The organism is Rhizobium leguminosarum (assembly GCF_004123835.1).
GTDB lineage: Bacteria > Pseudomonadota > Alphaproteobacteria > Rhizobiales > Rhizobiaceae > Rhizobium > Rhizobium leguminosarum_M.
This window is the reverse complement of record NZ_MZMU01000012.1, coordinates 727,433-783,660: the sequence shown is the minus strand read 5'-3', so window position 1 is coordinate 783,660 and position 56,228 is coordinate 727,433. Positions and strand designations below refer to the sequence as shown.

53 protein-coding genes, 2 pseudogenes and 1 riboswitch (1 of these 56 cut by a window edge) are annotated in these 56,228 nt (G+C 62.2%); of the genes and pseudogenes, 16 read left to right on the top strand and 39 right to left on the bottom strand.

Going from position 1 to position 56,228, the window contains the following annotated elements; genetic code table 11:
- Positions 1-58 precede the first annotated feature (58 nt).
- From B5P46_RS20665 to B5P46_RS20635, 7 genes are all read right to left on the bottom strand, one after another.
- Positions 59-766: a PAS domain-containing protein gene (locus B5P46_RS20665; protein ID WP_129420342.1), complete on the bottom strand. Its 708-nt coding sequence runs from the start codon at positions 764-766 to the stop codon at positions 59-61.
- A gap of 250 nt (positions 767-1,016) precedes the next feature.
- Positions 1,017-1,952, bottom strand: coding sequence for a lipid A biosynthesis lauroyl acyltransferase (locus tag B5P46_RS20660; RefSeq protein WP_129420341.1), 936 nt, complete (start codon positions 1,950-1,952; stop codon positions 1,017-1,019).
- 4 nt (positions 1,953-1,956) lie between these two features.
- On the bottom strand, positions 1,957-2,985 hold the full coding sequence (locus tag B5P46_RS20655; RefSeq protein WP_129420340.1) for a zinc-binding dehydrogenase: 1,029 nt from the start codon (positions 2,983-2,985) through the stop codon (positions 1,957-1,959).
- 56 nt (positions 2,986-3,041) lie between these two features.
- Positions 3,042-4,328: a beta-ketoacyl-ACP synthase gene (locus B5P46_RS20650; protein ID WP_129420339.1), complete on the bottom strand. Its 1,287-nt coding sequence runs from the start codon at positions 4,326-4,328 to the stop codon at positions 3,042-3,044.
- Positions 4,329-4,340: 12 nt separating this feature from the next.
- Positions 4,341-5,546, bottom strand: a complete 1,206-nt coding sequence (locus tag B5P46_RS20645; protein WP_129420338.1) for a beta-ketoacyl-ACP synthase — start codon at positions 5,544-5,546, stop codon at positions 4,341-4,343.
- Positions 5,543-6,025 carry a 3-hydroxyacyl-ACP dehydratase FabZ family protein gene (locus B5P46_RS20640; RefSeq protein ID WP_003540474.1) on the bottom strand — a complete coding sequence of 161 codons (483 nt, stop codon included), beginning with the start codon at positions 6,023-6,025 and terminating at the stop codon, positions 5,543-5,545. Before B5P46_RS20640 ends, B5P46_RS20645 begins: the two co-directional genes overlap by 4 nt.
- Positions 6,026-6,229: 204 nt before the next feature.
- Positions 6,230-6,508 carry an acyl carrier protein gene (locus tag B5P46_RS20635; RefSeq protein ID WP_003540486.1) on the bottom strand — a complete coding sequence of 93 codons (279 nt, stop codon included), beginning with the start codon at positions 6,506-6,508 and terminating at the stop codon, positions 6,230-6,232.
- Positions 6,509-6,935: 427 nt separating this feature from the next.
- Here B5P46_RS20635 and B5P46_RS20630 point away from each other — a divergent pair.
- Positions 6,936-7,650 (top strand): annotated as a pseudogene (locus B5P46_RS20630) (Crp/Fnr family transcriptional regulator).
- A gap of 86 nt (positions 7,651-7,736) precedes the next feature.
- Here B5P46_RS20630 and B5P46_RS20625 read toward each other — a convergent pair.
- The 8 genes from B5P46_RS20625 to B5P46_RS20590 form a co-directional block, all read right to left on the bottom strand.
- Entirely contained in the window at positions 7,737-8,165 is a 429-nt protein-coding gene (locus tag B5P46_RS20625) for a L,D-transpeptidase (RefSeq protein ID WP_129420337.1), read from the bottom strand.
- Positions 8,166-8,304: 139 nt separating this feature from the next.
- Complete coding sequence (locus B5P46_RS20620; protein WP_113545838.1) at positions 8,305-8,505, bottom strand: ECs_2282 family putative zinc-binding protein; 201 nt, start codon at positions 8,503-8,505, stop codon at positions 8,305-8,307.
- Between the two features lie 303 nt (positions 8,506-8,808).
- Entirely contained in the window at positions 8,809-9,789 is a 981-nt protein-coding gene (gene cbiB / locus B5P46_RS20615; protein WP_129420336.1) for an adenosylcobinamide-phosphate synthase CbiB, read from the bottom strand.
- Positions 9,786-10,829 (bottom strand): threonine-phosphate decarboxylase CobD, encoded by a 1,044-nt coding sequence (gene cobD, locus B5P46_RS20610; RefSeq protein ID WP_129420335.1) that lies wholly within the window; start codon positions 10,827-10,829, stop codon positions 9,786-9,788. Before cobD ends, cbiB begins: the two co-directional genes overlap by 4 nt.
- Positions 10,826-12,133: a cobyrinate a,c-diamide synthase gene (locus B5P46_RS20605; protein WP_129420334.1), complete on the bottom strand. Its 1,308-nt coding sequence runs from the start codon at positions 12,131-12,133 to the stop codon at positions 10,826-10,828. Before B5P46_RS20605 ends, cobD begins: the two co-directional genes overlap by 4 nt.
- Positions 12,130-12,969 carry a uroporphyrinogen-III C-methyltransferase gene (cobA, locus tag B5P46_RS20600; protein ID WP_129420333.1) on the bottom strand — a complete coding sequence of 280 codons (840 nt, stop codon included), beginning with the start codon at positions 12,967-12,969 and terminating at the stop codon, positions 12,130-12,132. The genes B5P46_RS20605 and cobA overlap by 4 nt, the downstream gene beginning before the upstream one ends.
- Positions 12,970-13,156: 187 nt before the next feature.
- Positions 13,157-14,107 (bottom strand): nucleoside hydrolase, encoded by a 951-nt coding sequence (locus B5P46_RS20595; protein WP_129420332.1) that lies wholly within the window; start codon positions 14,105-14,107, stop codon positions 13,157-13,159.
- A gap of 70 nt (positions 14,108-14,177) precedes the next feature.
- Positions 14,178-14,597 (bottom strand): cobalamin biosynthesis protein, encoded by a 420-nt coding sequence (locus B5P46_RS20590; RefSeq protein WP_129420331.1) that lies wholly within the window; start codon positions 14,595-14,597, stop codon positions 14,178-14,180.
- Between the two features lie 104 nt (positions 14,598-14,701).
- Between B5P46_RS20590 and B5P46_RS20585 the strand changes: the two genes are divergently transcribed.
- The 3 genes from B5P46_RS20585 to B5P46_RS20575 all read left to right on the top strand — a co-directional run bounded on the left by B5P46_RS20585 (position 14,702) and on the right by B5P46_RS20575 (position 16,757).
- Positions 14,702-15,487 carry a TSUP family transporter gene (locus B5P46_RS20585; RefSeq protein WP_129420330.1) on the top strand — a complete coding sequence of 262 codons (786 nt, stop codon included), beginning with the start codon at positions 14,702-14,704 and terminating at the stop codon, positions 15,485-15,487.
- A gap of 62 nt (positions 15,488-15,549) precedes the next feature.
- Entirely contained in the window at positions 15,550-15,963 is a 414-nt protein-coding gene (locus B5P46_RS20580) for a nuclear transport factor 2 family protein (protein ID WP_206735378.1), read from the top strand.
- Complete coding sequence (locus B5P46_RS20575) at positions 15,963-16,757, top strand: helix-turn-helix domain-containing protein (protein ID WP_129420328.1); 795 nt, start codon at positions 15,963-15,965, stop codon at positions 16,755-16,757. The genes B5P46_RS20580 and B5P46_RS20575 overlap by 1 nt, the downstream gene beginning before the upstream one ends.
- A 5-nt stretch (positions 16,758-16,762) precedes the next feature.
- On the opposite strand, the gene cobO is transcribed toward B5P46_RS20575, so the two are convergent.
- Genes cobO through cobU form a run of 4 tightly spaced genes read right to left on the bottom strand, consistent with a single transcriptional unit; the run spans position 16,763 to position 23,189 of the window.
- Entirely contained in the window at positions 16,763-17,413 is a 651-nt protein-coding gene (gene cobO, locus B5P46_RS20570; protein WP_129420327.1) for a cob(I)yrinic acid a,c-diamide adenosyltransferase, read from the bottom strand.
- A gap of 14 nt (positions 17,414-17,427) precedes the next feature.
- Entirely contained in the window at positions 17,428-21,606 is a 4,179-nt protein-coding gene (cobN, locus tag B5P46_RS20565; RefSeq protein ID WP_129420326.1) for a cobaltochelatase subunit CobN, read from the bottom strand.
- A gap of 4 nt (positions 21,607-21,610) precedes the next feature.
- Positions 21,611-22,660 (bottom strand): cobalamin biosynthesis protein CobW, encoded by a 1,050-nt coding sequence (gene cobW, locus B5P46_RS20560; protein ID WP_129420325.1) that lies wholly within the window; start codon positions 22,658-22,660, stop codon positions 21,611-21,613.
- A gap of 4 nt (positions 22,661-22,664) precedes the next feature.
- On the bottom strand, positions 22,665-23,189 hold the full coding sequence (cobU, locus tag B5P46_RS20555; protein WP_129420324.1) for a bifunctional adenosylcobinamide kinase/adenosylcobinamide-phosphate guanylyltransferase: 525 nt from the start codon (positions 23,187-23,189) through the stop codon (positions 22,665-22,667).
- A 416-nt stretch (positions 23,190-23,605) separates the two neighbouring features.
- Positions 23,606-24,002: riboswitch (cobalamin riboswitch) on the bottom strand.
- Positions 24,003-24,261: 259 nt separating this feature from the next.
- On the opposite strand from cobU, the gene B5P46_RS20550 reads away from it, so the two are divergent.
- Positions 24,262-26,052: a chloride channel protein gene (locus B5P46_RS20550; protein ID WP_129420323.1), complete on the top strand. Its 1,791-nt coding sequence runs from the start codon at positions 24,262-24,264 to the stop codon at positions 26,050-26,052.
- 28 nt (positions 26,053-26,080) lie between these two features.
- On the opposite strand, the gene B5P46_RS20545 is transcribed toward B5P46_RS20550, so the two are convergent.
- The 3 genes from B5P46_RS20545 to B5P46_RS20535 form a co-directional block, all read right to left on the bottom strand.
- Positions 26,081-27,340: an adenylate/guanylate cyclase domain-containing protein gene (locus tag B5P46_RS20545; protein WP_129420322.1), complete on the bottom strand. Its 1,260-nt coding sequence runs from the start codon at positions 27,338-27,340 to the stop codon at positions 26,081-26,083.
- Between the two features lie 170 nt (positions 27,341-27,510).
- Positions 27,511-28,281: an SDR family oxidoreductase gene (locus B5P46_RS20540; RefSeq protein ID WP_129420321.1), complete on the bottom strand. Its 771-nt coding sequence runs from the start codon at positions 28,279-28,281 to the stop codon at positions 27,511-27,513.
- A gap of 99 nt (positions 28,282-28,380) precedes the next feature.
- Positions 28,381-29,835 carry a cobyric acid synthase gene (locus B5P46_RS20535; protein WP_129420543.1) on the bottom strand — a complete coding sequence of 485 codons (1,455 nt, stop codon included), beginning with the start codon at positions 29,833-29,835 and terminating at the stop codon, positions 28,381-28,383.
- Between the two features lie 671 nt (positions 29,836-30,506).
- Between B5P46_RS20535 and B5P46_RS20530 the strand changes: the two genes are divergently transcribed.
- Entirely contained in the window at positions 30,507-31,508 is a 1,002-nt protein-coding gene (locus B5P46_RS20530; protein WP_206735377.1) for a glycine betaine ABC transporter substrate-binding protein, read from the top strand.
- Positions 31,509-31,528: 20 nt separating this feature from the next.
- Entirely contained in the window at positions 31,529-31,891 is a 363-nt protein-coding gene (locus tag B5P46_RS20525; protein ID WP_206735376.1) for a hypothetical protein, read from the top strand.
- Positions 31,892-31,965: 74 nt separating this feature from the next.
- On the opposite strand, the gene B5P46_RS20520 is transcribed toward B5P46_RS20525, so the two are convergent.
- Positions 31,966-32,121 carry an entericidin gene (locus B5P46_RS20520; RefSeq protein ID WP_129420318.1) on the bottom strand — a complete coding sequence of 52 codons (156 nt, stop codon included), beginning with the start codon at positions 32,119-32,121 and terminating at the stop codon, positions 31,966-31,968.
- 167 nt (positions 32,122-32,288) lie between these two features.
- The gene (locus B5P46_RS20515; protein WP_171598639.1) at positions 32,289-33,230 is read right to left on the bottom strand and encodes a LysR family transcriptional regulator; all 942 of its coding nucleotides are present in this window, start codon (positions 33,228-33,230) and stop codon (positions 32,289-32,291) included.
- A 73-nt stretch (positions 33,231-33,303) separates the two neighbouring features.
- On the opposite strand from B5P46_RS20515, the gene B5P46_RS34995 reads away from it, so the two are divergent.
- Complete coding sequence (locus B5P46_RS34995; protein ID WP_129420317.1) at positions 33,304-33,549, top strand: hypothetical protein; 246 nt, start codon at positions 33,304-33,306, stop codon at positions 33,547-33,549.
- Here the strand turns inward: B5P46_RS34995 and B5P46_RS20505 are convergent.
- The 4 genes and pseudogenes from B5P46_RS20505 to B5P46_RS20490 form a co-directional block, all read right to left on the bottom strand.
- Positions 33,464-34,558, bottom strand: a complete 1,095-nt coding sequence (locus tag B5P46_RS20505; RefSeq protein ID WP_129420316.1) for a 4-oxalomesaconate tautomerase — start codon at positions 34,556-34,558, stop codon at positions 33,464-33,466. The genes B5P46_RS34995 and B5P46_RS20505 overlap by 86 nt on opposite strands.
- Positions 34,551-35,222 (bottom strand): 4-carboxy-4-hydroxy-2-oxoadipate aldolase/oxaloacetate decarboxylase, encoded by a 672-nt coding sequence (locus tag B5P46_RS20500; protein ID WP_129420315.1) that lies wholly within the window; start codon positions 35,220-35,222, stop codon positions 34,551-34,553. The genes B5P46_RS20505 and B5P46_RS20500 overlap by 8 nt, the downstream gene beginning before the upstream one ends.
- 2 nt (positions 35,223-35,224) lie before the next feature.
- Positions 35,225-36,187: a VOC family protein gene (locus B5P46_RS20495; protein ID WP_129420314.1), complete on the bottom strand. Its 963-nt coding sequence runs from the start codon at positions 36,185-36,187 to the stop codon at positions 35,225-35,227.
- Between the two features lie 89 nt (positions 36,188-36,276).
- Positions 36,277-36,422: pseudogene (locus tag B5P46_RS20490) on the bottom strand (PIG-L deacetylase family protein); the annotation flags it as partial.
- A 477-nt stretch (positions 36,423-36,899) separates the two neighbouring features.
- On the opposite strand from B5P46_RS20490, the gene B5P46_RS20485 reads away from it, so the two are divergent.
- Both B5P46_RS20485 and B5P46_RS20480 read left to right on the top strand, forming a co-directional pair.
- Positions 36,900-37,784: an NAD(P)-dependent oxidoreductase gene (locus B5P46_RS20485; RefSeq protein ID WP_129420313.1), complete on the top strand. Its 885-nt coding sequence runs from the start codon at positions 36,900-36,902 to the stop codon at positions 37,782-37,784.
- Positions 37,781-38,992 carry a LysR family transcriptional regulator gene (locus B5P46_RS20480; protein WP_129420312.1) on the top strand — a complete coding sequence of 404 codons (1,212 nt, stop codon included), beginning with the start codon at positions 37,781-37,783 and terminating at the stop codon, positions 38,990-38,992. The genes B5P46_RS20485 and B5P46_RS20480 overlap by 4 nt, the downstream gene beginning before the upstream one ends.
- A 13-nt stretch (positions 38,993-39,005) precedes the next feature.
- Here the strand turns inward: B5P46_RS20480 and B5P46_RS20475 are convergent, their stop codons facing one another.
- Positions 39,006-39,614 (bottom strand): LysE/ArgO family amino acid transporter, encoded by a 609-nt coding sequence (locus B5P46_RS20475; RefSeq protein ID WP_129420542.1) that lies wholly within the window; start codon positions 39,612-39,614, stop codon positions 39,006-39,008.
- 100 nt (positions 39,615-39,714) lie between these two features.
- Between B5P46_RS20475 and B5P46_RS20470 the strand changes: the two genes are divergently transcribed.
- Positions 39,715-40,608: a LysR family transcriptional regulator ArgP gene (locus B5P46_RS20470; protein ID WP_129420311.1), complete on the top strand. Its 894-nt coding sequence runs from the start codon at positions 39,715-39,717 to the stop codon at positions 40,606-40,608.
- Between the two features lie 48 nt (positions 40,609-40,656).
- Here the strand turns inward: B5P46_RS20470 and B5P46_RS20465 are convergent, their stop codons facing one another.
- The 7 genes from B5P46_RS20465 to B5P46_RS20435 form a co-directional block, all read right to left on the bottom strand.
- Positions 40,657-41,016, bottom strand: a complete 360-nt coding sequence (locus B5P46_RS20465) for a hypothetical protein (RefSeq protein ID WP_129420310.1) — start codon at positions 41,014-41,016, stop codon at positions 40,657-40,659.
- 107 nt (positions 41,017-41,123) lie between these two features.
- Positions 41,124-41,606, bottom strand: a complete 483-nt coding sequence (greA, locus tag B5P46_RS20460) for a transcription elongation factor GreA (RefSeq protein ID WP_129420309.1) — start codon at positions 41,604-41,606, stop codon at positions 41,124-41,126.
- Positions 41,607-41,815: 209 nt separating this feature from the next.
- Positions 41,816-42,001, bottom strand: a complete 186-nt coding sequence (locus B5P46_RS20455) for a DUF3008 family protein (protein ID WP_129420308.1) — start codon at positions 41,999-42,001, stop codon at positions 41,816-41,818.
- 36 nt (positions 42,002-42,037) lie between these two features.
- Positions 42,038-42,244, bottom strand: coding sequence for a DUF2945 domain-containing protein (locus B5P46_RS20450; RefSeq protein ID WP_129420307.1), 207 nt, complete (start codon positions 42,242-42,244; stop codon positions 42,038-42,040).
- A 109-nt stretch (positions 42,245-42,353) separates the two neighbouring features.
- On the bottom strand, positions 42,354-42,587 hold the full coding sequence (locus tag B5P46_RS20445; protein ID WP_129420306.1) for a DUF2171 domain-containing protein: 234 nt from the start codon (positions 42,585-42,587) through the stop codon (positions 42,354-42,356).
- Between the two features lie 79 nt (positions 42,588-42,666).
- Positions 42,667-43,623: a DUF2950 domain-containing protein gene (locus B5P46_RS20440; RefSeq protein ID WP_129420305.1), complete on the bottom strand. Its 957-nt coding sequence runs from the start codon at positions 43,621-43,623 to the stop codon at positions 42,667-42,669.
- Between the two features lie 20 nt (positions 43,624-43,643).
- Positions 43,644-45,008 (bottom strand): DUF3300 domain-containing protein, encoded by a 1,365-nt coding sequence (locus tag B5P46_RS20435; protein ID WP_129420541.1) that lies wholly within the window; start codon positions 45,006-45,008, stop codon positions 43,644-43,646.
- A 397-nt stretch (positions 45,009-45,405) separates the two neighbouring features.
- On the opposite strand from B5P46_RS20435, the gene B5P46_RS20430 reads away from it, so the two are divergent.
- Positions 45,406-48,111, top strand: coding sequence for an MGH1-like glycoside hydrolase domain-containing protein (locus tag B5P46_RS20430; RefSeq protein WP_129420304.1), 2,706 nt, complete (start codon positions 45,406-45,408; stop codon positions 48,109-48,111).
- A 59-nt stretch (positions 48,112-48,170) separates the two neighbouring features.
- Positions 48,171-49,097, top strand: coding sequence for an SDR family oxidoreductase (locus tag B5P46_RS20425; protein WP_245456203.1), 927 nt, complete (start codon positions 48,171-48,173; stop codon positions 49,095-49,097).
- Between the two features lie 131 nt (positions 49,098-49,228).
- Here the strand turns inward: B5P46_RS20425 and B5P46_RS20420 are convergent, their stop codons facing one another.
- The 3 genes from B5P46_RS20420 to B5P46_RS20410 all read right to left on the bottom strand — a co-directional run bounded on the left by B5P46_RS20420 (position 49,229) and on the right by B5P46_RS20410 (position 51,761).
- Positions 49,229-50,257: a DUF2955 domain-containing protein gene (locus tag B5P46_RS20420; RefSeq protein WP_129420303.1), complete on the bottom strand. Its 1,029-nt coding sequence runs from the start codon at positions 50,255-50,257 to the stop codon at positions 49,229-49,231.
- Positions 50,247-51,353 carry an HlyD family secretion protein gene (locus tag B5P46_RS20415; RefSeq protein WP_129420302.1) on the bottom strand — a complete coding sequence of 369 codons (1,107 nt, stop codon included), beginning with the start codon at positions 51,351-51,353 and terminating at the stop codon, positions 50,247-50,249. Before B5P46_RS20415 ends, B5P46_RS20420 begins: the two co-directional genes overlap by 11 nt.
- Positions 51,354-51,506: 153 nt before the next feature.
- Positions 51,507-51,761: a hypothetical protein gene (locus B5P46_RS20410; protein WP_129420301.1), complete on the bottom strand. Its 255-nt coding sequence runs from the start codon at positions 51,759-51,761 to the stop codon at positions 51,507-51,509.
- A gap of 142 nt (positions 51,762-51,903) precedes the next feature.
- Here B5P46_RS20410 and B5P46_RS20405 point away from each other — a divergent pair, with 142 nt between their 5' ends.
- The 3 genes from B5P46_RS20405 to B5P46_RS20395 form a co-directional block, all read left to right on the top strand.
- Positions 51,904-53,724, top strand: a complete 1,821-nt coding sequence (locus B5P46_RS20405; protein ID WP_129420300.1) for an adenylate cyclase — start codon at positions 51,904-51,906, stop codon at positions 53,722-53,724.
- Between the two features lie 142 nt (positions 53,725-53,866).
- The gene (locus tag B5P46_RS20400) at positions 53,867-55,180 is read left to right on the top strand and encodes an alpha/beta hydrolase (RefSeq protein WP_129420299.1); all 1,314 of its coding nucleotides are present in this window, start codon (positions 53,867-53,869) and stop codon (positions 55,178-55,180) included.
- Positions 55,181-55,229: 49 nt separating this feature from the next.
- On the top strand, positions 55,230-56,228 hold the 5' portion of the coding sequence (locus B5P46_RS20395; protein WP_129420298.1) for a mechanosensitive ion channel family protein. 1,158 nt of this gene lie beyond the right edge of the window; the window shows 999 of its 2,157 coding nt (coding positions 1-999); it begins with the start codon at positions 55,230-55,232; the stop codon falls past the right edge of the window.

Below are 56,228 nucleotides of genomic sequence, written 5' to 3'. Positions count from 1 at the left end.
ATGAAAAGCTGAACCGCTCTAGCCAGACTACCCAAGGCAGCCGGATTGGTCAGGCAGCCTACGACAGCCGATCGAGATCTTCCATGACGAGCAGGGCGCCGATCACCGTACCGCCCGCATCGCGCAGCGGCGACATGCGACAGCGCACCTGCCGCGATTCGCCGCTGTCGGCCGAGCGGTCATAGGTATAGTCGGTCCGGTCGCCGGCAAAACAGGCGTCGAGCTTATGCTTGGCGCATTCGGCAAACCGCTCCTCGCCGATGAATTCGGAAAGGTGGCGCCCGATGAGCTCCATCGGCTTTCTGTTGAGATGGGCGCTGTTGGCTGGATTGGAATAGAGGTAGCGATAGTCCCTTGTCAGCACCGCCACGCGGTCCGGCAGGCTTTCGAGGATCACCGCATTGAGGAACTGACCATTGTCGGTATCCGGCACATAGGCTGGCGGCGGCTCGATGCGCACATCCTGCGGCGAAGGCACGCGCCAGTCCGGCCCATGCGCCCCGAAATAGCGGTCGAGCAGGTAGGAAAGCACCGACGTGTGCTCCGTGACGCTGGCGCTGTCGTCGGCATCCTGGCTGATCAGGTGGCTCACAAACTGCAATTGCATGTAGACTTCGAGCAGATTGGCTGCCCGGCAGGCGAGAATTGCCTCGACCAGCGGCTCGACATGGCGGTCGAGCGCCGTGACGCGCTGGTCGTCGCCCAGGCGTATGGCTTCCTCGATTTGCACGCAACGCAAAGAAAAAGCTCGAAAAAGCTCCAGCAAGACGCCTCCCATTCCCATTGCCCAAGAGACGAGTCCGAAACCTCACATGGCTGCATTTCCCAAAAATGCGCCTTCCGGTAGACATTATTCGCGTCTTGGTGGTGACGGGTAACATGAAGTGCCCTCAGTTTCAATCCGAGAGCAGCTGCCGCTTTTCACCGCTGATAAATGGGGGTGGACCTTTTTCAGAGTATGATGCCGAAAAGTGGGAGCGGTTTTCGGCATCATGCCGGCCTAAAATCATCCTGTTCTAAGGCGCGAGCGTCTGCTTGATCTGCCAGCGATCGTGATACCAGAGCCACTGTTCCGGGTATTCCCGCACCCAGCTTTCCACCTTGTCGTTGAGCAGCTGGGCGGCGGCCGGCAGGTCGAGATTGCCATTGGCGTCGCGGGGCATGTCCAGCCGCGGCTCGATTTCCAGCCGGTAGCGATTTCCGGGCAGTCGGATGCAGCGCGCCGGATAGACTTCGCAGTCGAACTGGCGCACCAGCTTCGGCAGCAGCGGATTGGTCTTGACGTCGCGACCAAAGAAGGTGCCCTTCAGCCCCTTGCGGAATTTCTGGTCGACCAGCACGCCCACCCCCTGGCCGGCTTCCAGCTGACGGGCGAGCGCGAAGGAGGAGCCGGCATGCGAGGGCACCAGCTTGCCCATGCGGGCGCTCCGGAAGTCGAACACCTTCTTGGCGACATAGGGATTATTCGGCGGCCGAAAAAGCACGGTGACGTTGAGCCCGAAGGCGGCACCCGCCACCGGCAGGAGCTCGAAATTGGCGGTATGGCCGGTAAAGACGATGAAAGGGCGCGGATTGTCACGCAGGTCGAGGAAGATCGGGACGCCCGACACCTCCACCCTGCCCGGCTCCGACTTTTCGGGATCATAGTCGAACAGCTGATCGAGGAAGACGTATTCAGCCGCAAGCCGCCCCATATTGCCCCAGCTGGCGAGCGCGATCTCCTCGATCTCGGCCTCGCTCTTCTCAGGGAAGGCGTTGCGCAGATTGGTCAGCATCAATCTGTGGCGGCTAGTCAGCCGGCCGAGGCGGCGCATCGTCCTGTCGGCAAAGCGGATCGCACCATCGGCCGGAAACAGCTTCAGGAAATTCAGGAAGCCGAACATCACCTGAGCCACCAGCCATTGCTGGAAATTCCTGAGCGCCAGAACGATCCGGGTGACGAAGAGCTTCACGCGGTCAATCCATCTTCAGGATGATCTTGCCAAAGATCTGGCGCGATTCCATCCGCTCCAGCGCCCGGTCGATATCGCTGAAGCTGACCTCGGTATCGATGACGGGATGGACGAGCCCGCGGCCCATCTTCTGCATCGCATCCGCCATGTTCTCCATGCGGCAGCCGAAGGAGCCGAAGAGTTTCAGCTGCTGCTGGAACAGCATCATGAGGTTCATCTCTGTGGAAACACCCGAGGTCGAGCCGCAGGTGACGAGGCGCCCGCCACGCTTCATGCAGAGCATCGAGCCCGCCCAGGTATCCTTGCCGACATGTTCGAAGACGACGTCGACGCCCTTCTTCTTGGTGAGCTTGCGCACCACGCCTTCGAAACGGTCGGTGCGGTAGTTGATGACGTGATCGGCGCCGAGCGCCTTGGCCTTTTCGATTTTGTCGTCCGAACCGACCGTGGTGATGACGGTGCAGCCGATCTTCTTGGCGAGCTGGATCGCCGCCGTGCCGATGCCGGAGCCGCCGGCATGGACGAGGATCGTCTCGCCCGGCTCGAGCTTGGCATTGTCGAACAGCATGTGCTCGACCGTGCCGAAGGTGACCGGAGCAAGCGCCGCGCCGATCGCGTCGACGCCGGGAGGGGCCGGCACCAGCAGGCGCGCCGGCAGGTTGACCTTCTCCTGCGCGAAGCCGTCGAGATGGAAGCCGTGCACGCCCGAGACATGTTCGCAGAGATTGTCGCGGCCCTCGCGGCAGGGGCGGCAGAGGCCGCAGGTGCGCGCGCCGTAGATGGAAACGAGCTGGCCCGGCAGCACGTTGGCGACGCCCGGCCCGATCGCCTCGACGACGCCAGAAGCTTCCGCACCGATGACCAGCGGCATCTTGCGCTTGGCGAATGCCATGCCGCGCCAGCCCCAGACATCGATATGGTTGAGCGCCACCGCCTTGACGCGCAACGTCACCTCGCCGGCACCAGGAGCGTCCGGTTCCGGCAGGTCGGTGATCTCAAGCTTGCGGTCATCGATCAGTTGCAAAGCGCGCATGGCAAAATCCCTCGCCTTCAAGACGGTCTTCTTGTTTTGAAATTGTCGCGAACCGCTTAAGCCGGTTCGAGCGCCATGACAAGGCTGGCATTCTGCCCGCCGAAGCCGAAGGAGTTGGAAAGCACGGCTGAAACCTGAGCTTCCCGCTTCTTGTTCGGCACGACATCGAGAACGATCGACGGATCGGGGTTGTTATAGTTGATGGTCGGCGGCAGCGTTCCGGTCAGCATCGTTTGCAGCGAGAACACCGCCTCGACGGCGCCCGCCGCCGTCAGCGTATGGCCGATCATCGACTTGTTCGACGAAACCGGAATGCCGACGAGCCGATCGCCGAACACGGCCGACATCGCGCCATACTCCATCTTGTCGTTCTCCGGCGTCGAGGTGCCGTGCGCATTGATGTAGCCGATGCCGCTCTCGTCGATGCCGGCATCGGCAAGGGCCGCGCGGATCGTCGCGATTGCCGGGCCGCCATCGGGCGACGACCGAGTGCGATGGAAGCTGTCGGCCTTGTCGCCGGCGCCCTTCATGATGCCAAGCACCTTGGCGCCGCGAGCGACCGCCGATTCCAGCGATTCCAGCACCAGCGTCGCCGCACCTTCGGCGATGACGAAGCCGTCGCGATCCTTGCTGAACGGCTTGGAAGCCTTGGTCGGCGGATCGTTCTGCGTCGAAAGGGCCGACAGCAACGAGAAGCGGATCAGCGCTTCGGCACTCAGCGATCCGTCGGTCGCGATCGTCAGCGCGCGATCCGTGCGGCCCTGGCGGATCGCCTCGATGCCGAGCTGGATCGCCGTAACGCCCGAGGCGCAGGCGGTCGATAGCGTGACGGGAAGGCCGCGGGTGCCGAACCGGTCGGCAAGACGCTCGGAAATCGCGCCAAACAGGGCCGCCTCATGGAAGGCCGGATCCGGACGCTGGCGCAGCGCCGTCAGGAAGCGCTCATAAGCATCACCCGGATGGTCGGAAGCCGGCGAACGGTCGGCAAGCTCGAAACGCGCGCTCCATTCCGGCTCGATCGGCGGGGCGGCGAGGAATAGCGGGCCGTTGAAATCGCCGGAAAGACCGGCATCGGCCAGCGCCTCGATCGTCGTTTCGCGGGCGAAGGCATAGGAGCGCTCGACGGCGTTCGGCGCCGGAATGCCGATGAAGTCGACGGTGCCGGCGATCCGCGTCGACAGGCCCTCAGTCGGGAAGCGGTTGATCTCGTGGATGCCCGATGTGCCTGACGAAAGCGCTGCCCAGTTGTCGCTGAGGCCCTGGCCGAGCGATGTGATGATGCCCATGCCGGTAACAGCCACGATCGGACGGCCGAGGTGATCTCTATAAGCGGAAGCTGTCATATCTCTCACTCCTCACGCATCTGCGGAAAGAACGGCAATGCCCTCGCCGCGCTGGTGTCCGACCGTGGTCACGACGGCGGCGGTGGCCCCTGCCCGCATCGGCACCTCATGAGCGGCATCGAACGGCGGAACCTTGGCCTTGCGGTCGACGGCAAGGGCTGCAAGCGCCAGACCCAGCGTGAACTGCGTCTCGATCGTATGGCCGGTGACGCCGCCGAAGCCGCGGATCGCAACGTCGGGCAATTGATGCTCGAGCACCGCCCGCTCGCGGGCGGCAAGATCGTGCATGCCGGTCGATCCGGAAAAGATCGCCGTGCTCTCAGTGGCAAGCCCGGCAGCCGGAGCCAAAAGCCGCTCCAGCCGGACTTCGAGATTGCCGGAATTGCGGTTGCCGCGGTCGCCCTCGACCGCGTCGATGACGGCATAGATATGGGCGCCGCGGGCTCTAGCATGCTTGCGCGATTCCAGTACCAGGAAGGCGCCCGCCGAACCGGTGATCATGCCGCCGCCGTCGCTCGGCTTGCGCGACCAGAGCGGCACCCAGTCGCCGCGCGCATGGGCGCCGATCGCTTCGGTGAGCAGGATCATATCGGGCCGCTCGGCCGCGAAGGCGCCTCCAACAAGTGCATGCGAGGATTCGCCTGATTTGATGCGGTAGAAGGCCGTCTCGACGGCGGATATGCCGGCCGCTTCCTCGCCCATGAAGGTGCGCGACGAGCCGGTGACCTTATGCACGATCGAGATATTGCCGGCGAGCAGGTTGGAAAGCTGGGCGAGGAACAGTGTGGGCCTGAGTTCCGTCGTCAGCTTCTCGTTGAGCAACAACTCGCGGTCATTGCGCTTCAGCGCCTCGTCGACGATCAGTGTGTCGACATTGATGTCGCGCTCGCCGCCGCCGGCCGCCACGATCATGTCCATAGTGCCGCAGGCTTCGATATCATCCTTGAAACCGGCATCGTCGAGCGCAAGGCCGGCGGCAAAGACACCGATGCGCTGCCAGTTCTCCATCTGGCGCTGATCGCCGCGCTTGGCAATCTGCTGCGACCAATCGATCTCGGGCAGTGGGTGCACCGGATAGGGCTTGAACTTCTCGGTCTCGACAATCGTCTTCGGCGTGCTCGCGGCCGAAAGCAGCGCAATATGCGCATCCTTGCCGACGCCCTGACAGGTGACGATGCCGATGCCCGAGATAACGACGTCGTTTGCAGCCTTGCTCATCCAATCACTCCCTGCGCCGCGATCGCTTCGAGAAGCCCGATCTCGCCGGCACGTTTCTTCACGATATCGCCGAGCGGCACCTCGGAAAACGGCATGGTGCGCAGTTTCAGCTGCGCATCGCAGACCTTCTTGCCGCCGCTAGTGATCTTAGCCTTGGTGACCGCGAAACCCGAACCGTCATGCTCGAGCACCGCCTCGATGTCGAGCACGGCTTCCGGTTCGACGAAGGTGCGCATCTTGGCGCCGTCGACGGTCATCAGGAAGGGCATGGCGGCAAAATTGGTGACAGCAAGCACCAGCATGCCGGAGGCCTGGGCCATGGTCTCGATCAGGAGCACGCCGGGAACGAGCGGCATGCCGGGAAAATGACCCTCGAAGACGGGGCTCTTCGCCGGCACGACGGATCGCGCCTTAAGTGTGCCCTTCTTCAGGTCCACCGCTTCGACGCGGTCAATCATCTGGAAATATTCCAGCAGCATTCGGATCCTCCGGCCCGACAGGCCAGATCCGCCCGCCGGTGACGCCTAAAACGCGTCTGGTTCGCACTTTAGGTCTTTGTTTTTATGCATGCCGTTGTCCCAAAACCGCTGCGCACTTTTGGGAGGCACGCACTAGTTAGGAACGAAACCGCCCGGCCGCCATATTCAGGGCGGCAGGGCGTTCAAAAAAGACTGTTATATCGCTCAGGCCTTGGCTGCTTTGAGCTCATCGATCTTGGCGCAGAGGTTCTTCAGCACGAAGTATTCTTCGGTGGAAACCTTGCCTTCGTTGACTTCCTGCGTCCACTTTTCGAGCGGGATCTTGATGCCGAATTCCTTGTCGATCGCAAAGACGATGTCGAGGAAATCGAGGCTGTCGATACCGAGGTCGTCGATCGTATGGCTCTCCGGCGTGATCGTCGCGCGGTCGATCTCGCTGGTTTCTGCAATAATGTCGGCAACTTTATCGAATGTAGCGGTCACGCGCTGTACCTCATGAAATGACGATTTAAACCCCCTCATAGGCAAATCCATTTCAAAAGCCAATGCTTTCGTCCCGGCGTTGCGGCAATTTGCCGGCTGGGTGTTGCCTAAACAGCAATGGAATGCCGGCCTTTGCCGTCACCCAGGGCGCGAGGCGATGCCGCTTTAGAAAGCCCGCCCTGTCGGCGGGGCGAAGAAGCCATCCGAATCAACCCCGCGGACGGCCTCGTGTCGACGCAGGCGCTTCCAACAACAGCCGGGCACGGAAACTTTGATCTGGATCAAATCGCAATCCCGGCGAAATTGATAATCATCAAGCCGCCCTGGAAGAAATCGGGATCGCCGAACCCGCAATCGCGGCGTAATCGTCGAGGGGCCTGGCATGCGCAGCCACACCGGCACACGCGGATTTCGAAGGGATCAGGACATGGACGTCCCACGCAGTGAGGTTCCCGAGGCCGGCACTCTCGGCGCCTGCCGTTCCTGCCAGGCGCGGCACGGCGTCGTCTGCGGCGCGCTGTCGAGCAGCCAGCTCCGCGAACTCGGCCGCCACTCGCTGCGCCGCAAGGTCGATGCCGGCAGTGAGATCATCGCTCAAGGCTCGGAAAGCTCTTTCTATTCGAACATCATGCGCGGGGTGGTAAAGCTCTGCAAGGTGATGCCGGACGGGCGCCAGCAGATCGTCGGCCTGCAATTCGCTCCCGATTTCGTCGGCAGGCCCTTCGTGCGCGAAAGCACGCTGTCAGCCGAGGCTGCGACCGATCTGCGTCTTCCCCCGTAACCTGCTCGACCGCATGATATCGGAGACACCGGAACTGCAGCGCAGCCTGCACAATCAGGCGCTGAAGGAGCTAGATGCCGCGCGCGAATGGATGCTGACGCTCGGCCGGCGCACCGCCGAAGAGAAGGTCGCAAGCCTGCTCCACCTCATCGCCACCCACGCCGAAACGCAAACGGCCACGAGCACCGCCTTCGACCTGCCGCTATCCCGCGCCGAGATCGCCGATTTCCTCGGGCTGACGATCGAAACCGTCAGCCGTCAAATGACCAGGCTGCGCAAGAGCGGCGTCATTCGCATCGAGAACTTCCGACATATCATCGTTCCCGACATGGATGAGCTGGAGCGGATGATCAGCGCGTAAACTGGGATCAGCTGCCGATTTCGGGTCAGGCGCTGATCTGAGATCAGCGCATAAAAGGGATCAGCTGTCGATTTGCTGATCCGAGATCAGCGCGTGATGACCACGCGGGTATTGGCAAGGCCGGCCTGCCGCGTCAGCGAGAAGAACTGCGCGGCATTGTCGGGATGCAGGCGAACACAGCCATGCGAGGCCGGCCGGCCCAGGCGCTTCAGGTCGAAGGTGGCGTGAACGGCATAACCGCCGTTGAAGAACACGGCGTACGGCATCGGCGCATTGTCGTATTTCCTGGAGCGGTGATCGCGCGACAGCCACTTGGCGCGCCACGAACCGGTCGGCGTGACATAGCCGTTGCGCGCGGTCGAAACTTTCCAGCGATACTTGACGAAGCCGTTCTCGGAAACAGTCATTGTCTGCTTGCCGATGCTGATATTGGCGACCAGCGTTGCTGCCTGAGCGGCAACGGGAGAAAACTGCAGCAATAAACTTGCGGCCGCAGCCGCCAAAATCGTCTTCATGATACCCTCTTATCGCCTTGGCGCAGTTTAATTGCGCCCCCACGAAAGAGAGACTACGGCAATACTTATTATATTGCTTTAATCCGAATGGTAATCACAATTCTAACGGCGCATGGCAGCAAGCGGGTGCGCCGCAGGCTTACTGAAGCTTGCGCTTCGCCCCAGCTTGATTGAGCTGCTGGTAGGCCTTGTTCATCTTCTCGCGGATCGAGGCCATGGTGCCGAGATTATGGCCGCAGGCGGCACAGGTGATGATGTCGGTCTCCCGGATCTCGGGCCGCTCGAACTTCATCTTGGTGCTCTTGCACTTCGGGCACGGTAATTCAACCTGAACTGTCATCGCTGTGTTTCCGGTCTGGTAGGGTTATGAGGCGTTTCGCATAAACGTTTGAGTGAGGGCTGTCTACCGGCGGCGTGGGTGTGCTGTGTCGCACCCCCTCTGCCCTGCCGGGCATCTCCCCCACAGGGGGGATTGGATGGGCGCAGCGGTTTCCCCAAACAACGACGGCTTTGCCATTCTCTGCCGGCAGAAAGTGACCGACGATCCAACCTCCTGTCGATCTCCTCCTTGTGGGGGAGATCCCCGGCAGGGCAGAGGGGGTAGCCGCACGGCACAACCCCACATCCCGCCTCATGGATCAAACTACAGAAAACACAAAAATAGCCCGAACGTAACACCGGCGAGCACCATGCAGCTGGCATAGAATACCGATACGCCATCCTCGATGTCACCTGACGTCGCCACGTCGCGGCCGGCGTCGTTGATCATCGGTTCACGCACGATGACACCGCCATAGATGCGCGGTCCGGCGAGCTGAACGTTCAGCGCACCTGCCATGGCTGCCTCCGGTCTGCCGGAGTTCGGCGAACGGTGCAGAGCCCCGTCGCGCATCGCCACGCGGATCGCCTCACGGCCGGCGCTTGTGCCCCGCCGGATCCAGGCGCCGGCGGCAATCAGCAGGATGGAGAGGCGGGCGGCCGGCCAGTTGGCGACATCGTCGAGGCGGGCGGCCGCCCAGCCGAAGTCGATGTATTTATCCGACTTATGGCCGATCATCGAATCCGCCGTGTTCAGCATCTTGTAGGCGAAGAGCCCCGGCAGGCCGAAGACGGTATACCAAAGCGCCGGCGCCACAACGCCGTCGGAGAAATTCTCGGCAAGGCTCTCAATCGCCGCGCGGCAGACGGCCGGCTCGTCCAGTGTCTCGGGATCGCGTCCGACGATGCGGGAAACTGCGGTCCGCCCGCCGGCAAGCCCCTCGTCGCGTAAGGCGACGGCCACGGCCGCAACGTGATCGGCAAGGCTTTTCTGCGCCAGGAAGATCGCCACCAGCCCGGTTTCCAGCAAGATGCCGACAAGGCCGAACAGCGCGAAGAACCGGTTGAACACGAAGCCGGCGGCCACCGCCAAAAGAAGCAGCGTCAGGATGGCGGCGACGCCGTTCGTTCGACGTTGCGAGCCCGTGAGGCTTGCCGGGTTGAGCTGCCGGTCGGCATAGGAGATCGCCGCGCCGAACATGACAACGGGATGCGGCATCCGCGACCACAGCCATTGCGGATCGCCGGCGATCCGGTCGAGTAGTAGCGCCAGAAGCAGTACGAGAAGGTTTTCGTCGATCGTCATCGCTCAAATCTCTGAAGGGCTTCGCCAAGCCGCCTGTCTGCCGCCGGATCGGGCGTCAGCCCGAAACGCAGCCAATCCGGCGCATAGTCGAACTTGCGGACGAGAATATGATGGCGGCAGAGATGCGTGTAAATGTCGCCGGCTCTCGCATCGGCGACAAGGGTGAAGAGCGCCGTCCCTCCTGAAATCTGCAACCCGGCGCCTTTCAGCACCGCATGCAGGCCGGCGCAGCGTTCATTGATGCGGTCGCGAATCGGAGAAACATCCGAGCGCAGCAGCGAACCTGCAATCGAAAGAGCCGGGCCGGAAACCGCCCAGGGGCCGAGCCAGTCTTCAAAACGTGCGAGAATATCGCTGCGGGCAATCGCAAAACCGAGCCGCAGGCCGGCAAGCCCGAAGAATTTGCCGAAGGAGCGAAAAATCACCAGATTGGAAAGCTGCGGCGCACGGGATGCAAGGCTGAGCGTCGGATCGGTATCGCCGAAGGCTTCGTCGACGACGAGAAGTCCGGCCGCTGCCTTCATCCTGTCGTGCAGGGCAATCAGTGTTTCGGGCGGCGATACTAGCCCGTCAGGATTGTTCGGATTGACGACGACAGCCAGCCGATGCCCGGCTCCGATCACGGCAATATCGTTAACCGCATCGACGGCAAAACCGGCCGAGGCGAAGGCGCGCGCATACTCGCCATAGGTCGGCGTTACCACGGCAACCCTGTTGTCCGTCACGGCAAGCCTGTTGTCCATGACGCCAACCAGCCTGCCCGCCTCGACGAGGCGCGGCAGAAGCTGGATCACCGATTGTGTGCCTGGCACCGGCAGCGGCAGGATCTCGCCGGTGCCATAGTAGTCGCGTGCTGCACGCCTTGCCTCATCAAAAAGATGCCGGTCCGGCAGGCGATGCCAGGCTTTTGCCGGAATGTCAGGTAGTACGACAGGGCACGGATTGATGCCGGTGGAAAGGTCGAGCCAGTCGTCCGCCCTGCCGCCGAAGGCAACGGCAGCCGCGGTGATGCCGCCGCCGTGGACGATCGGTGCGCTCATCCTGCAACTCCGGCAAGATCGATCAGATGCATGTAGGAGCCTGCCACCTGGTCGCGCCTGAGACCGGCGGCACCCAGATCGGTTCCGAGCGCATCCTGCACCTGAAAAAGCCGCTTGCCCTCGCCCTCGGAGACGACGGTGGAATAGTGGAACTCATGGGCCGTCATCATTCGCGCGAAGAAGGCACCGTCGAGCGGCACAACACGGCGATAGCCGAGATGGCGTTTCCGCTTGGCATAGCTGGTGACGACGGGCAGCAGGCCGAGCATCTGATGACGCTTGCCCTCCGCATCGATCAACCCGTCGCCGAGCACCATGTAGCCGCCGCACTCGCCGTAGATCCTGATGTCGCGCGCCGCCGCGTCGAGCATGCCGGCGCGGAAATTCTGCGCCTCTGCGAGCCGTCCGGCATGCAGCTCGGGATAACCGCCAGGCAGATAGATCGCATCGGCATCGGCAGCTGGCGGCTCGTCGGCGAGCGGTGAGAAGAAGGAGATCGCAGCACCCCGGCGGCGCCAGCCGAGCAGCATATGCTCGTAGGAAAAGGCAAAGGCGACATCGCGCGCCACGGCGATGCGGGCGCCGATCGGCATCAGGCGGTCGATATTGGCGGCCGACGGCCGGTTGAGCCCCTGCCTTGCAATGCGCAACAGGAATTCGAAATTGCATTTCTCGGAAACGGCATCTGCCGCATGGTCGATGAAACCGTCGAGCGTTGCGTGTTCACCGGCCTGCACGAGCCCGAGATGACGTTCCGGCAGGGAAAGCCCTTTGTCGCTGCCGATGACGGCGATGACAGGCATACGGATAGCTTCGAGCGCCTGCCGCAGCATCGCCTCGTGCCGGTCGCTGCCGACCTTGTTGAGGATGACGCCGGCAACCCGCACATCGGCACGGAAACCGGCAAAACCAGTAACCAGCGGCGCCACCGACTGCGACATGCGCGAGGCATCGACAACCAACACCACGGAAAGCCCAAGCTGGGCCGCCAGATCGGCCGCCGTTCCTCTTCCGTCAGCCGCCCCGTCGAAAAGCCCCATCATCGCCTCGATGACGAGGATGCGGTCGCCGGAACGGTGAAGGGCGGCATTGGCCGAGATCAATTCCCCGCGCATCGCCCAGGGATCGAAATTCAGGCAGAGCGTGCCGCTTGCGGCCGCATGGAAGGCGGGATCGATATAGTCAGGGCCGGCCTTGCCGGGCGCGACCGCGATGCCGCGCCGGCGAAGCGCCCGGAGCAGCCCGAGCGTCACCGTCGTCTTGCCGGCGCCCGAGGAAGGTGCTGCGATCAGGAGGCCGCTCATGCCCTCACCTTGCCTGACTGGCGGAACGGATCGGGTAGCAAGCGCCGCCCAGCCAGCGCACCGAGCCAATCGAGTGAAGCCCTGAGCCGCACCACCTCGCCGACGACGACGACGGCCGGCGGTTCAAGCCCTGAAGCGGCGACAGCCTCAGTCGCCTCTCCGAGCGTCGTCTCCAGCACCTGCTGCCGGCCGGTGGCGGCATTGCAGACGAAGGCGACGGGCTCGGACGGCAGCCGGCCTGCGGCGATCAGGCGGGCGCTGATCTCCGCGATATGCTTCATCGCCATGTACATGACGATGACGGGCGAACCTCGGCCGATCGCCTCCCAGTTGATTCTGTCGGGCACGATGCCCGAAGAATCATGGCCGGTGAGGAAGGTCACGGCATGGTTGATGTCGCGATGCGTCACCGGAATGCCGGCATAGGCAAGCCCTCCGATACCGGCGGTGATGCCTGGCACGATGCGGAAGGGGATATTGTGTTCGACCAGCGTCAACGCCTCCTCGCCGCCGCGGCCGAAGACGAAGGGATCGCCGCCCTTCAGCCGCAACACCCGCTTGCCGGCGCGCGCCAGCTCCACCAGCCGCAGCGAAATGTCGCGCTGCTTCGCCGAAGGCTTACCGCCGCGTTTGCCGGCATATTCCACCAGCGTTTCCGGCCGCGCCAGCGCCAGGCACTCCTCATTAACCAGCGCATCGTGGACGATAACGTCGGCTTCGGAAAGCCCCTTGGCGGCAAGCAGCGTCAACAGCCCGGGATCGCCGGGACCTGCGCCGACGAGCCAGACGCTGCCCGGCTCCAGCGCCGGAAGATGGGAGAATGCGGCATCGATCATCCCGCTGATCTAGGCCCCGTAAGGGGTAAGGTCAACGCCGCCAGCAGCGCCTCACTCGAAGTTGCTGAGATGATCAAGACTCAGTTTGCGAGGAAGCGGATTCAAATCCTCGGGAAATCCGAATAACACTATGAATTATTGTTGTATTGTCGCAGAGCCGGCTGCGCCGCAGCCGGCTCCCAAGCAGTCAGGCCGCAAGCAGCGTGTCGCGGATGAGGTCGATGACCTTCTCTGACTCGATGCCGGTGCAGATGACCTGGCTCGGCAAGCCGTCCCAGTCGCCCGGCGGAAAACGCCGGCCGTCCGGCTTGACGATGGTCTGGCCGTCGGCGATGCCGCCGCAGACGACGCGCACGGCGCCTGTAATCGACGAGAACAGCTCGGGCGCCACGACGTAAACGCAGGCGCAGCTGTCATGTACCATCATGCCGTCCTCGACCGAATGGCTGTAGAAATCGATATAATGCTGCGACAGCGCGTCGAGCAGCTTCACCGCCCCGTCGCCCTTCGCCGCCATCCCCCCGAGATAGCTGCGGCTCATCGTGGTGATGGATGTGACGTCGAGACCGATGACGACGACCTTCCACGGCGCGGTCATGACGATGTCGGCCGCCTCGGGATCGCCATGAATATTGGCCTCGGCGACCGGCGAGACATTGCCCGGCACATAGAAATTGCCGCCCATGATAACGACGTCCTTGACCAGCGTCGCGATCTCGGGGTCTTCCTTCAGCGCCAGCGCCAGATTGGTCATCCGTCCGACGGCGACGAGACGGACCTCGCCCGGATGGGAGCGCACGGTGTCGATGATGAAGCGATGCGCAGGGCGCGGATCGACGGGCACGTCGACCGTCTCAGGCACCGCGATATTGCCGAGGCCGTTATCGCCGTGCACCATGGCCGGCCATGCGCGATCCTCGCGCGTGTGATCGATGGTGACGCCAGCGCCCTTGGAAACGGGAGCTGCAATATTCCATTCGCGCTTGAGGAAGAGCGCATTGCGCGTCGTCGTCTCCACCGAGGCATTGCCGAAGACGGTAGTGATGCCGAGAAGGTCGATTTCGGGATGACGGTGCAGGAAGAGAAGCGCCATGGCGTCGTCGACGCCAGGGTCGGTGTCATAGATGACCTTATGCATGAGATATCCTCTAAATGTGAACCGCGAAGCTGCCGGACGGCGCCGCGAATTGCCGCCACCATAACGTCCACTAGGCTTTCTGCAACCCGCTGCAGGCAACTGCCACCGTCGCATGTGCAGATTTGATCTTGGCGACAGCAAGATCGGCATCCGGCCCCGCAGCCGCAAGCGCAGCGGCCTCGGCGACCCCATGGCAGCCGACGCGGGCAAAGACGATCGCAGAGGGATTCGCAAGCCGCGGAGTCTCCTCCTCCAGCCGCGGCGCGCCGAAGAAGACGGCAGGCACGGAAAAATGCGCGACAACGGCAAGGATCGCCGGCTCCAGTCTTCGGCTGTCGATCGAGGCAATGGCTGCGAGTTCCGCCGCGCGGATACCGGCTACATCGAGCGCCTCGATCGCAAGCGCCAGCACCTCGGCAGGCGACGTACCGCGCTCGCAGCCGAGGCCGAGCACGTAACGCCTCGCCCTATCGAAAGAGATATCGCTCATGGAAAACCGCCGCCGAATGCGCCTTGCCCGTGTCCTCGCAGCCATTGCAGCTTGGGGCGGCAAATGCAACAAGGCCGTCCGAAATCCCTGCCTGGAATACCACCTTGCCCGATATCGCCTTCCATCTGCTTCTGCTGCTCTGCGCAGCGGCTTTCTTTGCCGGTTTCGTCGATTCTATTGCCGGCGGCGGCGGCCTCATCACCGTTCCCGTCATGCTGATCGCGGGCATTCCGCCACTTCAGACCCTCGGCACCAACAAGGTGCAGTCCCTCTTCGGCGCCGCCTCGGCCACGATCGCCTACGCCCGCAAGGGCCATGTGCAGCTTGCGGAACAATTGCCGATGGCGCTGATGGCCATCATGGGCGGGGCGCTCGGCGCGGCACTCGCCACCATCGTTCCAGGCCAGGTGCTGCAGGCCATCATGCCGGTGCTCCTGGTGGCGATCGCCATCTTCTTCGCCGTCAAGCCGAACCTCAACGACCTCGACACGCATCGCCGCGTGACTCCCTTTACCTTCGGCCTGACGCTGGTACCTGTCATTGGCTTCTATGACGGCGTCTTCGGCCCCGGCACGGGCTCCTTCTTCATGTTGGCCTTCGTCACGCTCGCCGGCTTCGGCATGCTGAAGGCGACGGCCCACACCAAGCTTCTCAATCTCGGCTCGAATTTCGGCGCGCTGATCGTCTTCGCAAGCTTCGGGGCAATACTCTGGAAGATCGGCCTGTTGATGGGTGCCTGTCAGTTCCTCGGCGCCCAGCTGGGCTCGCGGCTTGCCATGCGCATCGGCGCAAAGCTCATCAAGCCGCTGCTCGTGATCGTCTGCGTCGCCCTTGCGGTAAAGCTGCTCGCCGACCCGGCAAATCCGCTGCGTGTCTGGCTCGGCGTCTGACCGAACCCTCGACCATCTTCCATTACCTCTGACGTAATTGATAAGATGCATCGCCTTCCCGCATGATCGGGCTGCCTGGAATTGACGGGCGATCAAAAGGAGATGACCCGATGAACGACGCAAACACCAACGCAGAGCGCTGTCTCGCCATCTGGAATGAGACGGATGCCGCTCGCCGCCGCGCTCTCATCGCCGAGAGCTGGAGCAAAGCCGCGACCTATATCGACCCACTGATGCGCGGCGAAGGCCATGAGCAGATCAACTCGCTGGTCGAGGCCGTGCAAAACCGCTTCCCCGGCTTCCGCTTCGCCCTGATCGGGGCGGCCGATGGCTACGGCGACAACCTGCGCTTCTCCTGGGGCCTCGGCCCGGAAAATGGCGAAGCGCTGATCAAGGGCACGGATTTCGCCGAGCTCGAAGGCGGCAAGCTGAAATCCGTCCGCGGTTTCATAGATTTGCTGCCGGAAGCCACCTGATGACGCTGACCGCCCGCTCCCTTGGAGACCATCTGCGCGAATGGCGCCAGCGCCGCCGCATGAGCCAGCTCGACCTCGCGCTGGAGGCGGAGATCTCGCAGCGGCATCTGAGCTTCATCGAGAGCGGGCGCTCGACACCGAGCCGCGACATGCTGCTGCATCTTGCCGAACGGCTCGACGTGCCCCTTCGCGATCGGAACCCGCTGCTGCTCGCGGCGGGTTTCGCTCCTGTTTTTGCCGAACGCGCGCTCGACGATCCCGCACTGGAACCGGCCCGTCGCGCCATCGACATGGTGCTGAAGGGGCACGAGCCCTTCCCAGCAATTGCCGTCGACCGCCATTGGACACTCATCGCAGCCAATGCGGCCATCGCTCCGCTGCTCTCAGCCGTTGCCGACCAGTCCCTGCTCACGCCGCCCGTCAACGTACTGCGCCTCAGCCTGCATCCGCAAGGATTGGCGCCCCATATCAAAAACCTCTCCGAGTGGCGCGCCCACCTTATCGGCAGGCTGCGCCAACAGTTCTCGGCTTCGGGCGATCCAATGCTGGACAAGCTTTTGAAGGAGTTGCTGTCCTATCCAGCGCCCAAAACTGCTGGCGAGGTCCATGCCGACTATGCCGGCATCGCTGTCCCTCTTCAGCTTTCGACCAAGGCTGGCTTGCTTTCGCTGATCTCGACAACGACGGTCTTCGGCACCCCCGTCGACATCACTTTGTCGGAACTCGCGGTCGAATCCTTCTTCCCGGCAGACGACGAAACGGCCGCCATCCTGCGCAGCCTCGCGCTCAACTGACCGCCTCAGAACTCGACGCCTGGCTGGCCCTTGATGCCGGAGCGGAAGGGATGTTTGATCAGTTGCATCTCGGTGACCAGATCGGCGATCTCGATCAGTTCCTCCTTGGCGTTGCGGCCGGTCAGCACGACATGCGTCAAGGCGGGCTTTTCGGTCTTTAAGAATTCCACCACCTCGTTGATATCGAGATAGTCGTAGCGCAGCGCGATGTTGATCTCGTCGAGCAGCACCATGGAATTGCGCTCGTCGCGGATCAGCTCCTTGGCCTTTTCCCAGGCGGCGGAGGCTGCGGCGACATCGCGGGCGCGGTCCTGCGTTTCCCAGGTGAAACCCTCGCCCATCGTGTGGAACTGGCAGAGATCGGAGAAATGCTTCTCGATCAGATCGCGCTCGCCGGTCCACATCGCGCCCTTGATGAACTGCACGACGGCGGACGGCTTGCCATGGGCGATGTGGCGGAAGATCATCCCGAAGGCGGAAGACGACTTGCCCTTGCCTTTGCCGGTATGCACGATGATCAGGCCCTTGCCGTCCGTCTTGGTCGCCATGATCTTGTCGCGCGCGGCCTTCTTCTTCGCCATCTTCTCGGCGTGGCGCGCGTCGTCTTTTCCGGTTTCGTTTCCCGGGATCTCGTTCTCTGGTGCTTCGTCGCTCATTGGTTCACCTCATTCTATCGTTCAGCGGCCAGGTCGAACCGGGCCGAATTGCTGCGCGGCGTCCAGAGGCTGCGGTCGATTGCTTCGCGCAGCCGCTCCCTCATCTCGTCGAATGCCGCTGGGTTCTTCTCGATCATGAAGTCACGCACGGCCGCATCAGTGACAAAGGCCTGGTAGACGGCCTCGAAATGATGTTCGCCGACTGCGCCCGTCGTCGCCGAAAAGGCAAAGAGATAATCGACGGTGGCAGCGATCTCAGCCGCCCCCTTGTAGCCGTGACGCATGACGCCCGCGATCCATTTCGGATTGACGACGCGCCCGCGCACGACCCGGCCGATCTCCTCTTCCAGTGAGCGGATCACCGGCTTTTCCGGCCTGGAATGGTCGTTATGATAGATCGAAGGGCGCGCGCCGGCGAGCTGCTCGGCGGCGGCGGCCATGCCGCCCTCGAACTGGTAATAGTCGTCGCTGTCGAGCAGGTCGTGCTCACGATTGTCCTGGTTCTGGATCACAGCCTGCACCGAGCGCAGCCGCTCCTCGAACAGGCCGCGCTCGGCCTTGCCCTCCTCGCCGGCGCCATAGGCATAGCTGCCCCAGACGAGATAGGCCTCGGCGAGATCGGCGCGCCGCTCCCAGCCCTTTTCGTCGATCAGCGCCTGCAACCCGGCGCCATAGGCGCCGGGTTTCGAGCCGAACACACGATAGCCTGCCCGGCGTTTTGCCGACACCTCGTCGAGGCCGGCGGCCGCAAGCCTAGCCGCCTCGCCGCGCATCCGCTCAGCGATGGGATTGTCGCCGACATCTTCCTCCAGCGCGCCGACGGCGCGGATCGCCTTGTCGAACAGCGCGATCTGCTCGGGAAAAGCATCGCGGAAGAAGCCGGAGATCCTGAGCGTCACGTCGACGCGCGGCCGCCCGAGCATCGCCGGTGGAATGATCTCGTAGCCGGTGACACGGCGCGAGCTCATGTCCCAGAGCGGCTTGACGCCGATCAGCGCCAGGGCCTGGGCGATATCGTCGCCGCCGGTGCGCATGTTCGAGGTGCCCCAGGCCGTCAGCCCGAAGGAGACAGGCCATTCACCGTGATCCTGCACATAACGGCGCACCAGCAGCTCCGCCGATTTCTTGCCGAGCTCGTAGGCGGCCGGCGTCGGCACCGCACGGCTGTCGACCGAGTAGAAATTGCGCCCGGTCGGCAGCACGTCCGGCCGCCCGCGCGTCGGCGCGCCGGAGGGGCCGGGCGCAACGAAGCGACCGTCGAGGCCCTTGAGCAGGCCGGCGATTTCGGCCGGGCCGCAGGCGAGGATGGAGGGCGTAAGACGGGTTTCGATCTCGGAGAGTACCAACCCGGTTTTAGACCAGAGGGCCGGGCACTCTATTTCGCCGGAGACGAACTTTGCAGCGAGCAGTTCGATGCGCTCGACGGTGTCGCCATTGGTGCGCCAGGGAGCGTCGAGAACATCCGCGAGGATATCAGGACGTGGGCCGGCCCAGGGAGCGGCCATGTCGGTGTCGAGAGGGTCGAAGGAGGAGGCACCCCCCTCTGTCCTGCCGGACATCTCCCCCACAGGGGGGGAGATGGAGGATGAGAGGTCTCGCTCCATCTCCTCGGACAACGGTACGGTATTCTCCAACGATTCTTTTGTGGGAAGCCCTAGCGACTTGCCGATCTCCCCCCTTGTGGGGGAGATGTCCGGCAGGACAGAGGGGGGTATCCCCCGCACGCCGCCCGATCCCGCATCCACAGCGATCGCCCGCTGCAAACTTGCATCCCCGCCCTCGCCCAACCCGCGCGGCACCCGCGCCAGCGCCACCGTCAAGTCCGTCAGCAGCCGCCTCTCGGGCGACACGCCGAACACATGCAGCCCGTCGCGAATCTGCATTTCCTTGAGGTCGCAGAGATAGGCGTCGAGCTTCTTCAGCGCCTCACCCTCGCTTTCACCCTTGGCAATGCCGGCATCACGGTCGAGGCCGATATCGGTCACCAGATCGAGGATCTGACGGCTGAGCAGACGGATGCGACGAGGATCGCCGCCGGAGGCCTCGTAATATTCGTCGACCAACGCCTCCAGATCCTTCAATGGCCCGTAGCTCTCGGCCCGCGTCAAAGGCGGCGTCAGGTGGTCGATGATAACGGCCGCACTTCGGCGCTTGGCCTGCGTGCCCTCGCCCGGATCGTTGACGATGAAGGGATAGAGATGCGGCAGCGGCCCGAGGATCGCCTCGGGATAGCAGCTTTCAGACAGCGCCAGCGCCTTGCCCGGCAGCCATTCGAGATTGCCGTGTTTGCCCATATGGATGATCGCATGCGCACCGAACTCGCGGCGCAGGAAAGCGTAGAAGGCGAGATAACCGTGCGGCGGCACGAGATCCGGTGAATGATAACTCTCCTTCGGATCGATATTATAGCCGCGCGCCGGCTGGATGCCGACAAGCACCTCGCCGAAACGGGCGAACGGCAGGGCGAAGACGCCCTCGCGAAAATACGGATCGTCTTGCGGATTGCCCCAGCGGGCTCTCACCTCATCCTGAATCTTATTGGGAAGAGATTCCAGGAAGCTGTTGTAGCGACTCAGGGAAAGCGTCTCGCGGATGATCTTTCCGTCGGAACCGGAATTGGTCGGCCCTTCCATCAGGTGGCGGATCAGCGCATCGCCATCGGCCGGAATCTCGGTGACCGGATACCCCGCCGCCCGCATAGCCTTCAGCACCTCGATGGTGCCGGCCGGCGTATCGAGACCGACGCCATTACCGAGCCTTCCGTCGCGGTTCGGATAGTTCGCCATGACGAGCGCGATGCGCCGGTCGCCAGCCGATGTCTTCCGCAGCCGTGCCCAGTTGGCGGCGAGTTCCGCCGTGTAGCGCACTCGGCCCGCATCGGGCTCGCTGGCAACGATATTCGTCTCGACCAGAGCATCATAGCGCGCCGCTGTCTTGAAGGAGATCGCCCGCGCCAGCACTCTGCCGTCGACCTCCGGCAGCGCCACGTTCATGCCGAGATCGCGCGCCGACAGGCCCTGCGAGGACGCCGCCCATGCCTCCCTCGACGAGGCCGAGAGGATCGCCTGCAGCACGATCGCCTCATTCGCCTCCAGCACCGTCGCCTGCCGGTCCGCACCCGGTGCGGAGACGGCAAAGCCCGTCGTGTTGATGACAACGTCGGGTTTCAACGCCGAAAATACGCTTTCGAGAATGCCTGTCGAAATCGGATCTTTGAGACTATAGGCAAAGACCGGCAGCGGCCGGAGACCGAGTGTCGTCAGCGCCTCGATGAGAGCTTCGATCGGTCCGGTTTCGCCGCTTTGGACGAGGGCGCGGTAGAAGCTGATGGCGACGATAGGGGAAGACGGTTCGAATCCCACTTCTTCCACCGAACTTGAGGTACCCCCCTCTGTCCTGCCGGACATCTCCCCCACAAGGGGGGAGATCGGCAAGTCGCTAGGGTTTCCCAAAGAAGAAGTGTTTGGGGATGCCGCACCTTCAGCTGACGAGATGGAACGAAACCTATCATCCCTGATCTCCCCCCTTGTGGGGGAGATGTCCGGCAGGACAGAGGGGGGTATCCCGAGCTCGGCGGATAAGGCGGGCACCACACGCGAAGACACCTCCGCAACAACCCGCCGCCATTCCTCAACCCCGATCAATCCCCGCCCCGGCCACCAAATACCGGCCTTCATCAGCGGCACGGCCGGCGCAGGCTTCTCGGCGCCCGACAGCATCGCCCCGGCATAATCGAGAAAGGCCCGCGCATTGGCATCGCCGCCCTCGATCAAATAGGCCCAGAGCGCGTTGAGATCGTCGAGATCGACATTCGAGAACGGAACCAGCCCGGCATCTGGCCTGGCATCGCCCGGCAAGACCGCAATCAGTGCACCGGAGCGGGCCGCCGCCGCATGCAGCGCCTCCAGCGCATAGTGGAAATAGCTGGCGCCGCCGAGTGCGCGGACGATGATCAGCTTGGCCTGCCGCGCCGTGCGCTCGACATAGGTGTCGACCGACATCGGATGCTTGAGGCTCATCAGGCTGGCGAGCCTCAGCGAACGTGCCGCCCCGCGCTCGCGATGGGCGGTTGCGATCGCGGCAAGCTCGCTGTCGGCCGCCGACAGAAACAGGATATCGCCCGGCGTCTGCCCGAGGTCGATTGCCTCCTCGCCGTCGCTGATTGTTCCCTGCTGGGCCAAAAGAAGATGCATCGCGTTACGCCAGCGCTTCGATCGCCGCCCTCACCGCATGCTGATCCATCTCATGCAGGCCAATGACGACGAGGCGTGTGCCGCGTTTTTCGCCAGGCGTCCAAGCGCGGTCGAAATAATGGTCGATGCGGCTGCCGACGGCCTGGAGCTGCAGGCGCATCGGCTTGCCTGAAACGTCGACGAAACCCTTGAGACGCAGCACGTCATGGGCGGCAATGATGTCCTTCAGCGCTTCGACGAAGCCGGCGGGATCGGCAATGGGTCCGAGATCGACGACGAAGCTGTCGAATTCATCATGGTCGTGCGGCGCACCGTCTTCATGCTCCAGCTCGTGATGCGACTTGCGATTGGCGACATCGTCCTCCGTGCCGATGCCGAGGCCGAGCAGGATGCCGGCCGACACCTCGCCATTCCGCGCCTCGATCATCACGGGCTTGCGCACCGTGCGGGAGGCGACCTCGTCGCGTACCCTGATAAGGCCGGCGGCATCGATCAGGTCTGTCTTGTTGAGCACGATGAGATCGGCGCAGGTGAGCTGATCCTCGAACAGCTCCTCGATCGGGCTTTCGTGGTCGAGCGATTCATCTTCGGCACGGCGCGCGTCGACGGCATCATGGTCGTCGGCAAAACGGCCGGCGGCAACAGCCGCGCTGTCGACCACCGTAATAACGCCGTCGACGGTCACCTGGGTGCGAATGTCAGGCCAGTTGAAGGCGGCGACCAGCGGCTGCGGCAGGGCAAGGCCAGAAGTCTCGATGACGATATGGTCGGGCCGCTGCTCGCGCTCGAGCAGCTTCGTCATCGTTGGAATGAAGTCGTCCGCAACGGTGCAGCATATGCAGCCATTGGTGAGCTCGATGATGTCGTCCTCGGTGCAATTCTCCGCACCGCAGCCCTTCAGCACGTCGCCATCGACGCCGAGATCGCCGAACTCGTTGATAATAAGCGCGATCTTCTTGCCGCCGGCGTTGGTGAGTAGATTGCGGATCATCGTCGTCTTGCCGGCGCCGAGGAAGCCGGTGATTACGGTTGCGGGAATCTTCTGCTGGTTCATGGACTTAACCCTTAATTTTCAGCGGCAGGCCTGCCGCGATGAAATAGACCTCAGTGGCCTTCGCCGCGATCGATTGGTGCAGCCGGCCGGCATGATCGCGAAAATCCCGCGCCATGCGATTGTCGGGCACGATGCCAAGGCCGACCTCGTTGGAAACGAAAACGAGCCGCGCCTTCCCGGCGGGCAGAAAATCGGCAAGTGCGGCAAATTCCGCCGCCATGTTCCGCTCCTCCATCATCAGATTGGTGACCCAGAGCGTCAGGCAATCGATCAGCACGATGCGCCCCTCGCCGTCTATGGCGGCGAGTTTGCCGACGAGATCGAGCGGCTCTTCATGCGTCGTCCAGGATGGGCCGCGATCGGTCTTGTGCTGGGTGATGCGCGCCTGCATCTCCTCGTCCCAGGCGCGGCCGGTGGCGAGGTAGTGGCGATCGAGGCCGGTGGCGACGACAAGGGATTCGGCGAAGCTGGATTTGCCGGAGCGCGCGCCGCCGAGGATGAAGACAGTGTTGGAGGGGGCAGCCGTCATGTGAAAGCGCTCTGTTGATGAGATAGGGCACGCCGTGCCGCCCCCCTCATCCGACCCTGCGGGCCACCTTCTCCCCGCTGGGGAGAGGAGGGAGCAAGCCGTGAGCTACGGCCGTTTCTCTGGTCTCTGCGGGATGAGAAGGAATAACGCGTTGCCGCATACCTCTTCTCCCCAGCGGGGAGAAGGTGCCGGCAGGCGGTTGAGGGGGTGAGCGACGACAGGAGCGAATGCACGGAGCGCAAGCGAAGGGCAATGAGCGGCGTGCCGTGCGGCCCCCTCATCCGACCCTTCGGGCCACCTTCTCCCCGCTGGGGAGAAGAGGAAGCAAATAGCGCCGCACCAGGCCGCGCTGAATTCAATCGTTCAGCCAAAACAACCTCCGTGCTGGCAGCGGGCATAGTGCCCAGGTGTGGGCTTCTCGCCCGGCACGCATGGCAGGTCTCCTGGCTCGCGGTTATCGGCCGCGATCGGGGCGGACCGGAAACCGGTCGCCCTGATCGTGCCAGCGGATCATCCTCGCCTTCCCGGCTGCATCGGTGAAAAGGTGGACGATTCGTAGACTTGAGAGGCGTCCGACCCCGGTTGATCACCATGCATATCCAGTGGCTTTTCCGGCATGTCGCCCATCCCGCCCGCCTGCATTATTGCAAGCCGCCGGCCGGAAAGGCCTGATGCCGGATGGAAGACCCTGACCGCTCTACAGTCGCGGGGTCGGCTGTGATGAAAGCGCCCGGCTTGGGTCCGCCCCGTCACATTCCCTTTTCATCCGGAAGGGCGCAACACCGATCCGGAACCATCCGTTATGTCAGGATGGTCAGTCGACCATCCGTTATCGGGATGGTTAGGCAAGCGCAGGGATGAAGTCAACCGGCCTTGGCGGCCGCCCGATCGCCAGCTCCGAGGCGTGGCTCGCCAAACACGACTTACCCTACCTAAAATATCGTCATTTATCAGAGACTTACGTCATCGAAATTTATTCCAACCGCCGGCTTTTCGCCGCAATTGTATCGCAAGCGGACTGCGCGACCATCTCCGCCCTTGACCGGGCCTCTCCCCGCCTAGTTGTCTAGCCATGCTTATGAAATTGGATCGGCGCAGTTTCCGCGCGCTGCGTGTTTTCTTCGATCCGGGACGCCTGCGGGCGCTGACCCGGCGTAGCGAGGTCGGCCTGTCGCTGGCGGGCGCCGTCGTCGGCATCATCTCGGGTCTCGCCGTCACCGGCATGAGCTACGTCTCCAACGAGCTGCATCAGCTGGTCTTCGGCATCGCCGACAGCGAACGGTTGAGCTCGTCCGAGATCGAGAACAAGCTGCTGCTGCTCACCGCCCCGGTTATCGGCGGCGCTCTGCTCGGCCTGTTGCTTCTAGTGCTGGCGAAACGCCGCAAGAAACCGATGGTCGACCCGATCGAGGCCAATGCGCTGCATGGCGGCCGCCTGTCCTTGACCGACAGCATCATCGTTGCCGTGCAGAACCTGATCTCCAACGGTTTCGGCGCCTCGGTCGGACTGGAGGCCGGCTATACCCAGCTTGCCGCCGGGCTCGCGTCGAAATTCGGCCTGAAGCTGCAGCTTCGCCGCTCGGACCTGCGCACCCTTGTTGGCTGCGGCGCGGCGGGCGCCATCGCCGCCGCCTTCAACGCGCCGCTGACCGGCGCTTTCTATGCTTTCGAGCTGATCATCGGCACCTATACGATCGTCTCGCTGACTCCCGTCGTCGTCTCCGCCCTTGTCTCCACCCTAATCGCAAGGCTGCTTGCGGGTAGCGATTTCACCATCGATATCGGCAGCTTCGGCTCGGTCGTGCCGGCCGATTATATCCCAGCACTTCTGCTCGGCGCTTTCTGCGCCGGTGTCGGCATCCTGATCATGCAGGGCGTCGCCTTTGTCGAGGAGCTGGCGCGCAAGAGTTCGATCGCCCCACCCTTCCGCCCGGCGCTTGGCGGCATCATCGTCGGGCTGTTGGCGATGATCTCGCCTCAGGTGCTCTCGGCCGGCCACGGCGCGCTGCATCTCAACCTTTCCCGTGACGTGGCGATCCCGACGCTGATCGGCCTCTTCCTCTTGAAATACTTCGCCTCTGCGATTTCGATCGGCTCCGGCTTCAGGGGTGGGCTGTTCTTCGCCTCGCTGTTCATGGGCGCCCTGCTCGGCAAGCTCTTTGCCTATTGCGGCCCCTATTTCGCCGATGCGACGCTGACGCCCGTCATCTATGCCGTGGTCGGCATGAGTTCGCTCGCCGTCGCCGTCATCGGCGGTCCACTGACCATGACGTTCCTGGCGCTCGAAATCACCGGCGATTTCCCAATCACGGCACTGGTGCTTGCCGCCGTCATCACCTCCTCGCTCGTCGTGCGTTCGACCTTCGGTTACTCCTTCGCCACCTGGCGCTTTCATCTTCGCGGCGAAAGCATCCGCAGCGCCCATGACGTCGGCTGGATCCGCAACCTGACGGTCGACAAGCTGATGCGCGCCGACGTCAAGTCGGCAAGGGCTGATATCTCGCTGGAGGAATTCAAGCGGGCCTTCCCGATCGGCTCGACCCAGCGCGTCATCCTCGTCGAGGAGAGCGACAAATATGCGGGCCTCGTGCTGGTGCCGGAGATCTACGCCAACCCGACCGACGCCCAGGACGAGGGCAAGACGCTTGCCGATTTCATCCACTACCGCAACGATTTCCTGCAGCCGCAGATGAATGCCAGGCAAGCGGCGGCGATCTTCGACAAGAGCGAAAGCGAAGCGCTCGCCGTCGTCAACAACCTGATCGAACGCAAGGTGATCGGCCAGCTCAGCGAAAGCTATACGCTGCGCCGCTACAGCGAAGAACTCGACCGCCGCCGCCGCGAGGTCTCAGGCGAGATCTGAGCGCCGTCGCGCCGACCGGATCGACGTTTCAGGATACGGCGTCGGCGAGTTTGAACACGTCGGCCCGCTTCGACACGCCACGCAATTCAAACGAACCCAGATACTCGCAGGCCACGGCGCAGGTGGTCGCGAAGCTCTCCGACATCAGCAGGTCTTGCTCAAGCGTGCCGCAGAGCTTTTCAAGCCGCGAGGCCTCGTTGACGGCGCTGCCGATCACCGTGAAATCAAGCCTGCCGCGCGCGCCGATATTTCCATAGAAAACCTCGCCGAGATGCAGCACGACATCGACACCGATGTCAGGACCTCCATCGCTCCTCCGCTGACCGTTCAGCACCTTGGTGGCTTCCAGAATATTCCTTGCGGAAGCCAGTGCGGCCATGCACGCCTTTTGCAGGTCTTCAGCATCGGTCGGAAAGATCGCCAGCACGCTGTCGCCCATGAACTTGAGGATCTCGCCGGAATTCTCCTCGACATGCCGGCCGATCAGCTCGAAATGCTCGTCCAGAAACCCGGCAATTTCGCCTGGCTGATAGACTTCGGTCAACGCCGTGAAATTCCTGAGATCCGCAAGCAGGATCGCAGCATTGATGGAGCCACCCTTTCCTCTCTGGATCTCGCCCGCAAGGATGCGCGCGCTTGTCTTGGCGCCTGTATAGACGGCAAGGATATCCGATGCGGTTTTCGATGCCGCGATGCGGTAGCAAGCCAGCCCCAACGCCGGGAAGAGCTTCGCGACGATCGCCAGTTGATCATCAGAAAATCCGCCCGGCCTATCGCTTGTGAGAGACAGGCTGACTCCGCGCAACGCAGCCTCCTTCGGAAACTCCAGCAGGCTCACAAGATGATCCGTGCCGCCACCATGCGCGAATTCCGCAAGCTGCGGGTAGTTATCGACACCCTCACCCTTGGCGATGTTCCATCGACCTGACGTTTCGCCACGGCCCAAAAGAAAATAGATCGGGGTCTTCTCGAAACTCAGCACTGCCGCACTGCCATACTCGGCATTCTCGATCGTGGTCGCACCGCCGCGCACGAAATTGGCCGAGACGCCGCCATACATGGGATGAATAGACGGCATCGCAATGCTTCCCCGCCAAATCGGAAAGCCATCCGCGATCAGCCGATCGCACAATCCGGCTATCAGCTCGCCAATATGCTCGGCTGTGATTCCATGTTCTATAAGCCACTGAATATGATTGTTAATTTCCGAACCTCCAAATGACCGACGCAGTTTATGGTCGGAAATCGGGCAAATGGACGGCGATGACCAACCGGGGCGTTGCCACATCAACCAATAGTCGAGTCAGGCAGATATTTCTAGCCATGGACTCCGGCAACGACGACCACAAGGCAGGCTGAGAGCAAGTGATACCTGCCGTTACCGTCATTCGGCTCCGACGAGAAGCAGTGAAGGGTGCCGCAGAAATGAAAGACGGTGCCGCAGCGCTTGCGGATATCTCACATCCTGACGGTCATGCCGCCGTCCACCGTCAGCACGTGACCGTTGACGAACGAAGCGGCGTCGCTTGCAAGAAACAGTGCCGCGCCGGCGATCTCGTCCGGGCGTCCCCAGCGCTGGACCGGGATGCGTTGGCGCACGAACGGCATCAACTCCTCGTTCGCGGCCATCGCCGCGTTCGTCTCGGTGGCAAACCAGCCGGGCGCAATCGCGTTGCTGGTGATGCCATACGGGCCGAATTCGACAGCCATGCCGCGCATCAGTCCGGTCAGGCCCTGCTTGGCGGCCGGATAGACGCAGTCGCCGGGCATGACGACATGGCCGCTGATCGAGGTCACCGCGATCAGGCGGCCGTGATTGCGTCGCTTCATCAACACGGCAGCGTCGCGCGAAAGCGTCATCGCCGCCGCCAGGTCGGTGCGCAGCAACTCGATGATGGCATCATCGTCGAATTCGGCCAGCGGCCGCCTGTCACGGACGCCGACATTGTTGATCAGAATATCCAGACGACCATGGATCTTGTCGATATCGGCCATCACAGCACGCTGGGCATCGCGGTCGGCGATGTCGAATGCGGCCGCCTCCGCCGTGCCGCCCGCTGCACGGATGGCCTTTACGGCGTCTTCCAGCGTCACCGCCGTGCGTCCGTTGACGATGACATGCGCGCCGGCCTCGGCAAGGGCGCGCGCCATCTCGAAGCCCAGACCACGCCCGCCGCCGGTCACGAGCGCCACCTGCCCTGCCAGTGAAAATCTATCCAGTACGCTCATAGTTTTCGTCGCTCTCAACCGGGTCCGTCGTGACAATTAATGGACTCAGTCAACTAATTTGGCAATAGCGGAACGACAAGACCGGATGACGCATCCGGCTTAACCGAGCAGGCCGGCCAGCCAGCGCGAATCGAGATGACGTTCCAATTCTCCGGCGATCTCGTCGAGCGCCTGCTCGACGCTCTCGCGGTAATTCCGCTGTTCGCCTGATAGGCCGAAGCTTTGAAGCAGCCGGGCGCGGTAGGCGTCGCTGCCGAAGAGGCCGTGCAGATAGGTGCCCATGATCCGGCCGTCGGCCGATAGCGCCCCGTCGGGCGCGCCGTCGATGATCGCCGAAGGCCGATCGCAATCCGGGCCGCGGGTGATGCCGAGATGGATCTGGTAGCCGGCAAGCGGCGCGTCATATTCGGTGGAGCGGGCCTGGCTGTTGCGCACGGTCTTTTCGGGCGCCATCTCGGTTTCGATGTCGAGCAGCCCAAGCCCCTGCGTCTCGAGCGTCCCGCCCTCGATGCCGAGCGGATCGTGCACCGTCCGGCCGAGCATCTGGTAGCCGCCGCAGATGCCGATCACCCGGCCGCCACGCCTGACATGCGCCTGGAGATCGCGGTCCCAGCCCTGCGCCCTGAAGTCGGCGAGATCCGATATCGTCGATTTCGAGCCGGGAAGCACGACGAGGCTGGCATCGGCGGGTATCCGCTCGCCGGCGCGTACGAAGACCAGCTCGACATCCGGCTCGGTCCGCAGCGGATCCAGATCGTCGAAATTGGCGATACGTGGCAGCACCGGCACGGCGATCTTCAGCGCGCCCGTCCCGCCCCTCGCCAACCGTTCGAGCACGACCGAATCTTCGGCCGGCAGGCGCGCAGCACTCCGCAGCCACGGTACGATGCCGAAACACGGCCAGCCGGTAAAGCCTTCGATGGCGCGGATGCCATCGTCAAACAGCGAGACGTCGCCGCGGAACTTGTTGATGATATAGCCCGCAATCATCGCCCGGTCGCCATCGTCGAGGATCGCATGCGTACCGACCAGCGAGGCGATGACGCCGCCACGGTCGATATCGCCGACGAGCACGACAGGCACGCCGGCCCGCGTCGCAAAGCCCATATTGGCGATATCGCCGGCCCTGAGATTGATCTCGGCCGGCGATCCGGCGCCCTCGACGATAACGAGGTCGGCCCCCGCAGCCACTTTTTCGAAACTCTCGAGCACGGCGCCGAGCAACTCAGGCTTCAGCCGCTGGTAGTCCCGCCCCTTCGCCTGTCCGAACACCCTGCCCTGGACGATGATCTGGCTGCCATTTTCCGATTGTGGCTTGAGCAGCACCGGGTTCATGTGGACCGAGGATGGCGTGCGCGCGGCCAGCGACTGCAGCCACTGCGCCCGGCCAATCTCGCCGCCGTCATCGGCGACCGCCGCATTGTTCGACATGTTCTGCGGCTTGAACGGCCGAACCGTCAGCCCACGATTGGCCGCCAGCCGGCAGAGCCCCGCGACCAGCACCGTCTTGCCGACATCGGAGCCGGTTCCCTGCAGCATGATCGCTCTTGCCATGGTGGCCCGCATTCGCCTCTCGTTCAGGCGAGGCCTACACTGGGCGGCAATCCCGGGTCAAGACTTGGCCTGGTCAAGACTTGGCCCCAGTCACGTTCCCCGCAAACGCGAAAACCGCGCATGGCCTTGGCTCTGCGCGGTTTGCCGAAAAACTCAGGCGTCTTCGCCCTTACACGGCGAAGCTCGCTTTCTCCGGTACGCACTACCTGAACCGGAGAAGCGGCGGTCATTGCTGCCACGACCCAACTGATAACGGCACATTCTTACCGGAGAGTTATTGAAGGCTTACGCAAATGTTAATTTTGATCTTTTTTGACATTCCGGTCGAAATTTCTGCCGAAGATCCGCCGCCGGTTGCGAAGAGCGTGCTTTTCGCCCGAGGGCGCCAATTTCGGGATGCTGACATAAATTCTTCGAATTCAATAATTTAGTCACGCAACCATGAGCAGAAGATGGTTGATTTCTGCGAGCGAACGCGTAGGCTCGGTCAAAATGCGCCATTGTTGAATAAGTCCTGCGACGAGTTGCCGGAGCCGCAAGCACGGACGGCGCCCAGGAACCGGAAAGCCTGTTGCGGTATCGCCCGGCAGGCATTTTCCCTTCGGGTGCCGGAGATACTTGTCGGTGAATTTCAGAGCCTGCTGCGCGTCTGCCTAAGAAGAATTCGGGGAATGACGATGAAGACGTTTCTGATTCCGGCCGTCTTTGCCGCGGCTCTTTCTACCGTCGCGCCGGCCGAAGCCGCCGAATGCGGCAGCGTTTCGATCGCCGAAATGAAATGGGCCTCGGCAGGCATTGCCGCAAGCTTCGACAAGATCATTCTGGAAAAGGGATATGGCTGCTCCGTCACGATCGTCGATGGCGACACCCTGCCGACCTTCGCCTCGATGAATGAGAAAGGCATCCCCGACATCGCCTCGGAATACTGGATCAATTCCGTCAGGTCCCTGCTCGATCAGGCTGTCAACAGTGGCCGGCTGGTACAGGGGGCCGAAATCCTGGCCGACGGCGCCGTCGAGGGTTGGTGGATCCCGAAATTCATCGCCGACGCCCACCCCGACATCCGCTCGGTCGAGGACGCGCTGAAGCATCCCGAACTCTTTCCCGCCGAAGACGACCCGTCGAAAGGCGCAGTTTACAACTGCCCCGCCGACTGGAGCTGCCAGATATCGACCACCAACCTGTTCAAGGCGCTTGCCGCCGACAAGAAGGGCTTCGAGCTTGTCGAGACCGGCAGCCCCGAACGGCTCGATGCGTCGATTGCCCGCGCCTTCGACAACAAGATCGGTTGGCTCGGTTATTACTGGGCGCCGACCGCCATCCTCGGCAAGTACGACATGACGCGCCTGAGCTTCGGCGTGGGCCACAACAAGAATGAATGGGATCGCTGTACCGCGGTTGCCGGCTGCGTCAGGCCCGAGCTTAATTCCTACCCGGTCTCGCGCGCCTTCACCCTGATGACCAGGTCCTTTGCCACCCGCGCCGGACCAGTCACGACCTATCTCAAAACCCGCAAATGGGACAATGCGACGATCAACCAGGTGCTCGCCTGGCAGGACGAAAACCGCGAAAGCAACGAGGATGCCGCGATCTATTTCCTTCGCAATTACGAGAGTCTGTGGACGAAATGGGTGCCAGTCGATGTAGCCGAGAAGGTCAACGCGAGCTTATAACGGCCAAAACACGATCAAGCATGGACGATTCGATGACAGGCAATGTTCCCTTTCCCGACCGCGATACCGTTGCGGAAAAGCTCGCCGCGCTGTCGGAGACCGACAAGTCCTATCTGGCGCTGCTCATGGAAAACGCTGCCCAGGACGACAACCTGCTCGACGGCCTGCGCCGCCATCTCGATCTTGCCGCCGGATCGCGTGTCTTAAACTCTCTGAAGCTCGAAAAACTGGGAATGTGGCTCGGGGCCCAAGCGCCGGATCGGCTGCAGATCCGGCTGATGGAAGCCGCCCGCTCTGGCCAGCATCCGGCCTACCAAGCCTTCCGGACCGGCCTCAGCCGATCCGGTGGCCTCGAAAAGCTCTATCCCCCGGTCATCCGTTAGGATGATCAGGACCGGTCATTTGACCCCTCGGTCAGTATCTGGTCAGGCAATCCCAGAAGGAATCTGAACCGTCATCACTTCTTCGCGGCGCGGTCGACTGAGCGGCCGGCATCCTGGGTGGCGTTCACGGTGTTTGCCGTATCCCTTCCTATGCCGCGGATCGTGTTGCCGCAGGAGGAAAGGGCAAGAAGAACCATCAAGGCTGCGGCAATTTTGGCCGTTGTCGTCATCTCGGATATCCTTGTTTGAAATCAACCCCGAACGGCGACAAATGCCGTCCGCGCCGATAACGCGCGACAAACCAAAAGGTTCAGCTGCTGAAAGGGTACCCGCTACGACAGCGCGTCCGATAGCACGCGCTGGCACTTTCGATCGGCGCATAATCCTGTCCGTGCGGCTAGGCGGCGACCGCCTTCGCTCTCTCGGCAAAGGCGCCGCGAATGCTGTCGGCCACCGTCTCGATCGGCCCCGACACCTGCGAGGCGGTCAGCAGGCGGATATCGAAGGCGCCGAGCTCCGGCAGCCCTTCCTGAGGCCCGAGGATCGCCATGTCCTCGTTGACATAGGACAGCGGCAGCGGCGCGATGGCGAGATCGGAAAGCACGGCGGCGCGCTGCGCCATCGTGTGGCCGCTGAGATAGGCGACGCGATAATGCCGCTTGTTGCGTTCGAGCTGGGAGAGCGCCTCCTGGCGCCAGATGCAGCCGTCTTCCCAGATCGAGATCGGCAGCGGATCCCGGCGATGCGCCGAACCGCATTTGGCGCCGGCCCAGACCAGCCGCTCGCGAAACACCACCTCACCGCCGGTCGGGAACGGCCGTGTCGCACAGTTGATCAACGCCAGGTCGAGCCGCTGCTCCTCCATGCGCTTCTTCAGCCCGATGCTCATGTCGATGGTCACGTCGACCATGATGCCGGGATAGCTTTCGGCGAAACTCTTCAGGATGCTCGGCAGCAGCCGTTCGCCGATATCCTCCGGCGCGCCGAGCCGCACGACGCCGCTGAGCTCCGGCATGATGAAGCGCGACACCGCCTCGTTCGACAGCGCCAGCATGTTGCGCGCGTAGGACAGCAACATCTCGCCGTGACGCGTCAACGACACCGAGCGGGCGTCGCGCAGAAACAGCGTCGCACCAAGTTGTTCTTCAAGCTTCTTGATCTGCATCGATACCGCCGATGGCGTGCGGAAGACTGCCTCTGCGGCGGTCGAAAAATTGCCTGTCTCTGCGATAGCCACGAAGGTACGCAGCACTTCGTTGTCAAGCAGCGGAATGGGACGGCGAAAGGGAATGCTCATCGTCGCATCTTTCAATTTTTCTGATTTATAACCCCATATCATTTTGTTTGATTGAATGTCAATTGAGCCTCACATTTCGAGCGTCGGCAGCTAAATGCAGCAAAGGAGGCCCGACATGTCTCAAACAAACATCTGGAATATCGTACAGGCCCTTTCCGCATTCAAGTCGCAGCGGCGCAGGGATGCGAACCATGAGCATGCGCTCCGGGAGCTAAGGCGCTTTCCGCCACATCTGCTGGCAGATTGCCAGCGCGAAATGGACACGCCTCGGCCAGTCAGTCGAGACGGTTTTGACCAAGGCTCGGGCGGGCCGGCAAATTGGGAAACACTCTACCGTCGAACAACTTGCGCGCCGTTCTGATCGTCCCCGCCCCTTGGACCGAGCCGTCTGCGGCCAGATCGAGGAACACCTCCATGTCACCTGTGGGATGCTCGATCCGGTAACGGCCGTCTGTGGAAGCATGTGCCAGTGCATGCGCCGGAGAACGGCTGAGCCGCGTCGCCGTCGCAACGGTGACCGCGGCGAGCACGCCGACCGAGGCGTGAACGCGGTGCGGAATGAAGCTGCGCGTGCCGATCGATCCGCCGGTTCGGGGCTCCGATACCAGGGTCATTTTGGGAACTGACGCGGAACTGACGTCGCCGAGATTCATCATCGGCCCCGCCTTGAGACGGATGGATTCGATGCGCTGCTTGAGGTGTTCGTCTGCTTCCAACGCCTCGCGGCTCTCCGTGCCTGAAAGCCCGAAGTCCGAGGCCCGCATGATCACGCAGGGCATGCCGTTGTCGATCAGCGTCGCCTCGACGCCGTCGATGACGTCGACCTCGTTTCCTGTCGGAAGAAGGGCGCCGCACATCGAGCCAGCAATGTTGACGAAGAGCAGCGGTATGGCAGCATGGCTTCCCGGCACGCCTGCGATTTCGGCCTTGCCCTGGTAGTTGACGCGGCCGTTCGGCGTCTCGATCCTGCTGACCGCGACCTCGCCGGAGTTCACCATATGGATGCGGACCGGCGTGACCTCGCCCGATGCCTTCACCAGGCCCCGCTCGATCGCTGCCGGACCGACGCCGGCAAGGATATTCCCGCATCCCTGCGCGTCGCTGACCAGCGCCTGATCGACGAAGACCTGCAGGAAAAGATAGTCGACGTCGGCATCCTCACGCGAAGAGGCGGAGAGCACCGCGACCTTTGATGTCAGCGGATCTGCTCCGCCGATCCCATCGATCTGCCGCGAGTCCGGCGAGCCCATGATGGCAAGCAGCAGGGCGTCCCGTTCGCCGGGATCCCCAGACAGGTCCTCGGCCAGGAAATAGGCACCCTTCGACGTTCCGCCTCGCATCCAGAGGCAGGCAATGCCGTCCTCATACATATTTGAGCCCCTTCTCCCGGAGCTTCGACCGCATGTCATAAATATCGAGCCCGAGTTCGCCGGCAGCGAGGCGTTGACGCTTGGCCTCCTCGTTCGCCACCCGTTTCTCGGCCGAGGCCAGAACCTCCTCGGCCTCGTTGAGCTTCACCACGCACACCCCGTCATCGTCGGCGACGATGATGTCGCCGGCTTCGATGAAGGCGCCAGCGCAGACGATCGGAACGTTGACCGAACCGAGCGTTTCCTTGACCGTCCCCTGCGCGGACACGGCCTTGGACCACACCGGGAACTGCATCTGGGTCAGATCCCTGATATCGCGGACACCGGCGTCGATGACGAGGCCGCGGCAACCTCGCGCCCGCGCCGAGGTGGCAAGCAGATCGCCGAAATAGCCGTTATCGCAGGGCGAGGTCGGCGAAAGCACCAGGATGTCGCCGGTCTTGATCTGCTCGATCGCAACATGGATCATCCAGTTGTCACCGGGCGGTGCGGAGATCGTGATGGCGGAGCCGGCGATCTGCGCGCCTGAATAGATCGGCCTCATATGGCTGGCGAGCATGCCTTTGCGCCCCTGGGCTTCGTGGACCGTCGCGACGCCTGATTTGGCAAGCCTGTCGATCACATCAGCTTCCGCCCGTGGTATGTTCTGTACGACGATGCCCATGCTTATGCTCCGTTCTTGTCCGCCGGCGGCGTGCCGTGGGTGTGGAATGTTTCGATCGTCCTCAGCCCCCAGGCCTGCCCCTTTTTCCGGTCGGCCTCGGTCCAGACGATCGGCTCCCAGTCGGGCGCCAGGATGAGACGCGCGCCGGCATTGGCAAGCTCGACGCGATTGCCGGCCGGCTCCCAGACGTAGAGGAAGAACGTGCCCTGGATCGCGTGTTTGTGCGGGCCGGTCTCGATGTGGACGCCGTTTTCCAGAAAGATGTCGGCCGCCCGCAGAATGTCGTCCCGCGTGTCCGTCGCATAGGTGACGTGGTGAAGACGAGCGTCGCCGCGGCCATGCTCCTCGGTGCAGGCAAGGTCGTAGCCCTTGTTGTTGATGGTGAACCAGCAGCCGCCTACGCGCCCGTTGTCGAGCTGGATCATCTCGGTCACCCGGGACCCCAGGCACGTCTCCATGAACCGCCTGAACTCGGAAACATCCGACGCCAGAAGATTAAGATGGTCGAGACGCCGGGGGTGGCATCCCCGACCATGATAGCGCTGCGCAATATTCTTCAGAGCCGGCTTTTCATCGTCGGGCGGTCGGTAGCGGACCGTGTCGTAATAGATTTCGAACACATGCCCGAACGGATCCTCGAAGCGAAAGGCGCTGTTATGGCCGAGATCGCCGTCGACCCATCCCAGAACCTTGTAGCCGCTCGCTTCGATCACCTTCACCCGCCGGTCGAGCGCCTCAGGCGAAGAGGCCCGATAGGCGATGTGCCCGACGCCGGTCGTGTGGTGGCGCGTCAGCTTCAGCGTATGGAACTCGTAATCGTCCCATGCCCTGAGGTAGGCGGAATTCTCGTCCCGGCCGGCAAGGCTCAGGCCGTAGACCCGCAGAAAAAAGTCGAGACTTTCTTCGAACTTGTTCGAATACATCTCGACATGCGCCAAGTGGGCAATGTCGAAACAAGGTTCCATCTATCTCTCTCCTCCCTTGGCCGGTCAGAGCTCGTCGACCGTGCGCGGAAAGACCGATTGAAAGCCTTCCGCTTATTGGGCGCCGCGTCCGCCGGACTGCCGCGCTGTCCGAAGGACAGGCATACGACCGTGACGTCGTAACCCCTTTGGCGTGTAGCGCCGCCGCGCCACCGCAGCGCCAGACGAAATCCGCAACATGGGCGCTGATGACGAGAGCCGTCTTCTTTTCCGACATGAATATCTCGTTCCTAAAGCGCGTCGCGATCTTTCAGATTCGCTTGCCATGCTTTAGGTCTTTGGTTTTGCGCATGTCGTTGTCGCAAAACCGCTGCACACTTTTGCGCGACATGCTGTAGTTGACGGGATTTCATGCCTCAGCCTGCCGTTTGCCAATTTGGAATTTGCGCCGATCTCATAAGTTTTCGCTATAGGAAAGCCGCTCAGCTGATCCCCGCCGGCAGCGAACTATAGCTTTTTCTTATATGTCGCCGATCATTTTGAAATGGGAATTTCCCTCACATCCGGACAGCCTAACGCCACGATCAGGCTCGAAGACGCATGTCGAGCCATCACATATCGACGCCTCCGCCGACAAGGCAGACGTCGACGTAGGGAGGATGCCCTCGCGGCAGGCGCGGCCGGGACCGCGCCTGCCTGCCCAATTTCACTTCGAGGAACGAGCTGCCTGGCAGCATCGGGAAAGGGAAAACCGATGTCGGCGATTGCAACGATCGGATTCGGCGAAGCAGCGCAGGCCTTTGTGTCGGGCTGGATATCCGAGAATGGCGCTGCGTCCCCCGGTAGGATCTCCACATTCGACATAAAGGTGGAGGATCCATCCCTGCGTGGCGATTTGCTCCGGGCCTGTTCGGATCTCGGCGTCGACTGTGCCGAAATTCCGGGGCAGGCATTGGCGGGCGCCGGCACCGTATTCAGTCTGGTGACTGCGGATCGCTCTCTGGAAGCTGCGGCGCGCGCCGCCGAATTCCTCGACAGGGACGCCTTGTATCTCGACTGCAATTCCTGCTCCCCCGCGACGAAGGCGGCGGCCGCCAAGCTCGTCGAAGCCGCCGGCGCCATCTATGTCGACGTCGCCGTGATGTCGCCTGTCCATCCCGCCCGTCATCGAACGCCGCTGCTGATCTCCGGATCACAGGCAGACCGCGCGCAACGCGTGCTCCTCGACCTCGGCATGAAGGTCCAGACGGCGGGAAACGAGGTCGGGCAGGCCTCCTCGATCAAGATGCTCCGATCGGTGATGATCAAGGGTTTCGAAGCGCTGACCGCGGAATGCCTGCTTGCCGCGCGCCGCGCCGGGGTCGAGAAGGCAGTGCTCGCCTCTCTCCAGGCTTCTGATCCCGGGATGGACTGGACCGCGCGCGCAGCTTACAACCTTGAACGCATGATGGCCCATGGGAGGCGGCGGGCGGCGGAGATGCAGGAAGTCGCCGCGACACTGAGGGAACTCGGCCTGCCGGACCGCATGGCCTCGGCAACGACCGACTGGCAGCGGCAGATCGGCGAATTGGACATCCGCACGGAGGAGAATTCTCTGGAAGCGCGGGCGGATGCCATTCTGGAGCGTAATTTGACTTGAATCCGACAGCATCTCAGGCATCGCAAGTCCAGCATAACCTCCGCCACCTCCGGGTCTTCCTGGCAGTGGTCGACACCAATTCCGTCACCCGGGCGGCCGATGTCTGCCATCTCTCGCAGCCTGCGGTCACGCAGGCGCTCTCCAAGATAGAGCGCGGCCTGCGCACGACCCTGTTCACCAGGACGCCGCAGGGACTGTTCGCCAATGCGCAGGGCGATGTCCTCGCAAAGCGTGTGCGAAGAGCCTTCGGTTTCCTCGATCCGGCCCTCAACGAACTCAGCCCGCGCCTTCGCATGGTCGCGACGACCTCGCAGCTGCAGGCCCTCGTCGCCGTGCGCGAGGCCGAGAATTTCACGCTTGCCGCTCGCAGGCTCGGCCTGGCCCAACCCACCGTTCACCGGGCGGTGACGCAGCTTGAGGAGGAAGCCGCCCGCCCGCTGTTCGAGCGGACCTCCTACGGCATCGTCGCCACCCGCGCCGCCGGAACGCTCGCACAGGCCGCACGCCTCGCCTTTGCCGAACTGGCGCAGGCGGAGGTGGATCTCGCCGAAACGCTTTCAGAGGAAGCAGGTCGGATCGTCGTCGGTGCGATGCCGCTTTCGCGCTCCTTCGTGCTTCCGAGAGCTATCGCCGAGTTCCGGAAATCGCGTCCGAACACGCCGATCCACATTCTGGAAGGTCCCTATGCCGATCTGCTTGCCGGCCTCAGGCGCGGCGAGATCGATTTCCTGATTGGCGCGTTGCGTGATCCCGCACCGATCGGTGACGTCGAGCAACGCTTCCTGTTCACCGATACGCTGGTCGTCGTCGCCGGCAGCAACCATCCGCTGACGGCACGCTCGGAGCTCTCGGTCGAGGAACTCGCGGCCTATCCATGGATCGTCGGCCAGCGCGGCACACCGATACGACGGCACTTCGACGCCCTGTTCGAGGGTCTGGACCACCCGCCGAAGAGCATCGTCGAATCGAGCTCGCTCATCCTGATGCGCGAATTGCTGAACGGAACGGACCATCTCGGCTGCATTTCCTACCTGCAGGCCCAGGCGGAATTGTCCCGCGGCCTCCTCAAGGCTTTGCCGCTCGACCTCAGCCACACGGCACGACCGATCGGCCTCACCCTGCGCATCAATTGGATGCCGACGCGCGCACAGGAACAATTCCTGAAGTTCGTCTCGTCGAACGAGGAGCCTGCCACCGAAACGCCGTGAAGCGGATCGGCGATCACAACCCGCCCAGCAGCTTGAACGCTATGATCCACATCGTGAAAGCGACGAGCGTTTCCAACACGCGCCAGGATGAGGGTTTCGAGAAGATCGGCCGCAGCCGCTTCGCGCCATATCCGAGCGAAAAGAAGAACAGGAAGGAGCCCGTCACCGCCCCGGCTGCAAAAGAAGCCTGCTCGCCCGGATATCGTGTCGATATCGTGCCGAGCAGCACCACGGTGTCGAGATAAACATGCGGATTGAGCCAGGTGAGTGCGAGGCAGGTCGCGAGCGTCTGCCGAAAGCTCGATGTTTTGGCTTCCCCGGCTGTCAGTGCGGCGGACGACCGCAAGGCGGAATAGAGGCTTCTTGCCCCGTACCAGACCAGAAATACGGCTCCTCCGTAGCGCATGACAGGATCGAGCCAGGGCATGAACCTGGCGATTTGCTGCAGGCTGGTCACGCCAAGCACGATCAGCGCGGCATCCGATAAGGCGCATGCGAAGCAGACGGCAAAGACATGTTCGTTGCGTAAGCCCTGGCGGAGGATGAAGGCGTTCTGCGCGCCGATGGCGACGATCAGGCTGAGGCCCATCATCAGGCCGGTTCCATAGATCGAAAAATTCATCTCTTCGGCCAACGCCCCTCATTTCGGTGAGGTTGCGCTATCGCTATTTCGAGAATTAGGCTAATTAATCCAGCTTACCCAGATTAAGCGAAACTAATCCATGCTCGACTATCCCGCTCTTCGCGCCGTCGCAACCATTGTCCAGACAGGCAGCTTCGAAAGAGCTGCGACCGCCTTGAACGTGACCCCTTCGGCCATTTCGCAGCGCGTGAAGCAGCTCGAAGAGCGTCTCGGCGTCGTCCTCATCGTCAGAGGCACGCCGTGCACGGCGACGGAAAAGGGAGAATGGCTCTGCCGCCATATGGAAAATGTCGGCATGCTCGAAGCCGAACTCTTCGGGCAACTGCCGGCCCTCGTCGATCCCGACGAACCACGCCAAAGGGTCACGCTTCAAATAGCGACGAATGCCGACAGCCTCGGGACATGGTTCGTCGAAGCCATCTCGAATTTTGCCAAAAGCTCTTCCTATCTGCTGAACGTCGCCGTCGACGACCAGGACCATACCGCCGAATGGCTCCAGCGCGGACGGGTGATCGCCGCCGTCACCAGCCTGGAAAAACCGGTCCGCGGATGCCGGCGTTTTGCCCTCGGCGTTCTGCGTTACCATGCAACGGCAACCCCCGACTTCGTCGCACGCTATTTTCCGCAGGGCGTGACATCAGAGGCGATCCGCAACGCTCCGGCGCTGACCTTCGATCAAAAGGACAGGCTGCAGAGCAGCTGGATCAGGCGAACATTCGGACGCGATCTCGATTATCCCACCCACTGGCTGCCTTCGCCGCAGAGCTTCGTCGAGGCCAGCCTTTCGGGCATGTGCTGGGGAATGAACCCGACCCAACTGACCTGCGAGCACCTCGCATCCGGACGGCTGGTCGAGCTGGTGCCCGACACGCCGCTCGATGTCCCGCTCTACTGGCAGATAAATCGCCTCGCCGCCGACCGCCTGGCGGATCTGACACGCGAAGTCGTCACCGTGGCCAAGCGCCGTCTTTGATGCATCACTCAAAAATGCAGCATCATCCCGGTGACCGTGTCGCTTTTATCAGACGTAAGCCGTGCGGCTGCCGAACTCGCTGGCCTCGTCAAAATTCGTGGTGCCGATACGCTCGCTTTCGCCGGAAAGTTCTTTCGGAGCGTCACCGGCAGGCTTCGATGCAGCAGACGCCTGACTTTGGCTGCTCTCGCTCGCTTCGAGCTTGGCAATCTTAGCTTCCAGCGTCGCGATAGATTTTTTGATTGCGGTCTTCTCTTGCTCGTCCTGCGTTTCCGACAGGGCTGCCTGCTTTTCGGCAAGCTGCGCCTCGAGAGAGGCACGTTGGTCAGACGAACTGGAAGACGAGGTTGAAACGGCTGAACTCAAAATGGTGGATGCAGAACTGGAAATTGCGCTGACCATGAGCATGACTTTCGATGATGGAGTGCCATCGTTCTAGCCACGGATGGTAAAGGTTCGATAAATAAAGTACCAAACGGTACCAAAATAATGAGAGCTACGCGAATAGCACTCTCCTATGCGATGGCGATGATTTCCAGTTCCTGGCCGCCTGTCTCCACCACATCGCCGACAGCCTTGCCCATCAGCAACCGCGCCACCGGGGAGACGTAGGAAATCGATCCGGCCTTGGGGTCGGCTTCGTCCTCTCCGACGATACGATAGGTCTGCACGCGCCCGTCGTCACGACGGAAAGTCACCATGCCGCCAAAGGCGACGGTGTCGATTGACGTAGGGAAAGGCATGAGCTGGGCGGTGCGAAGTCTTGCGGCTAAGTAGCGAAGATCACGCAAGGGATTGGCTGTCTGCCGCCGCCGTTCGTTCACGTCTTCGATGGTGATCGCGCCATCATAGGCCTCGCGAGCCTCTTTGAACTGCCGCTCGAGAGCCTTCAGTCCTGCTTCCGTAACAAGGTTCGGATGCGCCGAAATCGGACGATCGGGCAGCAGGGTTTCCGAAGCGGTTTCGAAACTCTCTTCCTTGGTAAAAGCGACGGCCAATCTCGGACTCCGTTTTAGCGCGATGCGCTCTTCTAGCTAATGGGCAAATTGCCTCGAAACGATTGTCAAAACCATACACCGACCGCGGATGAACCGCCAATCTTGCCTCATAGGCAGCCGTCGCCGGCGGCGGAGGCACGCTTTCAAGATCACGGCCCCGTAGCGGTTAAGGGACGGGAACGTCTTGACGCATGGCGGTTCGACATCTCTCATTTCGAGACGTGCTGAGGTTTGCCTTTCCTCTTGGTTGATGCGAACTCCTCGAGCTGTTTTTCGCTCATGGATTCGGCCATCTGTTTCGAGGCGCCTTTGAGTTCGCTCTTCGGCGTCTCGCCACGCTTGGCAGAAAGTGCGGCGCCTGCCGCCTTCTGCTGGGCTTTGGACTTGGCTGGCATATCGATCTCCTCTTGCTCAAATCAGCGACCGCCGGCTCAAAGCTTCCTGAGTTCGTCAGGCTTGTGTGCGGCGCGCTTTCCCGACCTGTCGCTCTCGACAATATATTGCGGCTCGGCTTTCGATGCCTTCACGCTGTGGCCTTTGATCGTCGGACCGGCCTGCTTTTTGACCACCCTGCCCTCGGTCTTTCCCTGGCTGGTATTCCAGCTGACCTCATCGCCCCTCTTTAGTTGCTTCGACATGGCGGGCTCCTTTATGAGCATGATGCCGAAAAGTGTGAGCGGTTTTCGGACGACATTATGCTCCCTGTTCCAAGGAGGCTGCGGCCCGCAAGCCGCAGCCGACCGGCTGTCAGTTGATGGTAGCCCATTGCATCCGGACATCCCTGGCGTTCTTCGACAGATGGACGTGAGCATCCACGTGGTCGACCCAATCCATCGGGATCAAGTGGTGCTTGCCGTCTTCCGAGTCGAGCTTCGTCAGCTTGATGCGCGTGGGGCCGTCGAGATGATCGACTGTGCCGATATGGGTGCCGTCGGCGGTCCGCACTTCCATATGTTCACGAATCTGATCTGCGGAAATCATCGTTTCCTCCTTTGCATTGTCAGGTACGAAGCGGCAACGAGGTGGAGCAGACTTGGTTCCCAACACGCGCAACCCTCGTTCAATCAGCAGTCACGTCCCAATTGTCACCCGGGTTGAAGGTCCTGACGCCAGCAGCTATTTTTTCGGTCTCCCGGCCGAGATCGGCCTGGTAGACCGTGCCGTTCGCGTTGACGACGAAGGTGTGCACGCCGGTTTCGCCATATCGGATCGGCCAGGCGATAAGGGCGAATCCTGCGATCATGTTGCCGTTGATCACATAATCGAACTCTCCGCCCGCGATGTTCGGTCCCTGGCCGTCGATGATCCTGTAGCGATAGCCGTAATAGCCTTCGCCGGCCTTGGCCTTATCAAGCGCGGCATTGTCTTCGAGAGCGTTGCCCGCCGGGCTATCCCCCTCGCCCAGATCAGGCGACCAATAGAGACCATCGGTTTTGCCGTCGCTGCTGATCAGTTTCTGGGCATATTCCAGAACGCCGTCGTCGTCGTGGTCGGCGGAAGAATATTCCTTTTGAGCGTCGACATAGGCCTGCATCGTGTCGATGGTCTGCAATTCGTTCTCGCCGACGCGACGATCGATGATCTCCTCGAACCCGGCATAGGTGTCGAAACTCCATTTGCCATCCTCGCCTTTCACGATCGGAAATGGCAGAGGCCATAATTTGTCGCCGATCTCGATGGTCTTGCGGTCATCGACGTCCTTCATGACGATCTTCTTCTTCGTGCCGTCCCGGATCTGTGCGTAGGTGTCCATCACGCCTTCGCCTGCCCTTGCTTTGGCTGCATCGATACCCAGCAGCGCCGTAAACTTGTCGAAATCATCAGCCGCCAGGGCCGCCTTGAAGGCGTCGACGGCCTGTTCCGGCGTCTCGAATACGGGCGGATCGCTCTGCGAGGCGAAGCCTGAGATGACGGTCGCATCGGATGGCTCTGCGGCAGATGCCGGAACCGGATCGGTGGCGAGAGCCGCAAGAGCGAACACCGAACCCAGAAGCATGTTTCTGACTGACTTTGTCATGACTTTCCTCCTTCTTCTGGTTATCGACGACGGCCGCCGCCGCCACCGCCGCGGCGCATTTCTCTGCCGCCGCCACCGCGATTGCCGCCGGCCATGGCCTGTCTGCCGCGGTTGGACTGCATCTCAGCGCGCCTGCCACTGTCGACCTGACCAAGGGCCGACGGCTTTCTGGGCCGGCTGTCGACCCGGGCAGCAGGCTTCGGCTTTGCGACCGGGCGTTTGGCGTTGACTCCGGGCCTTGCGTTTTCGGCAGCCCTGTTCGGCGTTCTTGCGTCGGGCCTGCGGTTCTGCGCAGCCTGCGCTACCTTCCCGCCCCCAGCCGCTGCTGTATTGCCTGCCTTGTTGCGAGTAGCATTTACCCTGTCCGCATCGATCTTGCTCTTGCGGACATCGTTGACACTGACTTTGCCTGGCTGGTCGCGGATCGTGTTCGCACGGTCGTTGCCTCTTGCTCCGACCCGGCTGCCGGCGTTCGCCTCGATACTGGTCCGGAAGGAGCTGCGGTCGATCTTGTTGAACTGCGCGCTGTCGAACCCGATCTTGCTGCGGTCGACGTTCTTCCAGTCGACGTCGTTGATATTCACCTTGCCGTTGATGTTGTTCAAACAGTTGTTGCAGTCGATGTCGACATTGCCGTTCCAGCGCCCGCCCCATACGCCCCAGCGGTTCCAGTCGACGGCGGCGGCCCACACCGCTCCCGTCACCACGCCCGCGAAAAAGGTGGCGGTCGGATAGTAGTAGTTCGGATACGGCTCGGAATAATAGCCGATAGGCTCGGCCACATAGTTCGGTTCATACAGCATCTCCGGCGCGTATTGCGGAACGTAGATCTTCTCAGGACTGGCGGAGACGATCACCACGTTGTCGTTCTCCTGGCTGACCTTGATCTTGTCATCGGTCTTGATGATGCCGTCGGCGACCGCTTTGTCGCGCAGTTGCTGTATGGCGATCAGAACGTCCTTCTGCTGGTAGGCAAGCGCCTCTCCGAGAGACTGCGTCCAGTCCAGATCCTCGCTCATCATCGTCACGATCTGAGGGTAATTCAGCAGCGATACGATGCTGCCATCCCACGTCGTCTTCGGCTTGAGCTTGGGCTGCTTCTTCAAGGTTTCGAGGAACCGGGCTGCTTCCACGACCTGTAGTGGATAGAGCGACGCCGACGTGACGAGCGCAACCAGTTCGTCCGGATATAGCGCGATCCGCGCCACCAGGATTTCGAGTTCGTCCTCGCTCAGCGGCGCCGGCGCGTCGTCTTCCGCCGCGACGGGACTGGAGGCGGCCGGCTCCTGCGCGGCGGCGGTCAGAGTCAGATGTGGCGAAAACGGGAACCCTGCAAAAGGCAGGAACAGGCCCGTGGCGAGTAACAAAGCGTGAGGTCTAGCCATCTCAAATCCTCCTTGCGGGCAGACATGGTGTGTAGGCTGTCGACTATTGTATCTTCGCTCGTGCCGCATACTCCTCCGAGTGGAGGAGGATTGATAGCTAAACATCGGCCAAGTCGTCTTTTGCTACAAATTTATAGCAAAGACAGCTCCAGGCGTAGTCGCGGAACCGATCTCTGACGTATGTTACAGTAACACACTTACAAAAGCGGAGTTCAGCGCGCAGGCTAAATCGACCGCGTGCAGGATCTCCCCTCTGCCTTTTGCGGGAGTGTAGATGGGCCGCCATACCTACCTCTCTTTCAGTTCAGCCGCTTGATCACGAAGTCATGGTCATGGACCACTGCCTCCTTTGAAGGCGATATGGCACGCCAATTATCAGTGACCGCGAGGGCGCGTGATGAATGCTGAATCCCAGCGCCTCCGGGAAGCGCGAGACGGAAAAGCCGACTGGAAGAAATGGGGTCCCTACCTGTCCGAACGGCAGTGGGGAACCGTTCGCGAGGATTACAGCGAGGGTGGCGATGCGTGGGACTACCTCACCCACGACCAGGCCAGGTCGCGCGCCTATCGCTGGGGCGAAGACGGTCTGGCGGGTATCAGCGACAGCAAGCAGCGGCTGTGTTTTGCGCTGGCCCTCTGGAATGGACACGATCCCATCCTGAAGGAACGGCTGTTCGGCCTTACCAACAGCGAGGGCAATCACGGCGAGGATGTGAAGGAGTACTACTTCTACCTGGATTCGACGCCGACCCACTCCTACATGAAGTATCTCTACAAATATCCTCAAGCCGCCTACCCCTACGACGACCTGGTGAACACCAATAGCCGGCGTGGGAAAGGCGAGCTCGAATACGAACTGATCGATACCGGCGTGTTCGACGCCGATCGCTACTTCGACGTCTTCATCGAATATGCCAAGGCAGCACCCGAGGACATTCTTGTCGAGATCACCATTGCCAATCGCGGTCCGGAAGCGGCCACCCTGCACGTGCTGCCGACATTATGGTTCAGGAATAGGTGGTCCTGGGGTGAAGAGGGTGAAAAGCCAACGCTGGAACGTGTGGAGCAGAATGACGCCCCGGCTGTGATCGCGGCCAAAGTCGCGCCCGGGCAGCCGGCGGACGCGACACGATATCTCTATTGCGACGGTTCGCCGGCACTGCTGTTCACCGAAAACGAGACGAACACGCAACGTCTGTTCGGCGTCCCAAGCACTACTCCGTTCGTCAAGGACGGGATCGACAGCTTCGTCGTGCGCGCTCGTACCGACGCCGTGAACCCGCAGCAGATCGGAACCAAGGCCGCGGCACATTACGTCGTCATCGTGGATGCCGGGCAATCCCGGACGTTGCGGCTGCGGCTCTGTGACGTGCCGCCGGCAGTATCCAAGAATGTCCGGCCAATGTTCGATCGTTCGTTCGACGACGCGATGCAGGCGCGGCGGCGCGAAGCCGACGAGTTCTACGCTTCGATCACGCCGCCATCGATGACGGCCGACGCCGCCGATGTCATGCGTCAGGCTCTGGCAGGCATGATGTGGGGCAAGCAGTTCTATCTATACGACGTGAACAGATGGCTGGACGAACACGGCGTCGATCCGTTCGATCCGAAGCGCCGGATCGAACAGCGCAACGTCGGCTGGCATCACATGTACAATGCCGACATCATCTCCATGCCGGACAAGTGGGAATACCCCTGGTATGCGGCCTGGGATCTGGCATTCCAGGTGATCGCTCTGACGATGGTCGATCCCGACTTCGGCAAGGATCAGATCGATCTGATGCTGCGCGAAGCCTACATGCATCCGAACGGGCAGATACCGGCTTACGAGTGGAATTTCGGCGACGTCAATCCACCCGTCCATGCCTGGGCGACGATCTTTACCTACCGTCTGGAGCAGGCGCGGTCAGGCAAGGGCGACGTCGCCTGGCTGCAGAGGTCCTTCCAGAAACTGCTTCTGAACTTCACCTGGTGGGTCAACCGCAAGGACCGATCCGGCAAGAATGTCTTCGAAGGCGGCTTCCTTGGGCTAGACAATATCGGGGTGTTCGACCGCAGTGCGCCGTTGCCGACTGGGGGTTACCTGGAACAGGCCGACGGCACCGCATGGATGGCGCTCTACTGCCAAAACATGATGGAGATAGCCACCGAACTGGCTCTCAAGGGCGCCGGCGGCGAGGAGATGGTGCTCAAATTCACGCAGCATTTCCTATGGATAGCCTCGGCGATGATCCATGCAGGCGATGAGGTCGGAATGTGGGACGAGGAAGATGGGTTCTTCTACGACGTCCTCCGCCTGCCGAATGGGCAGGCCCAGCGTCTCAAGGTCCGCTCGATGGTCGGCTTGCTGCCGCTTTGCGCCGCCACCACCTTCGAGGGCGACCTCTACCAACGGTACCCCGAGGTCACCAGGCAGATGAAGCATTTCTTCGATACGCGCCCGGAATTGATCGCCTTCATCCATGACCCGCGCAAGCCGGGTCACGCCAATCGTCAGCTCGCCTCGATACTGGACGAGAACAAGCTTCGTCGCGTGCTGTCGACGATGCTCGATGAGAACGAATTCCTCAGTCCTTATGGCATCAGGGCACTGTCGCGCTACCACGATGAGCACCCCTACGTCTTCCAGGTCGGCGATCATGAGCACCGCGTAGCCTATCTGCCGGCAGAATCCGACAGCGGCATGTTTGGCGGAAACTCGAATTGGCGCGGCCCGATATGGATGCCGATGAACGGGCTGATTATCCGGGCGCTGCTGCAATACTACAGCTACTATGGCAACGATTTCATCGTTGAATGTCCCACGGGATCCGGCCGTCACATGAACCTCTATCAGGTCGCTGAAGAACTTACCCAGCGTTTGTCGGCCATCTTCCTGCGAGGAAAGGACGGCAGGCGGCCCGTGTTCGGCGGGCAAGCCAGGTTCCAGGACGATCAGTACTGGCGAGACTGCCTGCAGTTCTACGAATATTTTCACGGCGACAACGGCGCCGGTCTTGGCGCGAACCACCAGACGGGCTGGACCGGGTTCATCGCGCGGGGGATGCATCTCTTCGCCTCGGGGTCCGCTGAGGCGTGGCTTGAACGCGCCAAGACCTCCTAGAGCAATTTCAGCAAAAGTGCGCAGCGGTTCGAAGAAAAACGGAAATGCTCTAGGCGCAAGTGCTCGGCGACGCCGACCGAATTCACGCCGGGCCGCTCGGTTCCGGCAAACGAGGAGTGGTCATCATGGAAAATTACTACGAGAACCGGCAATTGCCTCAACCGGTAATCCCAATCCTGTCACCGGTCCATCTGCTGAAGGGCCAGACTGCCCTCGTTACCGGCGCCAATTCCGGGATCGGTCGTGGGATCGCCCTTGCTCTGGGCAAGGCCGGAGCGAACGTGGTCGTCAACTACGTCACGGCCCCAGAGGACGCCACGCAGGTCGTCGACGAGATCCAACAGGGCGGTGGGCGCGCGCTTGCGGTCGCGGCCGACGTCTCCAACGAGGCGCAGGTCGAGGCGATGTTCGCCACCGCCATCGAGGAGTTCGGCACGGTCGACGTGTTCGTCAACAACGCCGGACTTCAAAGGGATGCCCCCTTTCACGAGATGACGAGCGCCCAATGGGACACCGTCATGAACGTCAACCTCAAGGGCGCGTTTCTATGTTCGCGCGCGGCCGTCCGGGAGTTTCTCCGGCGGGGCGTCCGGCCTGACGTTTCCGTGGCAGCCGGCAAGATCGTATTCATCAGCTCGGTCCATGAAGTCATTCCCTGGGCCGGACACGTGAACTATGCCGCGTCGAAAGGCGGGCTGATGCTCCTTATGAAAAGCTTGGCCCAGGAGGTCGCCGAAAAGCGCATCCGCGTCAACAGCATCGCCCCCGGCGCCATTCGCACGCCGATCAATACCAGCGCCTGGCAAACCTCGGAAGCCTACGCTGAGCTGATGAAGCTCATCCCGTATAAGCGCATCGGCGAGGCGGAAGAGATCGGCCGAACAGCGGTGTGGCTCGCGTCTGATTTCACCGATTACATCGTCGGCTCGACGATCTATGTCGACGGCGGAATGACGCTTTATCCTGGTTTCGAGACCGGCGGCTAATGCATTCGCCCAAAAGTGCGCAGCGGTTTTGGGATAACGAAATGCATAATCAAAGGCTTAAAGCGCGCAGCATGAATCCGCTTTGACGCGACGCGCTTTAACGTTTCAGGTCGCTGCCGAAGCAAAGTGCGTCATGCCGATATCCTCTTCGCGTTGCTGGTCCGCGGCCACAGGATCGCGGCAAAGAGCAGCGCGTAGATCAAGGCCGCCGCGACATAGACGATGCGGGTGGCGAAGGATTCTGCAGCACTCCCCGGCAGAGGCGAGACCCCGAGGCCGAAGAGGATCAGGAAGGTCGTCAGGGCGCCGGCAAATACCGGCGCGTCCTTCGAGCGGGCGGCTGCGCGCCCTCCGAGCAGGAGGACGACGACGAGAACGATGAGGAAGATCGAGAGGAGATTAGGGCGCAGCGACAGCGCGGCATACGCGACGGAGGCGAGCACGCCACCGAACAGATTGACGAGCACGAGCCCCATCGCTGCCCGCCCGCTCGCGCCGACGTCGAGCTGTCCGAGCAGCGACGCCACTGTTATGGGAATGACTGCCGCAGCCGTCAGGTTGTCGCTCGTCAGGCAGATCACGACGGAGCCCAAAAGGATGACCGTGTTTGCCAGCGCCCGAAGCAAGGCGGGCGGCCGCTCGTCGACCGCCACTGCCTCGACCTCCCCGGAGAGCGGTTCGGGAAAGACCGCATGGGCGAGCCACATCAGAACCGCGCCCGACAACACCCCGGCGACCAGGATGGACAGGATGGAATTGGCGAGTTCCTTATTCAGGATGCCGAGCAGCGGCACGATGATCGAAACGACGAGCACGAGAAAGACGGCCGGTCCTCCCTTTCCCGTCGACTGTGCGGCGAAGCACGCAAAATAAGTTAGCCCCAGGATCAGAAGAAACGGCGCCGGACGGTCGCCGAGCACGTTGGTCAGAACCATCATCGCCATCCCGGCGATCAGGATGACCATCGCCGCGCCGATGGTCTTCGCAAGCGGCATGGGCCGCGAACTTCCGAGCAGAAACTGGGCGGCAAAGAGCGGACCGAGGAAGGGCACGATAGCCCCCGCAGATACTGCGAGTGTGAAGCCGATGGAGACCGCGAACGCAACCCGAAGCCCCTTGCGTTTCTGCTCCTCGACTGCGGGGCTCCTCTCAGTTGACATATGTCAGCACCGACTTGATGCGGATAGAGAGCGATCCCCAGGCATTGGTGACCGGGTTGTCGCCGGTGTAGATGACGACGCTCGCCTGTGAGCCGTAGCGTACGCCGCCCTTGGGCCTCTGCGCCTCCTCGATGATGAGCCGGACCGGAAACCGCTGCGGCTCCTGGACCCAGCCGCTATCGCTCCGGATCGTCGGCAATCCGGTGTTCGGGTCCGTGCTGCCTTGCGATACACCGAAACCAACGCTCTCGACTTGCGCCGGAAACACCCGACCGGGAAGCGCGTCGAAAAGGACTTCCGCCCGGTTGCCGACTGCGACCTTCTCGAGGCTGTTCTCCTTGAAGGCGGCAGTGATCCAGATCGTGCCGGCATCGATGAAGGTCATGGCTGGCTGTCCAGCCGACACGACCTTACCGGTTGTAAGTTGGAGGTTGGTCACGACCCCGGCCGAAGGTGCCTGAACGGTGGTCCGCAGCAGATCGAGTCGTGCCTTTTCGAGCGCTGCCAGAGCTGCCCGGAGCTGCGGATTGTCATTTCCGCTCGGCCCGAGCTGCTCCTTTGCCTTGGCCAGCTCGGCCTCGGCACCGGTGACGGCTGCCTCTGACTGACCGAAAGCCGATTTGACTGAATCGGCCCTCGCCTTGGAATACACGCCTCTCTGCTGCAGCTCTGCGGCGCGCGCAGATTGTTCGCGAAGATTGTCCCGATCGACCTGGGCCGTGACGAGCTTTGCCTGCGCCGCATCGACAGCAGCCGTTGACGCGCCCATCGACTGGCCGACACTTGCAAGGCTCGCCTCGGCCTCACTGACCGCAAGCTCGTAGCGCTCGGGATCGATACGGAAGAGAACCTGATCGGCGTCGACCCTCGAGTTGTCGACGACTCCCACTTCCACCACCCGGCCGGTGACTTCGGGCGCGATGCCGACGATATAGGCCTGGACCTGAGCCTGCGAGGTCGATGGCGTGCGCCGCTCCATGAAGATGGAGAGGACGAACAGGACGAGCGCCAGCAGGACGACGATGAGGGCTATCCTGCGGAGTGGATTCCGAGGCGCTGGGGAAATGGCAGGCTCGTCCAAATTTTCGGAAACCACGGCAATATCCTTCGGAAGCGTTTCGTTTCGTGGAAGCGCAAAGTTTCAGCGCCGGACGTCTATCGCGATGGTCGTTACCAGGCGATGGAACGCAAGTAGGTAACCGTAACATACGCCGCGCGATGGCCGGCCGCCGGGGCCTGGTCGCGCATATCAGCGAAGTGGCGGTAGCGAGGCGTCAAGCGCGCCCTCTATCTCCTTGGAGAGTTCTGCGATCAGCTCCTGGTATTCGACGACGCGCTCGCCGCGCTTTGGATCGGTTGAGACGTTCCATTTCTGCAGCGCCGATTGGGCGTCGGCAAAGTCCCTGCAGATTTCCCGAAAGTCCTCACTGCGGGCAGAGAGATCATCGATCGCCTTGATCCTGGCTGGAAACTGCCGACGGACTGCGGTCATGCCTTCGTCCATGGTTCACTCCTCACGGCATTTGGACGCTGCCTCTGCAACGTGTGCCCAGCCCAATCTTCATGGACGCCGCAGGGTTCGTGGAGTATGTTACCGTAACATACAGTCTGGCAGTGACGTGACTCAACGGGGGATTGGGGCAGACATGCAGACGTGGATACCAGCAGAGGGGTCTGCAGCACCCATTCCTTTAGGGCCGGCGCCTCAAGCCGACGATATCAGGGAGCAACTGGAACGTGTCGTCTCCAGCCCCGAATTTCCAGGCGTCGGTCGCGCCGCAGCGTTCCTCCGCTATGTCGTCTCGGAAACCCTTGAGGATCGGGGCAACCGGATCAAAGCCTATTCGATCGCGATCGAGGTGTTCGGCCGGGATGCCGGCTTCACCCAGGACGATCCGGTGGTCAGGATCGAGGCCGGACGGCTGCGGCGGTCGCTTGAGCGCTATTATCTCGTCGCCGGGCAGCATGATCCTGTCAGGATCGACATTCCCAAAGGCGGATATGTTCCAACCTTCACCTGGTCCTGTCCGGCGTCAGTCGACACTGGAGACGAAGAAGCTGGCGAAACATCGCCCCCTGAGATCCGCTCCCGACCCTGGTGGCGCGCAAGGCGGATCTTGTTACCGGGTGCTGCTGCGCTCGCTGCAGTGGCTATTTCGCTATATTGGATCGGGCCGCGATCTCCCGCTCCGTCGCTCGAACGCGTTGCAAGCCTGTCGCCCGATCGTCCGGCCCTCGTGGTGGCCCCGTTTGCCAACCTCGGCGAAGGGCCGGAGGCGCAGCTCTACACTGCCGGCCTGACCGAGGAACTGATGACCATCCTGCCACGGTTCAAGGAGATCAAGGTCTTCGGCCGCGAGACGTCCAAGTCCCTCCCCGCGGATGTGGGCGCATCGGAGATCCGGGCCGAATTCGGCGCACGCTATCTCCTTGCCGGCGGGGTACGCACGTCGGGCAAGCGTCTTCGTGTGACAGCCAGATTGCTCGATACGTCGGACGGCGAGATCCTCTGGTCGGAGAACTATGACAATGATCTCGCATCGGGAGACCTGTTTGCGATCCAGACGGATGTCGCCAGAAAGGTCGCGACCGCCATCGCCCAACCCTACGGGGTCATGGCACAGGTCGACTCTGCCAGTCCGCCGCCTGATGATCTCGGTGCGTATGAGTGCACGTTGCGCTTCTATGCCTATCGTTCCGAACTGAGCGCCGAAGCGCATGCACGCGTCCGGGATTGCCTCGAGGCTGCGGTCGCGCGGTTTCCGAGCTACGCGACCGCCTGGGCAATGCTGTCGATCGTCTATCTCGATGAGGACCGGTACAAGTTCAATCCGACACCAGGCCAGGATTCAGCCATACAGCGGGCGCTCGATGCCGCCAGGCGCGCAACGCAGATCGATCCAAGCAATACACGCGGACTTCAAGCGCTGATGACGGCGCTGTTCTTCGACAGGCAGCTCGCTGAATCACTTCGGGTGGGCGAGCAGGCGCTCGCAACCAACCCCAACGACACCGAACTGATGGGCGAGTTCGGAACGCGGCTTGCGATCGCTGGCCAGTGGCAACGTGGAGCTGCCCTCCTGGATCAGGCCATCGCCCTCAATCCGGGCAGCGGCGGCTTCTACCGCGGGACGCGAGCCCTGGCCGCCTACATGCTCCGCGACAACCACACCGCCGTGCTGGAGATCAGGCAGGCGAACATGCAGAAGTTCCCTCTCTTCCATGTTGTCGCCGCCATCATCTACGCTGAGGCTGGCATGATGGACGACGCTCGCCGGGAAGGACAGGTGTTCGTCAGCATGCGACCTGACTTCCTCCCGAACATTGTAACGGAACTCGCGATGCGCAACATGCAGCCTGAAGATCGCGACCGTCTGATTGAAGGACTTCGCAAGGCGGGGATGACGGTGCCCGATCCGGATGCAATTGCGTCGAGCGCCGCCACTTCGGACCTGCAACCCCGCTGATACTGTCTCCCCGACCGTAACATACCCGATCATACGGGTAAGCCATCTCATCTTCGCATAGTCTCGCCCAGTGCCGACTTCGACCGCCGCCGCGCGTGGCGTCGAGGCCCGTACGAACTTGACAGGGCTATGAGGAACGCCAGTGAGCACAGCAAAATGTCGTGACGGCCGAATTCAGCCAAGCCTTTCCCCGGGTTTGAAATGGATTTCGGCTCTGCTGCTGCTCTGCGCATTGTCCGGATGCGGAGGCCACCCGAAGAACGTACTCATCCCCGTTGCCGATAGCGCGCCCAACGCCACCAAGGTCGACATGCTCGTGACCACGACGCGCAGCCGCTCCACGATCCAAGGCGAAATGTTCACAGGCGAGCGTGCACTCGCCCCGGCGTTTGCCGACATCACCGTATCCATCCCGCCTGCGAACGTCCGCAAGATCGGCGAAGTCGCCTGGCCGAGGCGGCTTCCATCCAACCCGGCCACCGACTTCGCGACCTTGAAAGCCGAGGAGATCACACGCGACGACGCCAAGAAATGGCTGAGCGCCTCGGTCAGGAAGAGCCGCGACCGCAGCGTGCTGGTGTTCATCCACGGCTTCAACAACCGTTTCGAAGATTCCGTCTATCGCTTCGCTCAGATCGTCAAGGATTCCGGTGTGCATAGCGCGCCCGTGCTGGTGACATGGCCGTCGCGCGGCAGTCTGCTCGCATATGGTTATGACAGGGAGAGCACCAACTACACGCGCAACGCCCTGGAGACGCTCTTCCAGTATCTCGCCAAGGATCCAGAGGTGAAGGAAGTCTCGATCCTGGCGCATTCCATGGGGAACTGGCTGGCGCTGGAAGCGCTTCGTCAGATGGCGATCCGCAACGGCCGCCTCCCTGCTAAGTTCGAGAATGTCATGCTGGCCTCGCCCGACGTGGATGTCGATGTCTTCCGCCAGCAGATCGTCGACATGGGCAAGCAGCATCCGAAGTTCACCTTGTTCGTTTCGCGAGACGACCGCGCGCTCGCGGTATCCCGCAGGGTATGGGGCGACGTCGCCAGACTCGGCGCCATCGATCCCGAGCAGGCGCCCTTCAAGAAGGAACTGGCCGACAGCCAGATCACGGTGATCGACCTCACCAAGGTCAAGGCGGGCGACAGGCTGAACCACGGAAAATTCGCGGAATCGCCCGAGGTCGTTCAGCTCATCGGCGCGCGGATTTCCGACGGCCAGACGCTGACCGACAGCAAGGTCGGGCTCGGGGACAAGATCCTTGCCGCGACGACGAGCACTGCGGCGGCGGCAGGCAGCGCAGCCGGCCTGATCCTTGCCGCCCCGGTCGCCGTCGTCGATGCCGATACCAGAGATAATTACGCCGGCCAGGTCAGCGGCCTCACAGGTCCCGTGGGTACGCAGCCGCGAGCGCCCGACTGCATTGCCGCAGGCCGGTCGAAGGAGTCGTGCCGGCAATGACGGCTTAGGAACCGGCAGGCGAACAGGTTCATCGAGATCAGGATAAACGATGTTATTACTTTCCAGGATCCGCATGTTTAGATCGCTTTTTACCGGGGCTGCCCTGGTGTCCGTCCTCCTTGGTGCTTCGATTGCCATGGCCCAGAGCGTGACGCCTGCAAGCCCACAGCCGGAAAGTGTCCAGCGCTTTATCGGGATGTTCTCGGATCCCGACGTCCAGCGCTTCCTCCAGCAGCAATCGCAAGCAGCCAAACCCGCGGCAGAGCCGCCTTTGGAAGTCCCGAACCGCGACCCTTCATTCTCCGAATTCGCGATGCGGTTCCGTGCCCACGCCTCCGGCCTTCTCGGCGCCATCCAGTCCTTTCCCCTGGAGACGATGCGCGGCGGGGCCGTACTCGAACGGGACATCCAGGCGAACGGCGGGACACGGCCGATCTTTCTGGTCGCGGCCTTCGTTGCCGTCGGGCTGGCCGCGCAATGGCTGTTCTGGTGGATCAGCGCCGGCTGGCGCTCCTGGATGGCGCGCGCGCCCTTTGCCACGGTTCGCGAAAGGTTGATCGCACTGGCTGCGAGGCTTCTGTGGGCGGCATGTTACGTCCTTTCCTTCGGCCTCGGCAGCATCGGCTTCTTCCTGCTGTTCCAATGGCCGCCTGTTGTCAGGGAGATCGTCGTCGGATACCTCTTCGCGATCGTCGTCTTCCGTCTGGCGAGCGCGCTTTTCGACGTGCTTCTGGCACCGCGAGCAGAGGAAGAGGGTCGGTTCCGTGTCGTCCCGATCACCAAGGATGCCGCCGGCCACTGGGCGAAACGCCTGGGCTATCTCGTCGGCTGGTATGCCTTTGGCTGGGTGACCATCCGCCTGCTCGGCACCCTCGGCTTTTCCGTACCGGCCCGGCAACTCGTGGCCTATTCGCTTGGCCTCGTGCTGCTCGTCATCGGCATCGAAGCAGTCTGGAGACGTCCGTCCCGATTGTCTACCGGCCAAGCCAGCCGGATCGGCCTGCGCGCACGGAACTGGCTCTGGACGGTCTACTTCGCAGCCGTCTGG

Coding starts and splice junctions, on each gene's coding strand:
- B5P46_RS20595 (WP_129420332.1), bottom strand. CDS start 14,107: ATGCATAAGGTCATCTATGACACCGACCCTGGCGTCGACGACGCCATG.
- B5P46_RS20605 (WP_129420334.1), bottom strand. CDS start 12,133: ATGAGCGGCCTCCTGATCGCAGCACCTTCCTCGGGCGCCGGCAAGACG.
- B5P46_RS20430 (WP_129420304.1), top strand. CDS start 45,406: ATGAATGCTGAATCCCAGCGCCTCCGGGAAGCGCGAGACGGAAAAGCC.
- B5P46_RS20525 (WP_206735376.1), top strand. CDS start 31,529: ATGGACGATTCGATGACAGGCAATGTTCCCTTTCCCGACCGCGATACC.
- cbiB (WP_129420336.1), bottom strand. CDS start 9,789: ATGACGATCGACGAAAACCTTCTCGTACTGCTTCTGGCGCTACTACTC.
- B5P46_RS20575 (WP_129420328.1), top strand. CDS start 15,963: ATGACGCTGACCGCCCGCTCCCTTGGAGACCATCTGCGCGAATGGCGC.
- B5P46_RS20440 (WP_129420305.1), bottom strand. CDS start 43,623: ATGACAAAGTCAGTCAGAAACATGCTTCTGGGTTCGGTGTTCGCTCTT.
- cobW (WP_129420325.1), bottom strand. CDS start 22,660: ATGAACCAGCAGAAGATTCCCGCAACCGTAATCACCGGCTTCCTCGGC.
- B5P46_RS20485 (WP_129420313.1), top strand. CDS start 36,900: ATGTCGGCGATTGCAACGATCGGATTCGGCGAAGCAGCGCAGGCCTTT.
- B5P46_RS20640 (WP_003540474.1), bottom strand. CDS start 6,025: ATGCTGCTGGAATATTTCCAGATGATTGACCGCGTCGAAGCGGTGGAC.
- B5P46_RS34995 (WP_129420317.1), top strand. CDS start 33,304: ATGTCTCAAACAAACATCTGGAATATCGTACAGGCCCTTTCCGCATTC.
- B5P46_RS20410 (WP_129420301.1), bottom strand. CDS start 51,761: ATGGACGAAGGCATGACCGCAGTCCGTCGGCAGTTTCCAGCCAGGATC.
- cobO (WP_129420327.1), bottom strand. CDS start 17,413: ATGAGCGACGAAGCACCAGAGAACGAGATCCCGGGAAACGAAACCGGA.
- B5P46_RS20620 (WP_113545838.1), bottom strand. CDS start 8,505: ATGACAGTTCAGGTTGAATTACCGTGCCCGAAGTGCAAGAGCACCAAG.
- B5P46_RS20625 (WP_129420337.1), bottom strand. CDS start 8,165: ATGAAGACGATTTTGGCGGCTGCGGCCGCAAGTTTATTGCTGCAGTTT.
- B5P46_RS20420 (WP_129420303.1), bottom strand. CDS start 50,257: ATGTCAACTGAGAGGAGCCCCGCAGTCGAGGAGCAGAAACGCAAGGGG.
- B5P46_RS20500 (WP_129420315.1), bottom strand. CDS start 35,222: ATGGGCATCGTCGTACAGAACATACCACGGGCGGAAGCTGATGTGATC.
- B5P46_RS20520 (WP_129420318.1), bottom strand. CDS start 32,121: ATGACGACAACGGCCAAAATTGCCGCAGCCTTGATGGTTCTTCTTGCC.
- B5P46_RS20655 (WP_129420340.1), bottom strand. CDS start 2,985: ATGCGCGCTTTGCAACTGATCGATGACCGCAAGCTTGAGATCACCGAC.
- B5P46_RS20445 (WP_129420306.1), bottom strand. CDS start 42,587: ATGATTTCCGCAGATCAGATTCGTGAACATATGGAAGTGCGGACCGCC.
- B5P46_RS20450 (WP_129420307.1), bottom strand. CDS start 42,244: ATGTCGAAGCAACTAAAGAGGGGCGATGAGGTCAGCTGGAATACCAGC.
- B5P46_RS20475 (WP_129420542.1), bottom strand. CDS start 39,614: ATGAATTTTTCGATCTATGGAACCGGCCTGATGATGGGCCTCAGCCTG.
- B5P46_RS20550 (WP_129420323.1), top strand. CDS start 24,262: ATGCTTATGAAATTGGATCGGCGCAGTTTCCGCGCGCTGCGTGTTTTC.
- B5P46_RS20505 (WP_129420316.1), bottom strand. CDS start 34,558: ATGTATGAGGACGGCATTGCCTGCCTCTGGATGCGAGGCGGAACGTCG.
- B5P46_RS20470 (WP_129420311.1), top strand. CDS start 39,715: ATGCTCGACTATCCCGCTCTTCGCGCCGTCGCAACCATTGTCCAGACA.
- B5P46_RS20540 (WP_129420321.1), bottom strand. CDS start 28,281: ATGAGCGTACTGGATAGATTTTCACTGGCAGGGCAGGTGGCGCTCGTG.
- B5P46_RS20455 (WP_129420308.1), bottom strand. CDS start 42,001: ATGCCAGCCAAGTCCAAAGCCCAGCAGAAGGCGGCAGGCGCCGCACTT.
- B5P46_RS20590 (WP_129420331.1), bottom strand. CDS start 14,597: ATGAGCGATATCTCTTTCGATAGGGCGAGGCGTTACGTGCTCGGCCTC.
- B5P46_RS20535 (WP_129420543.1), bottom strand. CDS start 29,835: ATGGCAAGAGCGATCATGCTGCAGGGAACCGGCTCCGATGTCGGCAAG.
- B5P46_RS20435 (WP_129420541.1), bottom strand. CDS start 45,008: ATGGCTAGACCTCACGCTTTGTTACTCGCCACGGGCCTGTTCCTGCCT.
- B5P46_RS20495 (WP_129420314.1), bottom strand. CDS start 36,187: ATGGAACCTTGTTTCGACATTGCCCACTTGGCGCATGTCGAGATGTAT.
- B5P46_RS20650 (WP_129420339.1), bottom strand. CDS start 4,328: ATGACAGCTTCCGCTTATAGAGATCACCTCGGCCGTCCGATCGTGGCT.
- B5P46_RS20465 (WP_129420310.1), bottom strand. CDS start 41,016: ATGCTCATGGTCAGCGCAATTTCCAGTTCTGCATCCACCATTTTGAGT.
- B5P46_RS20580 (WP_206735378.1), top strand. CDS start 15,550: ATGATCGGGCTGCCTGGAATTGACGGGCGATCAAAAGGAGATGACCCG.
- B5P46_RS20515 (WP_171598639.1), bottom strand. CDS start 33,230: ATGATATGGGGTTATAAATCAGAAAAATTGAAAGATGCGACGATGAGC.
- cobU (WP_129420324.1), bottom strand. CDS start 23,189: ATGACGGCTGCCCCCTCCAACACTGTCTTCATCCTCGGCGGCGCGCGC.
- B5P46_RS20530 (WP_206735377.1), top strand. CDS start 30,507: ATGACGATGAAGACGTTTCTGATTCCGGCCGTCTTTGCCGCGGCTCTT.
- B5P46_RS20545 (WP_129420322.1), bottom strand. CDS start 27,340: ATGTGGCAACGCCCCGGTTGGTCATCGCCGTCCATTTGCCCGATTTCC.
- cobD (WP_129420335.1), bottom strand. CDS start 10,829: ATGAGCGCACCGATCGTCCACGGCGGCGGCATCACCGCGGCTGCCGTT.
- B5P46_RS20645 (WP_129420338.1), bottom strand. CDS start 5,546: ATGAGCAAGGCTGCAAACGACGTCGTTATCTCGGGCATCGGCATCGTC.
- cobA (WP_129420333.1), bottom strand. CDS start 12,969: ATGATCGATGCCGCATTCTCCCATCTTCCGGCGCTGGAGCCGGGCAGC.
- B5P46_RS20405 (WP_129420300.1), top strand. CDS start 51,904: ATGCAGACGTGGATACCAGCAGAGGGGTCTGCAGCACCCATTCCTTTA.
- cobN (WP_129420326.1), bottom strand. CDS start 21,606: ATGCATCTTCTTTTGGCCCAGCAGGGAACAATCAGCGACGGCGAGGAG.